This window comes from Zhenpiania hominis (assembly GCF_014333425.1).
Classification (GTDB): domain Bacteria; phylum Bacillota; class Clostridia; order Peptostreptococcales; family Anaerovoracaceae; genus Hominibacterium; species Hominibacterium hominis.
In genome coordinates, this window is the sequence record NZ_JACRYT010000003.1 from 229,215 (window position 1) to 278,018 (window position 48,804).

Consider the following 48,804-nt stretch of genomic DNA (forward strand, 5'->3'; position numbering starts at 1 on the left):
TCAATCTGCCTGCCACGGATGTCTGGGGAGTTGTCATGCGCAAAGACAGCCCTCTGGCGCGAAAAAAGGAGATACCCAAAGAAGATCTCCTGCAGGTTCCTCTGATCTGCTCCCGTCAGGCCCTCGTGCGAAAGCAATCGGGAAACGAATTTACCGACTGGTTTGGTGACGATCTGGACAAGCTGAATATCGTCACTACCTTTAATCTGGTTTATAACGCGGCGATCATGGTGGAAGCCGGGCTGGGCTATGCCGTGACGATCGACAAGCTGGCCAACACTTCGGAACACAGTAATCTCTGTTTCCGCCCTTTGACTCCCAGGGTAGAATCCGGCCTGAATATCATCTGGAAAAAGTATCAGGTATTCTCTCCTGCCGCGGAGTTGTTTTTATCCCGTCTGCAAGAGACCGTTTCCACAGACGCCCAAACCCCTGCATGCTGAAAAACAGACCTCGAAAAACAGATTTCCGGCTATTCGCCTTTTGCCCTGCCGTTTTGCCGACTGCCCGCCCCTTTCGGAACCAGAAAACGGATTGCCTTTGGCGCGATTTCAAAGGATACCTGCCGCGCGTCTGTGATTTCTCCATCCGTACACAGACGCATCGGGGAGCCGTTGGCAAAAATCTCCAGCCTGTCGCACTTCCGGTAATCAATGACATGGGAAAGAGAAGGTTCCGAAAGATGGATCCCTTTGGCGTACTTGGGAAACATGCGGATAAAGGTCCTCCTGGAAACATTTCGCACCAAGCTCACATCCATTTTTCCGTCATCGGTTTTCGCCAGCGGAACGCCCTTCACGCCGCCTCCGCAAAAACATCCGTTAGCCACCGCGATCAGCAGCAGCTTTCCATCGAATACGCTGCCGTCCTCGTAACAGACTTTCAGATTCGCCCCTTTCTTTTTTATCAGAATAATCGCTACCGATAGGAGATAAGCCGCGGAGCCTTTTATTAACGGCCAGTTCTTGGCTCTCGCTGTCTGATCCACCACATTACAGTCAAATCCGATATTAAACATGTTGATACAGCAGCGGGGCGCCTCTTTTTTACCCTTCGTCTGAACTGTGTAGCAGATAACATCGCTTTCCGCGGCAGAAGCGGAAAGCTGCGCTTCAATATCCAGAAAATCTTCCGGCAGCCCGTAATTGCGGACATAATCGTTTCCCGTCCCCAGAGGCACACACCCTACTTCCGCGTTAGAAAAGCCATAAACTCCATTAATAACTTCGTTTAAAAGTCCGTCGCCGCCGCAGGCATAAAAGCGAAGCGCTTCTTTCCCCTCTGATTCTTCACAAACCTGCCTGGCAAACCGCTCTCCGTCGCCGGCATGCGTTGTCCGATAAATTTCCGGTTCAAGGCGCAGCTTCCTGCCGGCGTTTCTGATTGCGTCTTCGGTCTTTCGCTGCCGGCCTTTCTGCCCTGCCAGCGGATTGATGATAAAAATATGGCGCATAGACGGTCCCTCTCTTCCTGCGGATTTCCGTGTCCGGTTAACCTTATTATATCTTCCCCGCGCCCATTCGCCAACTGTCTGCTTTTAAATTTTGCATTGACTTTGCGCCAAGGCGAGCTTAAACTGAAAACAGAAAAACATTTTTCGTTTTATATGGAAATCATTTACATTCCACTTGCCATATTCTATACTGTAATTGTCAAAAGGGGCCCCGATTGGCAATTGCTCGGGCAAGCGGGAGAAAGGAGAGCGGAATGGAAGAAATGACAAAAGAAGAAATGCAGCGATTTCTGATAAAAGAAGCGCAAAGAGGCAGCACAGAGATGGAAGCCTATCGAAATCTGATGGAAATTCTGGGGATTGAATTTCCAAATGAGAAAAAAGAACCCATTGAGTAATCGCTATTTACATCAAAGTAGAAGGAGCGGGCTTGCCACCGCTCCTTTGCATAGGGAAACTCCTCGTGGCTTCCCCGCCCCCGCTTTGTGTCCAATTCCATTTTTTTCTCAGACGGGAACAAAAAGTTCGTTTCATCTAACTTTCTGTCTTATCGAAATTTGTCGGAATAAATCGAATCCGATTGGAGTTGTTCTTTGACAACTCATTTTCAAACCATAATATAAAAGCCAACCAGAAATGCTTTATTTGAATGTTTTTTTCATCCTCTTTTGCCCATACCGGTATAATGAAGAACATCTCCAATTCGCTTATCATGATAAATGAATCGGAGACAATAATCAATGTGTTTGTGGTTCTTGAACGGCGCATTCTGCCCATATTTTTAACCTTGGGTTGAAAACCATTATCCCATAGCTCCCACATTAACTCCAACTTTGATTTCTTAGTAATTCTGCAATTTGTTCAACATCCGGAATTTCCTCAGTTCCCAAAAGAGTCGTCAAATCAAATATTCTAGTTCCCATAGAACCTCCCGATGAAATTTTCTTAAAGTCTGTTTCATAGAATTGTTCAACGAAAAAGTATCTATGTTCTATAGTTCTTAAATCATATCCATGAGAATCACCATCAGCCATTGCTTTTGCGATCATCTGCTTGCGTCCCTCTGTTAATTCGCCAAATTCAGGTGTATATTTAATTCCTTCTTCTGTTTCTATAGCAGTAATGCGTGCGCATATTTTCCCAATGGCACGTACACTCTTCTGCTTATACAAACCAAGATAATCATGAGCTCTAAAGCCACGTTCAGCATTGTCATAATAAACATTATTATTTACGTTAAAATCAAGAGTTGTGCCAGCAAGCTGCATACGTAAATATTTCCAAGAATCAGATACTGGAATCAAACCATCTTTATAGCAGTAATTCAAATAATCGTCCAACACATCCTGCATTTCATAATCTCGATCAGCAATAACATCTCTAATCGCATTAGCCATCATTTCAAACGTTGTATTAATGTGGATTACAGGGTATGTCTGGCTCTCATTATATTCCTTTAACTGTTTTTCAAAGTCTACCAGTTTTTCTGCTGACATCGGTTCTGAAGCAAGGGTAATCATCACCTTGTTTTTTTCGTCTCCGAAGGACTTCAAATGTCTCATCAACTGGTCAGAATAAAACCAGTCTGTTAACTTTGTTTCTACTACAATTTTGAATCCTTCCTGTGTAATAGTCGCATCAGGTATACTTTCCAGGCTCTTTTCCTGCAAAGTAAACACTAGCTCTGGTTCAAAAGAACCAGCAAAATATTCTGATTTTAAAAATCTAAAAAACTTATTGGATGAATATGAGTATAAGCGTGACAAAAGCAACATTGTATTTGCTGTAGCCACGTTTTCTTTTTCATGATATCTCTGAAAATAATGTATTTTCATGTTCTATACAACTCCTATTCTTCATTTCTCACGTTTAAATCATAGTCCAACTGCCAGAAACCCATATCCAAAATTTTTATCTGCGGATATGTCAAATCATATACTTTCATTTTATCCCGTATTAAATCTAGGCTTTCGGAATGCTTCTCATAAAAATCAGCCAACTCCATAACCGACTTGATACTGTATGTTCCTGTCGCTACATTGCAATTCATTTTATATATTTTCCAACTTTAACCTTATTATATCTGCCCCACGCCCATTCGCCAACTGCCTGTGCTAAATTTTACATTGACTTTGCGCCAGAGCGAGCTTAAACTGAAAATAAAAAACGCTTTGTGTTTTGCATGGAAATTATTTACATTTTGCTTGCCGTATTCTATACTGTAATTGTCAAAAGGGATCCCGATTGGCAATTGCTCGGGCAAGCGGGAGAAAGGAGAATATATGGAACCGATGACAGATAAACAAATGGAGGTCATTCTAAACTTATTAGCCGATAAATTTGCGGCCTGTAAAAATATGGAGGATGTTCAACAGGCTATCAAAGAAGTTCGAGAAATGGCAAAAAAAGAAAAACCTGCTGAATAGTTGATCTGCGAATTAAAACCAGGAGGAGCGGGCTTGCCACTGCTCCTCTTCAGAATGGAAATGGAACTCCACACGTCTCCCCCATCCCCGCTTTGTGCCCAATTCCACTTTTTTCTCAGACGGGAACAAAAAGTTCGTTTCATCTAACTTTCTATCTTGTCGAAATTTGTCGGAATAAATCGAATCCTGTCGGAATTGTTCCAAATAAATCTCCAATTAAAGCTTCCGTTTCCAAAACAGAAAGAAAATACGGCTAAAATATGTGTCCAGGAAACTCACAGAGCCCTTTGGACACAGAAAAATCAAAAATATGTGTTCGCTACTCTTTCATCTGGCAAATGGCCACACCGGACATCTGCAAAATAGCTAAGAAGAAATCCAAATAACAAATTCATAACCCCCACTAATACGCAATCCTAAAATAATCCAAATACGCCTTATATCGATCCTGCGCGTTCAGGCAGGTATCCGTCAGATAGCCTTTTTCATTATCCCATTCTTTCAAGCCACGATAGTAAAACAATTTCAGATTATCCTCAATAATGAACGGAACGATATTATATTTCAGACACTCCTTGAACATAATCAATCGGCCCACACGTCCGTTGCCGTCCTGAAACGGATGGATTCGCTCAAACTTTACATGAAAATCCAGAATATCTTCAAATGTCTTTTCTTCCTTTGCGTTATACGCTGTCAGCAACGCTTTCATCTTATCGGCAACTTCTTCCGGCAGGACAGTCGCCATACCGCCCACCTCATTAGGCATTTTCTTATAATCCCCCAGTGCAAACCAGTCTTTTCTGGAATCGCTGGTTCCGCTTTTCAGAGTCAGATGAAGCTCCTTAATAAACTTCTCAGTTAAAGCAGCTTTTGCATGGTCGATGATTTTATCAATACATCGAAAATGATTTGCCGTTTCAATCACATCGTCCACATTAAGCACTTCATTTTCCACTCCGATGGTATTGGTTTCAAAAATATATCTGGTCTGATCATGGGTCAGGCGGCTGCCTTCCATATGGTTCGAGTTATACGTTAAATCAATTTGCGTCTTATGGTAAATGCCGCCGGAATATTTGTTTGATTTCTGTCCCCGCAAAATATCCAGCAACGTCAGCTGTTTTTTCCTTTTATTGGAACGCTCCGGTTTTTCAGCGTCTTCCGGAATGTGCCATGTTTTATCAGTAAGAAATGCTCCCTCTACACGCCCTTGAGCGCAATAATTCCTTACACTTCTCGCTGATAGCTTCCACTTTTTCGCTATCTCGTTAACGGAAAGGTATCGCATCTAATTTCCTCCGTTTTACCCACATTCATCCGTACTCTGATTTTCATTACTTTATTAGTATATCACATCATCGGCAATAAAATAATTTTTTCTAACAATTTAATTCAAATTTTTGCCGCTTCTGAAATCTTCAAACCACAAGCCATAAAAAATTGTTTTATTACACGCTTTGACCAGCCACACCATCCAAAAAAATCCCGAAAGCAGAAAAGGCGACGCGTTAACCTCGCACCCCTCTTCAGTCCCATAAATCACGGAATACAATAATCCGACACAATTTCAATCGCTATTTCTTTTGCCACCGTGCTGGATACCTCCAGCTCCTCTGTCTCTCCAAGACGCACGCAAAAATAGATAGTACCTTCTGTACTTTCCGCAAAGCCTGTGAACCATGCGTCAACGACAACACCATTGTTTTTTCCCATCCCGGTTTTTCCATATATGGAAAGAGCCGCTCTGTCCTGCTCCGGCACCAGTATAACCTGCTTTAATTGATTCCGCGTTTCCTCTGAATAATCTGAGTTTCCGCCAAAAATGCGTTCCATTACCTCAGTCTGTTCTTTTGGGGAAATCCGTAAAGATGATTCAATCCAGAAGCCGGTTAAGGCACGATTGTTATTGTTTGTATTTAAGCTTCCCTCCCAGTCGGAAATATCACAATTGCCATACTGGAGTTTCTCCAATTCCTTTTGCATCCTATCTTTTCCGATATCATCTATAACCTGCCTGAAGTACCACACGCAGGAAGTACGAAACGCCTCGCGAAAATCAATATCCTTGTTCCAGTCTTCATTCCAGAATCTTTCGCCACTCCATGTCCGGGTGGAATCTTCCGGCAGGATAATTCCATTTTCCAGCGCAATCAGGGAAGAAATAATTTTAAATGTGGAACATGGCGAACTTCTGGTTTCTGCAAGCTTTTGATTATAGACCGTATACCGTCTGTTAGAAGGATCATATATAACTGCCGTTCCATTCCGTCCATTAAAATATTCTGACCAGTCTGCCTCCACGGTTTCGATGTCAGCAGAGATTTCGTTCTCTGACTCCACGCTATTACCGCTTTCTGCAGGAGGCTTTTCTTCCGTGCTGTGATTTGCGCAGCCTGTTATCATGCAGGCCAATATACATACAAACAGCAGGCATATTACTTTAAAATATTTGGTTTTCTTTTTCATAATGACCAGTTTCCTTTGCTGATTTCTTTTACAACATCGCCAGATAACGGTCCAGCTTCTCACTTACATATCCCGCAAAAAGTTTTTCCATTACGCCCAAATTATGCTTCCCGTAATATTCATCAAAGGCATTATAATACGCAATTCGATCTGTAAATTTAATATCAATTGGTGGATATCCTGCTTTCATCAATTCCAGATTCACAAGCAGCCTGCCCGTACGGCCGTTTCCATCTATAAACGGATGAATTCCTTCAAATTCGATATGAAACTGCGCAAGCCTGGGAATTATATGCTCGGTACTGTTTTTATAAGCTTCCAGCAACTGTTCCATCTTCGGTTGGATGAGATAAGGCTGAACCGGTTCATGCTTGGCTCCCATGATTCTTACCGGAACCCTTCTGTAAACCCCGCGGTCCTCTTCTTTATCCGCCAGTACCAAATAATGAATCTGTTTTATCACACGCTCTGATAATGGCGCCTGTTCCTTTACCTGATCCCGTACAAAATAAAAGGCATCCTTATGTCCGACCGCCTCCATATGATCTTTCAGAGGCTTTTGATCAATCGTAAGACCACGTAGCACCATATCTGTCTCCCGCAAGGTCAGCGTATTTCCTTCAATCGCATTGGAATTATAGGTGAATTCCACCACAAATTCCTCTGTCAGACGCGCTATCTCTCCTTCGGTCAACGGGCGCCTGGTGTCTAATTCTGTTTTCTTTCTGTCAATCATCTCTAACAGACTTTCCGCAGAGCGGTATCGTCCATCCTTCGGTTTCTTTGCATTTTCCGGGATCTTCCAACTACGTCCCTCACGGATAACATCTGGAATTTTCCCTTCCGCACATAAGATTCGCACTCTTCTATCTGAAATTCCCCACTTCTCCGCAGCCTGCTTCACTGATATATACATAAGCTTTCCTCCTTGCTCAAATAGTACTATATTATCGGAACAATAGCAACGCTATCGGAATAATATTTTACGCTTATCGGAACAATACAAAACGATCCGGAAAATAGCATCGCTTCTCCCGGATCGCCGCAATTTCATTTGCGCCAGAACGTAGAACACTCCGCCTTATCAATTCGATTAAAATTAATAATTTTTTCGAGCAATCGAAAATCCACCGTATCCTCCCAACCAATTCGGAAAAGATTTTTACTTTGTGTATATCCCGCTTCCTTGATTTCATTTGAAAACCGCTTTATTCCTTTTGCCTCTGGAGAAACAGAAAAATGCTTCTTCGCGGCGCTAAATCCGATGATAAACGTATTGTGTTCCAAAAATACAGGCTGATTCCACATTGTCTTATATTCCAACTCAGGAAAATTCTGCATGATCCAGTCAAAGATCTGACGCAGATGCTTTCGATGCGTTTCATTCTTAATCGTTGACAGATATTTCTCCATTTCTTCCACAGCCGTCACTCCTTTACCAGATTGTTACTTTATTCTCTCCAGATTAGGATACAACATTCTTCACCTATATACCATAAAAAACTGCAGAAGCATCGAGAAAACAGGCTTGCCACTGCTCCTCTTCAGAATGAGAATTCCACACGATGTCCCCCGCATTGTGTCCAAGGAAAATCGCAAGGTCCTTTGGCCACAGAAAAATGGAAAAAATGTATCCGCAGTCCTTTCATCTGGAAAAAGGTCACACTAAACACCAGACCCAGCTTCCGGCGCGCTGGTTATAACTGCCTATCCCCTGCCGACAAAAAAGCCCCCCTTTTAAAGCGGCCTCCTTTCGGTTATAATAATTACCATCAAACAAACTTGGGAGGTAAATTATGGATACCAGAATCAAAAAACTGTCCGACCTGCTGGTCCGCTACTCCTGCGACCTGCAGAAAGGCGAAAAAATACTCATCAGCTACGAAGGAGCATGCTGCAAACCTCTGATCCGCCAGATCATCAAAGACGTCTACGCCTGCGGCGGCTTCCCCTATGTAGAAATCCGTGATTCCGCCATCAGCCGGGAAATCATGCTGGGCTGCGAGGAAGAACAGATTCAGTTTATGAATGAATACCAGCTTGCCCAGATGAAAGGGATGCAGGCCTACATCGCGGTCCGGGCCGGTGACAATACATCGGAGCTTTCGGACGTGCCTTCGGAAAAGCTGAATATGTACAGCCTGCTGACCCGTCCGACCCTGGATTACCGGGTAAACGAAACAAAATGGGTGGTTCTCCGCTATCCCAACAGCTCCATGGCCCAGCTGGCGAACACCAGCCTGGAAGCCTTTGAGGATTTTTACTTTGACGTCTGCACCCTGGACTATCGGAAAATGGGAAATGCCATGGACGCGCTGGTGGAACGGATGGAAAAGACCGACAAAGTGCAGATCAAAGGCCCTGGCACGGATCTGACCTTCTCCATCAAGGGAATGCCGGCAGTCAAATGCTGCGGAGAGCGGAACATTCCGGACGGAGAAGTCTATACTGCGCCGGTAAAAAACTCCATGAACGGAATCATTTCCTATAACACTCCGTCTGAAGAGCAGGGCTTTACCTTTGAGAACATTGTCTTTGAAGTAAAAGACGGAAAAATCGTAAAAGCCTCCGCCAACAATGACGAACGCATCAACAAACTGCTGGACACCGACGAAGGGTCCCGTTACTTCGGCGAATTCGCTCTGGGTGTAAATCCTTATATCCTGCATCCTATGAAAGATACCCTCTTTGACGAGAAGATTGCCGGAAGCTTCCACCTGACGCCGGGAGCATCCTACGAGGACGCCTTTAACGGCAATAAATCCGCAGTTCACTGGGATCTGGTCATGATTCAGCGTCCGGAATACGGCGGCGGTGAAATCTACTTTGACGATGTGCTTATCCGCAAAGACGGACGGTTCGTCATCCCCCAGCTGGAATGCCTGAACCCGGAAAATCTGAAATAATCCTGCAGATCCCGTAATTCTGCGAAAGCGCGAAAAATCCCGGGGTATACACCTTGCTTCAAAAAGAACAGATTGCGTATAAAAATTCCTCTAAAACCCGGAAAAAAGGAGCCTTTTCCCTGAAAAAGCATCCGGTTTCCGGAGGTTTTTATACGCAATTTTTGTATTTTCCCAGTTTCTCACCTAATTTTGTATACGCAAATCTAAAAAATAGCACGGCGGTGTATACAAGAGGCCCTACACACTCATCATCACAAAGGCCGCCGCGCCGCATACCATATATAGTCCGTTCACAACTGTACACACCTTCATCAGACCGTTTTGCGCGCCCTTTTTCGCATAAGCCCAGATGGTAAAGATCCCTCCGAGAATCATAATTCCCGCGTAAAGGCCGATTAAAATCTCCCCCACCGGCGACTGCAGAGCCCAGGTGAACCTTCGCAGTATCAGCAGCGTCCAGGGAAAAATCATCAGAACCGTACTGACAGCCGTCATTCCTTTCCCGTTCATCTATCTCACCTCCCCTCTGCCGAAAAAGATACAGGATATCACAATGCACAAAACCGTAATCACAGCCGCCGCGGGGATCCATGGCACCAGTTCGTAATCAAAGGAACCCATCTTTGTCGCCAGATCATGCATCTGGGCGGTCACAATCCGAAACGGATAGCAGGGCGGATATACGAACCAGGCTTTTGTATTCATCACCAGCACCGACGGCACAATCAGGGCCAGACCGATACCCACAGAAAAAACAGAAGAGGTGATTAAGACGGAGAGCATATAATACAGAGCCACCATAGGAACCGAAGCCAGATACACGAGCCCCGCGGTTCTCAAAACCATGGAAACGTCCACCGAAAAATCATAATGTTCCAGCCCGGAAGCAGCCTCAGCGGACAGAAAATAACCCAAAACCATAAAGAGCATCTCCGCTGCCAGCAAAAACAGCAGAATCACAAACTTGGACAGACACAGTCCGCCGGGATGGACCGGAAGAGACAGCATCTTGAGAAGCCCCCGGTTCTTCCGCTCCGTCTGGGCGATCAGCACCGTAATGACCACAATACTGGCAGGAAACAGAAACCAGGCAAACCCCATAAACCCCTGAATAAAGAAATTATTCTCCGGCGAAATTCCTTCCGTCTCCATGTCAAAATTCACATCCGCATTTAAAACGCAGGGTATCCACATAATGAGGATCGCCGCGATAAGAATCCATAAAAGCTTTGACCGTTTTAACTTTCTCCCCTCAATTAGCAGTAAATTCATCACATACTCCCCCTTTTCTTCTGATAAAAAACCGCTGCGCCGCTAAAGAGAATCCCTTCCGCGCAGGCGGCCAGCGCCAGGCGGAAAATTCTTTCCCCATCCATCCCCTGCAGGAATTCCAGCGGCATGGAAAAAGGGAAAAAGATCAGGGCTGAATCCGTCTGTCCCACTGCGATCGGCACAAAGCTCCCTAAAAGACCGATGCCCAGAGTCACCCACATATTGTTGCATGCGGAAGAAATCGCTGTCATCAGTATGACGACCGGAGCCAGAAGTAGCAGAGAAAACCCCAGGTGCGTGGAAAGCGCCGCCACCCAGCCGTCAGGCAGAGAAAACCAGTACCCCATGCAAAATCCCAGAGAAACTGTTTCCAGAACCACAGCGCCGCAGCATCCGCCAAACAGCATCAGACACTTACTGAAAAAGAGCCCCGGCTTTGACAGCGGCAGCATATCCATTTTTCGCAGAGCGCAATCCCGGTACTCAATATGGTACAGAACGCACGCGCCAATGAGAACCAGGAACAGATTGAGCATGCCCATCATCTGCCAGTTGGCCGCAAGGAGGATATGCAGAGGATTTCCGCTCTGCCCCGTGTACAATTCTTCCCGGAAACCCATATTCAGTACCGGCACAGCCGCCGCCAGCAGGCCGCCTCCCGCGAAAAGAGGCGCAAATCCGGTTCGTTTCAGTTTTTTTCCTTCACAGATAACGCTCATTTTTTCTCACTCCTTCTCCGGTTGTCTTCCTCGATGAGATTGAGAAAGGTGTCCTCCAGATTATCCGCCTCCAGTCCGCAGGAGGCGGCGCTTTTGCGCAAGGCGTCCAGGCTCCCTTCAAACAGCAACTTTCCGTGATTGAGAATTCCAACCTCATCCGCCATCAGCTCGATTTCCGCCAGCAGATGAGACGACACCAGAACCGTGCAGTCAAACTTCTGCGGAAGAGAGCGGATCAGCGTCCGGATTTCATGAATTCCTACCGGATCGAGACCGTTGGTAGGCTCGTCGAGAACCAGAATCGGCGGCCTGCCCATAAGAGCGCCCGCAAGGCCCAGCCGCTGCTTCATACCCAGCGAATATTTTTTCGCCAGCCGTTTTTTATGCTCGGTCAGTCCCACAAGTTCCAGCGCGTCCTCCACCGTGGATCTGGGAAGCCTCAGGATTCTGCGAATCAGATCCAGATTTTCCTCCCCGCTCAGATTCCCGTAAAAGGCCGGCGATTCGATAAAGGACCCTGTCTGCCGCAGAATCTCCCGCCGGTCTTTGGGATAAGACATCCCGTTTATAGTAAAGCTTCCCCTGGTCGGCACGGTCAGACCTAAAAACATCTTCATGGTTGTAGACTTTCCCGCCCCGTTGGGACCCAGGAACCCGTAGACGGTTCCCTTTTTCACATGGAGATTCAGTTTGGAAACCGCTTTAAAATCTCCATAAACTTTTGTCAGATTATGTGTTTCGATCATATTCATCTCAGCATCTCCTTTCCGTTTACAGGCTCTATTATAATCGGCCGTCCTTACAGGCACATTCTCCCTGCCTTACATTTACCTTACATTTGCATTCTCCGCGAACAAACCCTTTGTTTTGTACTATAATAGGGGCAGGAAAGGAGCGTAAAATGAATCAGAATTATTTAAAACAGAAAAAAATTCTCCTGGTCGATGACGAACAGGAGCTTCTCGATATGGTCGTTTCGATTTTAAAGGAAGACGGCTACACCCATATCGCTACAGCGAAAACAGCGGCGGAAGGCGCAAAATCCGCTCAGAAAAATCCGCCGGATCTTGCGGTGCTGGATGTAATGCTTCCCGACGGAAGCGGTTTTGAACTGCTGAAGAGGCTGAAAGAAACCAGGGATTATCCGGTGCTCTTTCTCAGCGCCCGGGGTGAAGATGAAGATCGTCTGCAGGGACTCGGTCTGGGAGCGGATGACTATATTGTAAAGCCATTCCTGCCCCAGGAACTTCTTTACCGCATCAGCGCCATTCTCCGCAGAAGCTATAAAGAAGAAACAGCGCTGCTTTCCCTTGCGGACTGCCAGATTGATTTTGAACGGGCGGAAGTTCTGCGGGGCGAAAAAAAGCTGCCTCTGACAGCCAAGGAATTCGCCCTGCTTTCGGCCCTCGCCCAAAACGCGGGAAAAATTGTCACCATTGACGCCCTGTGCGAAGCGGCCTGGGGAGACAATCCTTATGGATATGAAAACTCTCTGATGGCTCATATCCGCAGAATCCGGGAAAAAATTGAAGAAAATCCGTCAAAGCCACGCTCCCTTCTTACCGTAAAAGGTCTGGGATACAAACTGATTACGGAGGAATGATGATGAAAAGCATGCTCAAATTGATACGGCGTTCCCTTCTCCTGCTGCTGATTTCCATGTTCCTGCTGCTGATTTTTAATGGGGTGTTCTTTATCTCCGTCACAGCCTCCCATAACAGCGGCGGCAGCATCTGGACAGCGGCGGAAACAGTCGCGGATTCTCTTTCTCCGTCCTCTGATGGTCTGCGTCTGTCCGAAGAGGGCCGCAAGACGCTGAAAGAATACGGCGCCTGGGCCATTCTCATCGAGGATAAAAGCGGAAATACCATCTGGGAAAGCGACAATCTTCCGGAAGAAATTCCCGATCATTACTCCGCCGCGGAAATCGCCAGAGCAGTGAACGGATATATCTGCGACTATCCCACTTCCTTCAGCAGGAAAGGCGACCATCTGTTAATTTTAGGTTTACCCAAAACAGGTTATTGGAAACTTATGTGGCCGGCATTTGATTATAACTTCATCGCCAACCTCCCCAAACTCCTGCTGATTGGATTGCTCTGCAATCTGGGGATCGTTTCTCTGATCTACTTTCTTGCTTCCTCCGGAATCTTCCGTTCGGTAAAGCCGATTCTCAAAGGAATTCAGGATCTTCCGGAAGGAAAGGAGGTTTATGTCAGGGAACGGGGGCTTCTCTCGGAACTCGCTTCATCCATCAACCAGTCCGCGGAAAAACTTCGTAGCCAGGAACATTCCCTGAAAAAAAAGGAAACAGCCCGCGCCAACTGGATCGCCGGCGTTTCCCATGATATCCGCACACCCCTTTCCATGATCATGGGGTATGCCGGGCAGTTGGAAGAAGACGCCGCCCTCTCCGGTTCTCAAAGGCAGAAGGCCGCGGTCATCCGCAGACAGAGCGAAAAAATACGGGATCTGGTCAGCGATTTAAATCTGGCGTCCAGGCTGGAATACAACATGCAGCCCCTGCACCTGGAAATCTGCAATCTCGTGGCGATCGCAAGACAGGCGTCTGTGGATTTTATCAATAATGACATCGAAGGCAGATATCCGATTCGCTGGCTGACAAAGGATTCTCTATCCTCCTGCCTTGTCCGCGGAGACAGTTCCCTTCTTCAGAGGGCAGTCGCAAACGTGGTTCAGAACAGTATGAACCACAACGATAACGGCTGCCGGATCGATATCACAGTCGAAAAGAGCGGCTCCTGGGGAATTATCCGCGTTGACGACAACGGCGCAGGCGTTGAGGATTGGCAGCTGGATAAGCTTCGGAACACACCTCATTATATGGTATGTGATGAGAATACGGGACCGCAGCGCCACGGGCTGGGGCTTCTAATCGTCCGTCAGATTCTGGAAGCGCACCATGGAAACGCCTCTTTCGACCACAGCAAGGAGGGCGGTTTTTCCGTCCTGATGAAGCTTCCGCTGGCTGACAGCGCAGATAAGAGGAACTAAAAAAGATGTCCGTTCCGGTTAAGGATTCGGGCATCTTTTCGCTTCTTCCTTTACTTTTTCCCTTTACGCCTGAGGGCGATTGCGATGATTGCGATTAAAATCAGAATCACCGCCGCGATCACGCCGACAACTACAAAATTTACGCCGCTTTCTTCACCGCTGTCCGCGGTATCGGAGGGCTCTCCGCTCTCACTTTCCGTTGTCTGGGTTTCTCCTGTCTCTGTAGCTTCCGTTGATTCCGTTGACGCGTCTGTTTCCGGCTCAGTGGTCGCATCCTCCTGACTGGAATCGGTCGCCGCGCTCTGGCTTCCGGTGATACGCAGCGTCCTCGAAGCCGACGGCGTTCCCATGCTCTGATCTCCGTCCAGGTTCTGGGTTTCCAGGGTCTCCAGATTCAAAGCCACGCTGCCGGAATCTACCGCCCGGAATTTCACTTGGAAAGACAGTTTTCCGCTGGCATCTGAGGCGTATTCCTTCAACTCCACAAGCCCCGCGTCCCCCTGGCTGCTGCCGCCGGACAAATATTCCATTTTACTGTTGTCATAAGTGAGCTGGCCGTTTACATAACCGAGTGCGTCTCCCCGATAGGTTACGGTCACTGTAACGGTATCACCCACTTTTGCGGATTTCCCGCCTGTGATGGACACGCTGGAATCCGCTCCAAAAACAGATGCCGGAACCAGCATGGTCAAAAGCAGCAGTACTGCTGTTATAATCTGTATCCTTCTTTTCATGAATTCTCCTTAAAGCATATAATTTTTCTGCCTGTCATCAAGGCTTCGCGCAGGCTTTGGACGGCATGTTGTTATAGACCGGAATATAGAATACAATCGGATAATCGTCATCCGCCTCGTAAGCATATCGCAGAATCCTGCCTTCGCTTGCTCCGCCTGCTACATTGGTCATATACTGGTGGGTCGCCACCGCGCTCGTTCCGTTCATTACATTAAATTTCTTCGTGTAATACGTATACTGGTCATTTTCCAGATAATTGCTGGAATAGTACTGCGCGCCGCCGGCCAGTGATTTTTCAATGGAATTCCAAGGTCTTCCGTAGGTCTTAGATCCGGTTCCGGCGCCTTTTGCCCACCAGAGCCCACGTTCCGTCGCGGACATGCCGCCTGCGGTGTAGGCGCCGATGTTAAAGTGGTTATAAATCCCCTTGTATCCCGGGTATTTTCCGGAAATCAGACCGGTTCCGCCTTTCCATCCCTGTTCCTGAATAACCATGGCTGTAATGACATTCGGACTCACGCCGGATTTCTTTCCCGCATTGTAAAGGTATGTAATATAGCTGCTCGTATTCATAAAACAGCTACTTCTGGAAACCATGCTCTTGATGGTATCCTTTGTCTGCGAAGCCGAATCAAATTTGTGATCCATGAACTGGTAAATATACGAATCATTCAGGAAATTCCTCGGATCCATATAGTAGGCGATAATATCCTTTGAGGCCGCATTCCATCTGCCGTCAAAGGTCGTGTATTTTCCCGTCTTGCTGTTATAGGCTCCCGAAGCTTTGGACTTCCAGGAGGACGGCGAAGTCGGCTCTACCAGATTGATACCGATTTTCGATTCCTTGGACAAAGCGGTTGACCAGTTTATTCCTGTCTTCTGCGCTTTGAATACCCATGCCGGATGATCCTCATGCAGGCTTCTCAGCTTGCTCTTATAACTGGACGGGAAGCCCTGGCTGGTCATCCAGGTCTCAAATTCCGCGTCGCTCAGGTTGGAACCCTCCGCGGAAGATGAAGACGATGAACTGCTTTTCAGCCGCACATAATCAGAAAGTACCCACCCGTTTTTTTTCGAAGTATAAGAAAATTTATACCAGGTTTCTTTCTTAGAATTCTTTTTCTTGCTTTTTACGGTAATGGTTTTATTTTTGGCGACAGTACCCAGCTTTTTATAGTTGGTACCCGGACCGCTGCGCACATTGAGAGGGCCGTTCTTTATTACCGCCTTTTTATTGACCGTTGTCTCGGAAGACGCGGAGGACGACTTGACTGTAACATACTTCGCCATTACGTATCCCGTATTGCTTCCATATTTAATCTTATACCACTTGATATTTTTTCTGGATCTCTTTTCACCCAGCAGAGTAACAGACGCGCCTTTTTTTACCGTTCCTTTTTTCCGGTAATTTGTACCGGCATTCGTCCTTACATTCAAAGGGCCGTTTTTTATCGTTCCTTTTTTCGTACTGGAGTAGCTTTTCAGCTTTCCGGAGGATGTGCTGCCGGAAGTGGATTTTACCCGCACATAGTTTCCATAGACATACCCTGTCCTGGAGTTAAAACGGATTTTATACCATTTTTTCCCGCTTTTTGCCTTTTTTGTACCCCTTATCGTAATCGTCTTGCCTTTTTTTAGAGTGCCAAGTTTTTTGTACGTCTTACCAGCATGCGCTCTTACAATAAGACGGCTTTTCTTTACGGTTCCCTTTTTCGTAGCCCCGAAAACATCCGCAGTGCCCGTCTGAGGCAGTACAACGAACACAGTTAGCAGCATAAAAAACGCAATTACCGCCGCTGTCCATCTGCTTTTTAAATTGGTTGACATAATATATTACTCCTGTTTCAAAAAATTCCCCTATTTCTAACCAATATTGAGTAAAGTTTACCTTATTATGCCTGATATGTCAACGAATTCGATTTTTTTTGCCAATCTCTTTCACGAAAAAAAGAGATTATTGAACTTTACAATAACCTCTTTTTCCCTGTTTCCACAAGATATGCGGCCTGCCCTTTCTACCCTGTCTAAATGTGCCCTTATTGTCCTTTTACAAAGGCGCCTTCCTTCATAATGACTTCCATATTTTCCGTTGCCACCGCTTTCATATCCTCAGCAGGATTTCCCGAAAGGACGAGGAGATCGGCAAATTTCCCCGCTTCCAGGGTTCCTGTGATATCATCGATTTTCAGCATTTCCGCTCCGTTTTTCGTGGCGGCCTTCAGAACTTCCATATTGGTAAGTCCTGCTTTATTCAGCGCGTACATTTCTGTAATGGCGTATTTCCCATAAGGAGTCAACGTGCTGCAGAAGGAATCTGATCCGACTGTGATGCGGATTCCTTTTTTATTGGCGTTCAGCAGATTGTCGGTAATCCGGTTCAATTCCTTTTCCGCGGTCGTATTCCCCGGATACTGGTCGTGAATCGGCCTGTAGGGCGGCTCGTATACGGAGAACCACTCCACAAAGAATTGATAGGTCGGGCAAAAAGTAATGTCCTTTTCCTTCATGATCCGCAGGCATTCTTCATTTAATTCCTGCCCGTGGATAATTGCGGAAACCCCTGCTTTACAGGAATTGAGAGCGCCTTCATATCCTTCGGCATGGGACCAGACCGGAAGACCCACCATACTGCTTTCATCCACAACCGCCTGGATTTCCTCCAGGGTATAGTGAGAATCCGCTTTCTTATCATGACGCCAGATTCCGCCTCCTGTAGACCAGATTTTAATCGCGTCCGGATTTTCCCGAATGTTCCTGCGAATCGCCTTTCTCAGCTCCCACGGACCGTCTACCCGTTCCGCCCATGGATGAGAAAATTCATTATATTCCAGCGGAAGCTTATGAGAATCACCGTGTCCCGCTGTCCGGCAAAATCCGATTCCCGCGGTAACCGTTCTCGGCCCCGGGATTACGCCCTTCTCGATCATATCCCGTATGTATGGGCCGAACCTGGAAATTTCACCAACGGAAGTCAGTCCGTTTTCCAGCGCTTCCCTTGCTTGGGCCACCGCGACGACTGCTTTTTGAAAAATCGGTTCCAGCACCCATTCCGTATCGTTGTCGCTGAGATTTCCACTATAATGCAGATGAGTGTCAATCAGACCCGGCATAATGGTTTTTCCTGCAATATCCCGAATTTCGTAATCCCTGTCAAAGTCTTTTTCCTTCCCGGCATATACAATCTTTTTTCCCTCTACCAGAACCAGAGAGTCTTTTACCGGTTCGCCGCCGTTTCCGTCGATTAAAAGCCCGTTTACAAAAGCAATCTTCATAACAACCTCCTTTACTTCGCTTTGCGATTAATATATTCTGCCTTTATCTTACTATACATGATTTTCTGGCTGCCGTACAGCCCGTAATAACCGGAAAGCATATAACTGATGCCGCAGGCGACGCCAAAGTAAATAATTCCCTGGGCGCCGAACATCTCAATCCCCAGGAAAATCGCCGCCGCCGGACTGTTGACCACCGCGCAGAAGGTAGCCACCATACCCACCGCGGCCGCGAATCCCGGATCCAGCCCCAGCAGCCCGCCTGCCCAACACCCCATGGTCGCGCCGATGAAAAAGGTCGGCACAATCTCTCCACCCTTAAAGCCTGATCCCAGCGTAATAGCCGTAAACAGAATTTTCACCAGGAACCACCACCAACAGGCGTTTCCGTCCAATGCCTGAGCAATCACATTCATGCCAGAGCCGTTGTAATTCCCGGAAGAAAAGACTACGGACAGCCCCGCGAGAACTGCGCCTCCTGTAAAAATCCGCAGATATGGATTCTTAAAAAAACGTTCAAAAAGCTCGTGCGCCTGATCCATAGAAAAAATATAAAGGATACTCAAAAGCGCGCAGCACACACCCAGCGCCGCTGTCTGAAAGAGTGGAACCGGCGCCGCTGTTGGAACGGAAAGAGACATTTGAATTTCCGCGCCATAGCCGAATATGGCGGAAATGCCATAGGCGATCAGAGACGACACCAGACACGGAACCAGTCCGGAATAGTAAATTATGCCCACGCTGATCACTTCCAGAGCAAAAAAAACAGAAGTGATGGGGGTTCCGAACAAGGCGGAAAAAACGCCGCTCATGCCGCTTAAGACTACCAGGGACATATCCTTTTCATCCAGATGAAAAAGCCGGCCCACATGCGTGCCGATGCTCCCGCCGATCTGCAGCGCCGCGCCCTCCCTTCCGGCGGAACCTCCCAAAAGATGCGTAATCGCCGTACTGAGAAAAATCAGCGGTCCCAGACGTACCGGAACCGACGATTCCGCCCTTACCGAACGGATTACCCGATCCGTTCCGATGGAAGATTCCATTTTAGCGAGCCGGTAAAGCCCCGCAATCAATAGGCCGCCCGCGGGCAGCAAGAATACCAGCCATCTGTTTGCCTGCCATAGAAGATTCGCGTGTTCCACAGTTACGCGAAACAGGGTTCCCACCGCCCCGCTGATCCCTCCAACCAGGGCTGCGATCAGAACCCATTTCAAAAAACTTTTGATAAAAACCAATGCCCGATTCCAGATTTCCATGATGCCCCACTTTTATTTTGACAGTATATCCGCAAGTTCATAAAGCTCCGTATTAAACGGACTTTTCATTTCCAACGCTTCCGCAAGTTCATAAGCGCAGATCTCACTTCCGCAGATCCCGATGGCTCTGCTTTCTTCATCATCATATAAAAGCTCTACCGCTTTGCTCCCCATCCGGCTCGCCAGCATCCGATCCTTGGCGGTGGGAGAACCACCCCGCTGCAGATAGGCAAGAATGACAACCCTGGTTTCTTTTCCTGTCCGTTCTTCGATCATCTGGGCCAGTTCCTGAGTATCCACCTCTACCCCTTCTGCCTTCATAATGATATCATGGAGTTTGCCGCGGTTTTTCCCCTGGATGATCTTCCGGCACACCTTATTGATATCAAACGGCATTTCCGGAACCAGGATATTATCCGCTCCTCCGGTCAACCCCGCGTACAGAGCGATATCTCCGCAGTGGCGTCCCATCACTTCAATGACTGTAGCCCGTTCGTGAGAAGAAGAGGTGTCCCGGATATTCGTCACAGCGGAAAGTACCGTATTGACCGCTGTGTCAAATCCGATCGTATAGTCCGTATAGCCCAGATCGTTGTCAATGGTTCCCGGAATTCCCATAACCGGCACTCCGCGTTTTGACAATTCCAGCCCTCCCCGAAAAGATCCGTCGCCGCCGATCACGACGATCCCCTCAATTCCAAAAGCCTCCAGCACATTCATAGCGTGTTTCTGGCCTGCTTCCGTTTTAAACCGCTCGCTTCTTGCCGTACGCAAAATCGTCCCCCCACGGTGCAGGATATCCCCTACAGAGGACATGGTCATCTCGCGGATTTCTCCCTCGATCAGTCCTTCATAACCTCTCTCGATTCCGTAGACTTCCATCCCCCGGTCAATTCCGCACCGCACAACCGCGCGCACAGCGGCATTCATGCCGGGAGCATCGCCTCCGCTTGTAAGCACTCCGATTTTTCTCATCACGTATCCTCCTTTTATCCTCTACATTTTCAGATTTCCTTCTCCAATCAGCCCGATTACCTGGCTGCGGAAAGAATCATCGCCGCTGACCCACAAATCCGGCTTTGTTTTCATGGCCTTTCCGGTATTTCCCAGATAAATAATCACCGGCATTTCTCCCTTATGTTCAACCAGAATATCTCGAATCCGCTCCAGGCCGTTATCCAGGTTATCCGGAATCCGTATTTTGACCGGAGCATGGGACGCCAGCTTCGCTTCGCGGCTGGACTGTTTCAGGTCGTGTATTTCATTGGCAAGAAGCTTTGGGACTTCCCCTTCTTTAAAGTTAATGGTCCCCTTCACAACCACCAGCGAATCCTCCTGTACCAGAGCGCTGCTGCGCTCATAAACATTTGGAAATACGACAATTTCCACATTTCCGTAAAGGTCCTCCATATCCGCGAAGGCCATCATCTTATTATTTTTTGTAACCAGAGTTTTCTTCCCGGTAATAATTCCCGCCATTGTCGCCCGCATGCCGTCAAAAAGAACTTTTCCGGAAGCAGGGGTTTCTCCCGCCTCCGCCTGATCTGCCGCGTGAACCAGATCTTCCGATGTTACATCGATCAGATCGTGGATCTGATCCTCATAATCCTTCAGGGGATGATCCGAAATATACACGCCGAGCATTTCCTTTTCCATGCTGATAAGGCTTTCTTTGGGGAAGTTTTCCACATCCGGAAGGCGGGAAGACGCTTCCTGCACCTCCATCTGCTCAGCGTTCAGCTGAAACAGAGACATCTGCCCGGCCAGATTTTTTCTCGAATCATTCTGTGCGGATTCGATCAAGCCTTCATAGACCGCCATATGGGCCGCCCGGTTTTCGTTGAGACTGTCCAAAGCCCCTGCTTTAATCAGGCTCTCCACCGCTTTTTTATTGACCTCATGAATATCCACATTACTGATAAACTGGAAAATATCCTTCGGTAGCCCCTTTTCGGTCCGCGCTTTTATAATGGCATCGATGGCGCCTTCTCCCACGTTTTTTACGCCCAGAAGGCCAAAGCGGATTTTGCCGTCCTTTACGGTAAATTTCTTTCCGCTTTCATTGACATCCGGCGGCAGCACTTCGATTCCCATTTCCGTACAGTTGCGGATATACTTGGCGATTGCCCCCGCGTCTCCCATAACGCTGCTCATGAGGGCAGCCATAAATTCCACCGGATAATAGGTTTTCAGATAAGCGGTCTCATAAGCGATCACCGCGTAAGCCGCGGCGTGGGATTTATTGAAAGCGTATTCGGCGAAGCTTACCATCTGGTTAAAAATTTCCTCCGCGATGGCTTCCGGAATGCCGTTTCGCACACAGCCCGCAATTTCCACATTCCCGTTTTCATCGGTTTTGCCGTGGATAAAGTATTCTTTTTCCTTCAGCATAACGTCCATCTTCTTTTTTCCCATAGCCCGGCGAACCACGTCGGATCGGCCGTAGGAATAACCTCCCAGGTCCCGGACAATCTGCATCACCTGCTCCTGGTAGATCAGACAGCCATAGGTTACCGACAAAATCGGCTCCAGGCTTTCATGGATATATTCGATCTGATCCGGATGCTTTTTATTTTCAATATAATTGGGAATTGACGCCATCGGTCCCGGCCGGTAAAGAGCCACGCCCGCCACGATATCTTCAAAGCAGTCCGGTTTCAGATTCTTCATAAACTGCGTCATGCCGCCGCTTTCCAGCTGAAACACGCCCTGCGTATTTCCCCTGGCGATCAGTTCATAAGTTTTGGCATCGTCATAGGTCATCTTGGCGAAATCAATGACTCTGCTATGGTTTTCCTCGATCATTTCCAGGGCGTCGCGGATAACCGTCAGATTCCGCAGCCCCAGAAAGTCCATTTTCAAAAGACCCAGTTCTTCAATGGTCGTCATGGGGAACTGGGTGGAAATTCCTTTATCTGACAGATACAGAGGCACATACTCGTCGATACTCTTTTTGGAAATTACCACACCTGCCGCGTGGGTGGAAGCATGTCTGGGCATTCCCTCAATGGCTTTTGCCATATCCAACACCTGCCGCACCTGCGGATCGTTTTCATAGGAAGCTTTCAGTTCCGGATTCATGGCAAGGGCCTTATCAATGGTCATTTTCAGATCAAAGGGAATGGCCTTCGCGATGGCGTCTGTTTCCGCGTATCCCACATTGAGGACGCGGCCTACGTCCCGCACCGCCGCCTTTGCTTTCATGGTTCCGAAGGTGATGATCTGGGAAACCTTGTCTTCCCCGTATTTTTCAATTACATAGTCAATGACTTCCTGACGCCGCTCATAGCAGAAGTCAATATCAATATCCGGCATGCTGACCCGCTCCGGATTCAAAAACCGCTCAAAAATCAGATTATAGCGGATCGGATCAATGTCCGTGATTTTCAGCACATAGGACACAATGCTCCCCGCGGCCGATCCTCTCCCCGGACCTACCATAATTTTATTCTGCTTCGCGTAATTGATAAAATCCCATACAATCAGAAAATATTCCACATACCCCATCTTTTCAATGGTGGAAAGCTCGTATTCCAGCCGCGCCTTCAGGCTTTCCCAGTCCGCGTCCGGCTCATGACTATATCGTTCTTGCAGGCCCTGCTGGCAGAGCTCCCGCAGATATTCCCGGTTTGTCTTTCCCTCCGGCGCTTTAAATTCCGGCAGGTGAAGATGACCGAACTCAAACGTCACATCACAGGCCTCAGCCACTTTTTCTGTATTGTCACAAGCGTCGGGAATCCCGGCAAAAAGACGGCGCATCTCTTCCTCGGATTTCAGATAGAACTGATCATTGGGAAACCGCATCCGATCTTCTTCATCAATGGTGGCAGCCGTCTGAATGCATAAAAGCACATCGTGGGCCTTCGCGTCCTCCTGGCGTACATAATGCACGTCGTTTGTCGCCACAAAGGGGATCCCCGTTTCCTCATGAATCCGGATCATATCCGGCAGAATCTGCTGTTCTTCTTCCAGTCCCTGATCCTGCAGCTCCAGATAAAAATTTTCCTCTCCGAAAATCTCCCGCAGACTCAGCGCTTCCTGCTTCGCTCCTTCATAGTCCCGGTTTAAAAGCTTTCTCTGCACATCCCCTGCCAGACAGGCGGAAAGGGCGATAATCCCCTCACTATGGGCGCGCAGAACTTCTTTGTCGATCCTTGGTTTATAATAAAATCCTTTCGTAAACCCAAGAGAAACGATCTTGATCAGGTTCTGGTAACCCTGATTGTTTTTCGCAAGCAACACCAGATGTCCCTGGTATTTATCTTTATTCGCGTCTTTATCTTCCATCCTTCTGGCGGCTGTATAGACTTCACATCCGATAATCGGCTTGATCCCGTTTGCCAGGCATTCTTTATAAAAGTCAATGACCCCGAACATTACGCCATGGTCGGTAATGGCAATGGATTTCATCCCCAGTTCTTTTGCTCTCGCCACCAGTTCTTTCATTCTGGAAGCGCCGTCTAAAAGACTGTATTCCGTATGTACATGTAAGTGTGTAAACCCCATAAATTTCTCCAAATCCAAGTCTAAATTTTTCTTTTCTACTATTTTATCATAAAATAGGAAAAGTGCTTCAAAAAACGAATAAAATATTGTAAAATATGGTGTCGAATCGAATATATGAGGTACTTGCAACTATGAAAAAAATATTAATTCCAATTATTATCGTTCTATGCCTGGCCGGCGGAGGATACGCCTTGTGGCACACGCTGCAGGCAAATGTTTTTTCAACCGATCAGCTTCCTTCGAATAGTATAATCAATGGGGTCGACTGCAGCGATCTGTCACCCGAGCAGGCGGCTGAAAAATTGGCAGAGGAATGGAACAGCCGGACATTTTCGTTCACAAAAGATAACAGCACCCTTGGAACCATCGACAATCTCAACTTTACATATGATATTGAAAAGAGCCTGAAAACCATCAAGGAGGATCATTTTGTCAGCGCGGCGCTCAATTATTTGTTCAAACGGGATTTTGAAGCTGACCTCAATATGAAAGTAGAAAAAGTCAACAAAGGTTTCCGTAAAAGCCTGCGGCAGGCGGATTATCTGCAGGAAACGCCTGTTACAAAGACAAAGAATGCTTCCATCGATCTTTCTACAAATGAATTTAAAATTATTCCGGAGGTCTACGGCAATAATATCGACTACGACAAGCTGACGGAAAAGATTAGCTCACTCGTTGCCCAGGGTCAGTTTTCCCTGGAATATACCGCTTCCGACTTTTACAAACAGCCGGAAATTACATCGGACAGTGAAGAGATTAAGGAACTGCAGAATGTTTACAAAGAATATCTGGATTCCAAGGTTACCTATCAGTTCGGCAGCCAGGAAGTCAAGATTCCGGCCGAGGATCTGGAAAAAATGTATAACTTCGAATTTATTGACAGTGTCAGCACCGATGCGGACGGCAGTGAAAAGAAGTCTGAAAAAGAACTGAAAGTAACGGTCAATGAAGATGCGGTCCGGGAATATGTGGAAGGGCTGGCGCGGGAATACAATACCCTGGGAATGACCAGAACCTTTACCTCCCTGAGCGGCAATAAAATCAGCGTTTCCGGCGGAGATTACGGCTACGCCATCAGTATGGATAACGAAACGGAACAGCTGATTAAAGATCTGGAAAGCGGCAAGGAAGTCAAGCGGGAACCAAAATGGCTGATGACCGGATTCACAGAATACAGCCAGACAGACGATATCGGCGATACCTACGTGGAAATTTCCATCAGCAAACAGCATCTCTGGTATTTCAAAGATGGGAAAAAAATTGTAGACTGTGACGTCGTGACCGGAAACCAGAACCAGTATGATACGCCAAAAGGAACCTATGGACTGACCTACAAAGAGCGGGACGCTGTACTGAAAGGAAGCAACGCCGACGGTTCTTCCTATGAAAGTCCGGTTTCCTACTGGATGCCGTTTTATGGAAACTACGGAATGCACGACGCTCCGTGGAGAAGTTCCTTTGGCGGCACCATCTATCAGGGAGGCGGCAGCCACGGATGCGTGAACATGCCAGTCGCTTCTGCCAAAAAACTCTTTAACAATCTTGCCAATCAGGGCGTACCGATCATCGTTTATTAAGAAAAAAAGACAGCCTGCTGATGAAGTTCAGCGGGCTGTCTTTTAAAATGCGTTCCATGCCATCACAATTCCGGTTAAGACCGGCTGGTGAATCAGGTAGATTTCGAGCGAATGTCTTCCTAAAAGGGAAAGTGCCGGAATCTCTCGTTTCATTATATTGGAAGGCTCTGAAGACCTTTCTCTCAGCCATTTATCCACACCCTTCTGGATAAAATAGCCGCAAAGGAAAAGAAAGAACCATGGCAGCAGGGAGAAATAATCAGTAGAAAAGAATTCCGCTTCTTTAAATCCCAGCCAGGTAGCCGCCATCCCCTGGTAGAGGACCTCCGGCAGCCGGAAAAGTTCCATGGTCCCAAATCCCAGATACCCGTCGTTTATATTTCGCAGGAGCGAGAACAACAGGAGGCTCCCCGCAATTCCCACCCAGGCTGGAACCTTTCTCAGTATATGATCCAGCGGAATCAGAATCAGCATAGCAGAGCCGAGAAACGTCAGGATGCCAAACAAAATTCGCTCCTCCGGCATCACCAGCAGCGTAACCAGAGATACCAGAATCCCCGCTCCGAATACAGTAAGCCCCCGTTTCAGATGATGTCGCCCCAAAGACCAGCAGTATCCGGAAAGAAGAATAAAGGACCAGCATATACTTTGCTGCCATAGATAACCCGGCGTTTCCTCATACCAGTCCCAGGATGTTTCCGTAAAAGCAGTCAGATCCCATACCCCATGGTACAGGATCATGCTGATCAGAACCGCGCCCCGTATGCTGTCCAGCAGCGGATAACGCATATTACTTCAGTTTGCCGTACGCTTCGTCCGATACGGCTTCCAGCCATTCGTTGGACGCGCCTTCCGCTGGTACTTCTACCGCGAGATGGGAAAACCAGCTGTCCTTTGCCGCTCCGTGCCAGTGCTTTACTTCCGGCGGAATATTCACAACATCCCCGGCCTTCAGTTCTCTGGCTTCTTTCCCCCATTCCTGGTACCATCCCCGGCCGCCTGTCACAAGCAGAATCTGGCCGCCTTTATGATGAATATGCCAGTTGTTTCTGCATCCGGGCTCAAAGGTAACATTTCCGATCCCTACGCCTTCCGTGGTAAGCATCTTTAAATAACTCTGTCCGATAAAATACTGCGCGAAGGCCGTATTTGGATCCCCTGTCTCAAAAACAGCTCCACCACCCAGCTCCTTTTTCATTGTTTCCATATCCATTCTTCCTGTACCTCCTCTTGCTGCTTATACAGTTTCTTTATTTCTGCTTTTATCATACAGAAAAAAACGAATCCTGTCTAATACTTATCCCGCATCTGAAATCATGCCCGTCAAGCATTTTGAACGATATTCACATAATAAAAAAAGCAAGCACGCCATTGCTGTCATGTTTGCTTAAAAGGGGGTACTTTTAAAATTTCCGGTTCTGCGGTCTTGTGCTGGTCCCACCCGGCAACAGATACCTGAAACCATTGTTTTCACTTAACTGCGGCTGTATCGGATACTAGGCTTGCTGCAGTTTCGACTTAATGCCTTTCACCTCATATTCTACCACACTTACTCTGAATTCCAGTTTTTTATGTTCCTCTTTCATTTTCATAGCTTCGTCGATTCGCCTGTTCATACTTTCAAAGCCTTCAATCAGAATCTGAATTTTTTTGCAGACATCGTTTTCCAGGATTGCCATGACCTGATTAAACTTTCGATCAAATTTCTCATCCAGATTTCGGATGTCTGTTTCCATCCGATCTGTCTTTTCGTTCAGATTCTGAATATCTGCTTCCATCCGGTCTGTCTTCTCGTTCAAATTCTGGATATCCACTTCCATCCGATCTGTCTTTTCGTTCAGGTTCTGAATATCCGCTTCCATTCGGTCCGTCTTCTCATTCAGATTTTGAATATCCGCTTCCATCCGGTCTGTCTTTTCGTTCAGGTTCTGAATATCCACTTCCATCCGATCTGTCTTTTCGTTCAGGTTCTGGATATCCACTTCCATCCGATCCGTCTTCTCGTTCAGATTCTGAATATCTGTTTCCATCCGATCCGTCTTTTCGTTCAGATTCTGAATATCTGCTTCCATCCGGTCTGTCTTCTCGTTCAGATTCTGAATATCCGCTTCCATCCGATCCGTCTTCTCGTTCAGGTTCTGAATATCCGCTTCCATTCGGTCCGTCTTCTCATTCAGATTTTGAATATCCGCTTCCATCCGGTCCGTCTTCTCGTTCAGATTCTGAATATCCGCTTCCATCCGATCCGTCTTCTCGTTCAGATTCTGAATATCCGCTTCCATCCGGTCTGTCTTCTCATCCATATTTTGAATATCCACTTCCATCCGATCCGTCTTTTCGTTCAGATTCTGAATATCCGTTTCCATCCGATCCGTCTTCTCGTTCAGATTCTGAATATCCGCTTCCATCCGGTCTGTCTTCTCATCCATATTTTGAATATCCACTTCCATCCGATCCGTCTTTTCGTTCAGGTTCTGGATCCCCACAGTTATTTGATCCATTTTTTCGTTCACGGTATCGCCCCCTCTCTTTTTTTCTTTTACTATACTACAAATTTGATTATGAAACAAGAAAAAAGTAAAACTTTAAGTTATATTTACATCTCTTGTTTGTTATATATTATACAATATTTTCCATTTAAAGTAAACCTTTATTTTCTTTATTATCTATTTTTTTCCAAAAAATACCCCGGTCGCGAGGACCCGGGGTGTTTACTTCTAGCTTGCTTTTATTCAATTTCCCATTCTGCTAGTTCCGTATGAAGCAGTTCATGCGCACGCTCAGACATGGGTTCTTTTAAAAATTCTTCGTAGGTTAGAAGCACTGCATTATTTTCATGAGAAAATCTTGGCTGTGCTACACGATCCATTCCATAAAGGATTGTTCCTCTTTCAGGGGCCAGTTCCATCCCCTCCTGGATCGGCTGTCCGCCTCCTCCTGCACAGCCGCCCGGACAAGCCATGATTTCTACAAAATCATAGCAGACTTCACCACGTTTTAACGCTTCCAGCAGTTTTCGGGTGTTTCCCAATCCGCTTACCACAGCCACATTAATTGGAACCCCTTCAATTTCAAAGGTTGCAGACCTCCAACCCTCTTCTCCCCGGATACGTTTAAAGGCATCCGGCTTAGGATTTTTCTTTGTAAGCAGGAAGTAGGCGCTTCGCAGAGCCGCTTCCATCACACCGCCGCTGGAGCCGAAAATTAGACCTGCGCCGCTTCCCTCTCCGAAAAATTTATCAAATGCTTCCTCTTCCAAAGCTTCGGCTTTAATTCGATCAGCCCGCACCAGACGATCCAGTTCCCTGGTTGTCAGTACAAGATCCACATCTTTTCCATATCCTGAATCATTGACCTGCTTTACATCGCATTCAAATTTTTTCGATACGCAAGGCATAATGGAAACACAGAAAATTTTTTCCGGATCCACTCCTATTTTCTGCGCCATATAGGTTTTCGCCACAGCTCCGAACATCTGTTGTGGCGATTTCGCGGTGGAAAGATTGGATACCAGATGCGGATACTGGCTTTTTACAAACCGCAGCCAGCCGGGGCAACAGGATGTAAACATCGGCCAGTTATAAGAATCCCGATCCTGAAAACGTTTCAGAAACTCACTTCCTTCTTCCATAATCGTAAGATCCGCAGAATACACTGTATCAAACACATAGTCAAATCCCACCTGCCGCAGAGCGCTGATTAGTTTTCCTGTGGTACTTTCTTCCCGACTCAAGCCAAGACCTTCTCCCCAAGCCGTCCGCACAGCAGGCGCGACCTGCACCATAGTAACCGTTTCCGGATCTGCCAGAGCTTCAAACAGTCGATCTACATCATCCCTCTCTCTTAGAGCTCCTACCGGACAATGGGTGATGCACTGTCCGCAAAGCGCGCAGCTGGCCTCTTTTATCGGGACATTTCCCGTCACATCCACCGTAGTGCGAAATCCGCTTCCCGAAACGTTCCACACCTGCATATCCTGAATCCGATCACAGATCTGAATACACCGCATACATTTTATACATTTGGAAGCTTCACGAATCAGGGGGAAATTCCTATCCCATCGGTTATGTTCAGCAATTTCTTCGTATGGAAGTTCCAGTACGCCCAAATCATTGGCCAGGGACTGCAGCAGACAGTTTCCACTCCGTACACAAGTAGCGCATTTTCCGTCATGATCCGAAAGAATCAGCTGTACATTTGTTTTCCTCGTTGCCCGTACTCTCGGACTATTGGTATACAGAATCATTCCTTCTTCAACCGGAGTGTTGCAGGCGGTAATCAGTTTATCCATCCCCTGCATTTCTACTATGCAGACACGACATGCGCCGATATCGTTAATTCCTTTTAAAAAGCATAGATGTGGGATTTCAATCCCCACTTTTCTGGCAGCCTCCAGGATGGTCATACCCTCAGGAACCGTTACCATCTGATCGTTTATCGTCAGTCTTACCATTTTTCTACTCTCCCTCCTCGAAATGATCCAAATCCATAGTAATCACATCTGAGACAGCGGGAAGCCTCCTGTTCCGCTTCTTCTCTGCTCATTCCCTGTTCAATGGCAAGAAAATCCTGGCCCCGTTCTCTTGCGTAGCGCAGGCGCAGTTCCATTCTGCCACACGGCTTTTTATCCATAATTCTCGGCTGCGGGATTTCCACGTCCACCTTGATTTCGTGATGATATCCCAAATAATTATCAATATTGGCAGCCGCTACCTTTCCCGCGGCAATAGCATTGATCGCTGTAGAAGGTCCTGTTACACAGTCCCCTCCTGCGAAGACACCCTCCATGTTGCGAATCTGACCGGAACTGTCTACGGATATATTCCTTCGCTCAACCGGCACTCCCCACTTTTCAAAAATATGGGACTCAATATCCTGGCCGATAGCGGAAATAATGATCTGACATGGAATACATTCTTCCTCTGCCTGCGCGTTCACAGGACGCGGCCGTCCGGAACTGTCCGCTTCACCCGCAAGCTGGGGTTTGACCCAGAGGGCTTTTACATGCCCGTCTCTGGTCGCTTCGATTCTGGAAGGCGATTTCAGTTGGATCACGTCACATCCTTCCGCGATGGCCCCTTCAATTTCCTCTTCTAAGGCGGTCATGTCGTTTCGCCTTCTGCGGTAGACGATGGTCACTTCGGACGCTCCCAAACGCTTTGCTGTTCGCGCTACATCCATGGCTACATTGCCACCTCCGATAATCGCGACGGATTTGTTTTTGAAATCGGGCATTGCGTCATCTCCAATTCCTCTCAGCATTTCCACTGCCGGAACTACTCCTTTGGAGAATTCCCCTTCAATCCCCATCTCTTTGTATGTATGCGCTCCGATGCTGATATAGATCGCATCATACGTCTCCCGGATCGCCTGGATATTTGCTTCATCTGCAACATCATAATCTGTTTTGACTTCAATGCTTCCGACTGATAAAATCCGATCGATTTCTTCCTGCAGCCGCTCTCTTGGAAGTCTGTAGTTTGGAATTCCATAGCGGAGCATCCCTCCCAGCTGGCTGCGCTTTTCAAATACGGTTACATCATGTCCCATAATTGCCAGGAAATAGGCGGCCGAAAGTCCGCTGGGGCCACCACCGATCACTGCGACCTGCTTTCCTGTATGGTCCATCTTTTCCGGAATTTCAACCTGGGTGCAATGATCCACCGCGTACCGTTTGAGCCCTCTTATATTGACAGGCGCGTCAATGAGGTTTCTCCTGCACCTCGCCTCACATGGATGTTCGCAGATAAGTGCGCATACCGTTGGGAAGGGATTATCTTTTCGAATCAGTTTGACTGCGTCATCATAACGCCCCTCAAGCACCAGAGCGCTGTATCCCGGCACATCCACGCCTGCCGGACAGAGCGCGACGCACGGCACCGGCTGTTTGCCTTTCTGAATATCCTCCGTACATCGATTGCGGAGCGCATGCTCCTCGTAATCCTCACGAAATCCATAGAGCCCACGAAGCACCATGTTTGCCGCTTCTGTACCGATCGCGCAGTCTGCTGAATCACGAATTGCGATAGCTGTGCGTTCAATCAGATCCAAAGTTTCCAACGATGTCTGCTCACTTAAGTCCAAAAGATCGTCAATCAGATTCAATACCTGGCCGATGCCCACCCTGCAGGGAACACATTTGCCGCAGGTCTGTGCGTGACATAATTTAAGGAAAGAAGCTGCCATATCAACCGGGCACTGTCCCGGCGGACTAGCAATAATCCTCCGTTCCAAATCCTTATAGAGCCCTTCTACTACCATTTGTGCCCGCTCTCTGGTCTGAAATTCCAGTCTGCTCATTTGTACTCCTTTCTCATCTTTAGAAAACACAAAAAATTTATAATATATTGTTAATTTTATATTTTTTGAAACAGTTTGTAAATGAGTATTTTTAATTTGATAGGTAGTATTTTTTACGGTACTGCCCCTTTTTTCTAAAAAACAGACAGATGATATAGAAAAACTCCCTGAACTTAAATTGATTCAGAGAGTTTTTCTATACCTGGCAGTTACCCTTTCAGTTCTAACATTCCTTCCACTTTCCTGAGTGAAAAACGGTAAAGAAGATACTGCAGAGCCGCGGCAGCCAGCGCGATTCCTCCGCACAGGAGCAGCGTTTCCGCCTCCGCTCCTGTCATTCTTCCATCATTCATTTTCATCAGCAGCAGTTCAAACAGCCATATTCCTCCGCAGCCGATAATCGTCGGCAGTACATAGACTTTTTGAATCTGCTGTTTCAGAAGCCGCCGGAGATATTTTCGATCCGCGCCAAGGCGCCGCAGATCGGCGAACACCTGCGCGCTGGACAGTCCCACGCTCTGGCTCCTGGCATATCCCACAATGCAGGCAGCCGCAAGGCATACCGCCGCCACATACAAAAACAGCAGCAGATAAACTGCGTAACTTGCCAGACTATACGCCTCTTCAAGAGGGAGAAACATAGGTTCGTACTGCCAGTCCGCCGCAAGTACCGGATTTTGCGGATCATAAACTGCCATCCCCGCGTAACTGTAATCCTCCCCTTCCTGAAGGCTTTCCCAGCCGTCATAGGCGCCGCATACCTTCATATCTTCCGCCATCAATTCTCCAAACTGACGATAAAGTTCTTCGGAAAAGGCAAGATCGTCCCCTCCCCGGCTATCAAAAAACACCTGGGTTTCACGCGGAAACTGAGCTGTACCTTCCGCAATGACCCGGTAATCCCGGTCGTTTACCACATATCGCGCCTCATTATCAAACCCTCTGCCCTGAACCAGCGACTGGTAGGTCAGATTTCCCGCATATTCCATGGGAAGGAACCGATCCTCCTGATCCAGATAAACCTGATCCATATCATCAAAACGGAAGAACAGATTTTCCTCCGCGTCCGCCCCCTGAATCATGCGGTAGGTCCCCCGCTCCACCTTCACTCTCTGCCCGGTCAGCCTTTCATAATCCGACGCGCGGATGAACTCATAGACCCGGTGCCGCTTTTCATAAATTTCCTTAAGATTTCCGTTCTCATCCACATCGTCCCGGTTTACGCCGCTTCCCACTGCCTGTATCAGCTGCGCGCTCCGGTAATTTTTAATTGTAACACCGTATTCGGAAGCCAGCGCATCCCCTTCGATACGATCCAGTATTTTTTCAGCAGACAGCACAAAGTATATATTGTGACGACGGAAGGCACACAGTCTTTTTACGGGAAGTTAGGTGATCTGGAAGGCAGTCTGCCTTCCTGTTTTGTGCGAATTCACAATCGTTATTTCATCAATTTAAAATATCTGGACTCCCTGGAAAAAAACTGCGCGATTGTCGGGAACACAGCGCTTCCGGTAAGCCGCTCCTACAAACAGTCCCTTTCCATCACCTACGCCAGATATATGCTTGAGTAGAAAGGAGCCTTTCATTGTTCAGCCCTGAATACCTTCCCAACTATCCCATGATGATTATCTGTACCTGCCTGATATACCGGATCTTCCGCGGCTGTCTTACTCTGCGTCCGCAGAGAATCATCCGCATAATATTTTTCCTGATCCTGTTCTGCCTGAGTTCTCCTATTATTCTCCCCGGAGAAGTTACCGCGACCCTCGGCATATTCCTGTTCCTGGCGCTGTCTGTGTTCCTGTTCTGTACCGATCCGATTCTCATAAAAACCGCTGTTACCCTGATCCTCTATCCCATCTGGACCGCCTTTTACTATTTGACCGAAAACGCCGGCTATGTCATCTGGCTGCACGTTTTTCATCAGAATCTCTCTACTGCCGAAGAAACCCTGCTGTCTCTGTGCTTTTATGTTCTGCGTATCCCGTTCTGGCTGCTGATTTACCGGTTTACAACCCGCTGGCTCAGGCCTTCATACACAAACTTTTCCAGCCGTATCTGGATTCTAATCTCTGTAATCTGCCTTGCCTCATTCCTTGGTATTATCACCCTCATTGTGCAGGCAGACCCATACCGCACCTACATCATCTGGCCCGCCTGCGCGGCCTGTATCCTGACAAATATGGGGATCTGCTGCCTGTGTGCCTTTATCGAACAAAATACACGTGCCGCTCTGGAAGCGGACGTACTGCGCGCCCAGCATAGCTATTACGAGGATTTAAAGGCAGAACACCTCCAGACCCGAAAGCTCCGTCATGATATGAAAAACCATCTCAGTGTCGTCCAGAGCCTTTTAAGCCAGAACAAACTCCAGCAGGCTGATGAGTATCTGCGCAGCCTTTCACGGAAAATAGCCCCGGATCTTCATCAGTTCTGCCGACAGGAAACCGTCAACGCTCTTTTAAATTCCAAATACCATACCGCCCGCAGCTATGACATCAATTGTCGTTTTCTCCTGGACCTTCCGGAAGATACGGGGTTTGATCCCGTGGATCTGTGCGCTTTGATCGGCAATACCCTGGACAATGCCATCGAAGCCAGCCTGCGTCTTTCGGAACCTTCCCGTCGCGAAATCCTTCTGAAAGGGCGCTGTGAAAAAGGGTGGCTCAGCTACTATATTGAAAACAGCGCCGCCAAAATACCGGCTTTCTCCGACAGCCAGGTTCCCGGAAAAAAGCATGGCCTGGGGCTACAAATTGTACGCAGTCTGGTCAGCCGCTATAACGGCACCATCCAAACCCAGAACAACAGCGATCTGTTTTCCGTCACTATCCTCCTGCCGGTTCCTCGAAAAAAAGAAAAGGAGCCATATACCTGACTCCTCACTTCTTAGCGACAGATTTCTCTGCCTCGATTCCGTTTATTAATAATTTTCCGCCTTAACCTGGAAGTAGGCTTTCGCGTGGAAGCATACCGGGCAGACTTCCGGCGCCGCTTTTCCCACGAACTGGTGTCCGCAGTTGGAGCACTGCCATACAACCTCTTCATCCTTTTCAAATACCTTGCCGTTCTTTACATTGGCGGCCAGCTTGCGGTATCTTTCCTCGTGTTCTTTCTCAATGGCCGCTACCCCTTCCATCTGAGCGGCGATTTCCGGGAATCCTTCCTCTCTGGCGGTCTTTGCCATCTCCGCGTACATTTCCGTCCATTCATAGTTCTCACCTTCCGCAGCCGCGATCAGATTCTCTTCCGTTGTTCCGATTCCTACCGCGTGTTTAAACCACAGCTCCGCGTGCTCCTTTTCGTTGGCGGCAGTTTCTTCAAAGATCTTCGCGATCTGTACATACCCTTCTTTTTTCGCTTTTGACGCATAAAATGTGTACTTGTTTCTTGCCTGTGATTCTCCCGCGAAAGCCGTTAATAAGTTTTCCAGTGTCTTTGTTCCCTTTAAATCCTTCATGTTAACCCTCCTGCTCAATGATTATTTATTTTTACTTTTAACAATAACTATTCTCAATAAGAACTATATATCATTATTGTCGAGCCGTCAATACTATTTTGGCAAAATTTAAAAAAAATATTTTATAAAAGATCGGAAAGAATGAAAAAAAGTCTGCATTCTCCTGTCCTTATGGCATAGAATGCAGACTTATCTTAGTCTTCGATACGAAGGATGGTCGCTCCTAATCCGCGAAATTTCTCCACGAAATTTTCATATCCTCTGTCTATATGGTAAATATCCGAAACCTCGGTCGTGCCTTCCGCAACCAGTCCGGTCAGAACCACCGCGGCGCCTGCTCGCAAATCGGTCGCTACTACCTGAGCTCCCTGAAGCTGTTTATCTCCTGGTATGATCGCACAGTTCCCCTGGGTTTTAATATTCGCGCCCATCCGGTTAAACTCAGCCACATGCATGAACCGATTCTCAAAGACCGTTTCGATCACAACACTTGGCCCTTTCGCCACGGTCAGAAGCGCCATGAAGGGTGATTGCATGTCCGTCGGAAAACCAGGATACGGCAGTGTTTTGATGTCAGTAGAAATAATCGGATTTACGTCACCCCTTACAATCATACCTTCCTCTGTCATCGTAATCTCAGCGCCGCACTCTCTCAGCTTTGCGGTCACCGGCTTGACATGATCCGGGAGGATATTTCTTATCAGGATATTTCCTTTCGTAATAACCGACGCGACCATAAACGTGCCTGCTTCAATTCGATCCGGAATTACCTGATGGCTGACACCATGCAACTTTTCCACGCCATCGATCTTTACGGTAGCCGTACCGGCGCCCTTTATTTTCGCGCCCATTTTATTGAGGAAATTCGCAAGGTCGACAATTTCCGGTTCCTGGGCCGCGTTTTCAATCACTGTCGTGCCTTCCGCAACCGCGGCGGTCATCATAATGACCTCAGTCGCGCCAACGCTTGGAAAATCCAGATAAATATCGTTTCCCACCAGACGATCCACTTTCGCTTCCAGAGGTCCCTGCGTGCCTGACTCTTCTTTTATTTCTACGCCCAGCGCCCTCAGTCCCTTCAAATGCAGTTCAATGGGACGCTTTCCAATGGCGCACCCTCCCGGAAGAGGGATCACCGCCTTGCCGGTACGAGCAAGGAGCGGTCCTATTACCAAAATTGACGCGCGCATTTTCTTAACAAGCTCAAATGGCGCTTCATTCTGCGAAATTGTCTTAGCTTCGATTTCAACAATATTGTCTTCCAGTTTATCTTCAACCTCCGCGCCAAGGCTTTCCAGCAACTGGCACATAACATCCACATCCCGCAGCGCAGGGGTTTCCATAATCGTACATTTTTCTTCCGTCAGCAGTGCTGCAGCCATAATCGGAAGCACGGCATTCTTCGATCCGCTGATTGTGACTTCCCCTGTGAGCGGACCACTCTTTTGTACTAAAAACTTTGCCACTTCTTTCCTCCAACACATTTATTCATAATATAGTATACCTGTTTCCCTCTGCTATTTCAAGGATAATAAAAAAAGAAAGAGACATAAAATGTTTCATGCTAAAGGGGAACAAAACATATTTTCTGACTGTCTCTTTCCTTCATTCTTATTCTTGTCTACTTTCTGTAAAATATTCCAAAAAAGACAAAAAGCATGGATTATAATCTCCAATGCTTTTCTATGTCCTCTGGTTCAGATATTCACATGCAGAAACCTACAACTGCTGCAGTTCTTTGATACAGTTTTCGCATACGTTTTTACCCTTGATCTGCTTCACCGTCTTTGCGCTGCCACAGAAGATGCAACATGGCTCATATTTTTTCAACAGAATATAATCCTCGTCCACAAAAATCTCAATTGGATCTTTGATCTCAATGTTTAAGGTTCTTCTCAATTCGATCGGCAATACGATCCTTCCCAGCTCATCCACTTTTCTAACAATTCCAGTCGCTTTCATGTTTACTCCTTTCCCTATAGCCCGCAAATTTCGCTTGCTATAGCTTCCCAAAAAATAGTTGTTTTAATGATCTTTCATTTTCACTATCAGGTTTTTGAGAGACCCCAGTGCATTGATGACGGAGGTTAGAGCTGCCACCACATTCTGATTCCCCTTTACTGTTTCCGCCACTTGGCCCAATGCTTCCGCCACTTCCCCGACAGATTCATTTACTTGTTCCGTCCTCTGCGCCGCTATGGAGGAAATCTTTTCTGAATCCTCTAAAATCTTATTCGTATGCTTGATTGTTACAATCAGATTCTTCATAAAGATAATGCAAAAGACAATCAGGACAAGGACTCCAATGATGATAAGCGCCCACCCCAATGTCTTCAAATCAAGTGTTACTACCATTTACCTACCTCCGGTCATTAAACAATATAATCATTATTACATAAATTGTAAATCGTTTCAACTCATATTTTACTCATTTGAAAATAAATTTATTTTTACAGAATTCACAGCATCGGACTCCTTTATAAATGTAATTTCAATTTCCCATATAGATTGACAGCGCATTCCGTTTCCCTTATAATTCCACTAGACTTAAGAATGGGAGATAGCAACGAATGGAATATATTTTGCTGATTATTGGGTTTGTATTGTTAGTAAAAAGCGCGGATGTCTTTGTTGACGGCAGCTCCGCGATTGCGAAACACTTCGGTATTTCCTCGCCCTGTAGAGCGTTCTGTTCTGCGTAAGGAATACCCGCTCTCGATTGTTGCCGCCGCGCTGTTTATCGTTCTCGCTTTGTTCAATCCTTTTTCATCATCCCTGTATCTTTCCAGAGTAGATGGGATTGCACTGCTTGCGGTCTTTACCTGGTTCTTGATTTCCACAATCCGCAAGGGAAAGCGTGAAACTCCCGCAGAAGAAACACCTGCCGACGGTACGAAACAGTTCCCCCTCTCAAAAGGCATCATCTTAGCGGCGGTCGGACTTGCCGCTGTCATTGCCGGAGGACAGCTTGTCGTAAACAATGTCAGTGAAATCGCGGCTTCCTTTGGCGTCAGCCAGACCCTGATCGGTCTTACGATTGTCGCCATCGGCACTTCCCTTCCGGAACTCGTAACCAGTATCGCCGCCGCTTTAAAGGGAGAAACGGATATCGCAGTGGGAAATGTGATCGGTTCCAATATCTTTAATCTGCTCTTTGTACTGGGCGCTTCGGTTACCATCAACCCGATCAAAACCGAATGGATCAGTGTGTATGATGCTGCGATTCTTGTGGCAGTAAGCCTTTTCGCTATGATTCCGGCGCTGCAGAAAAAAGAAATCCGCAGAGTCTGGGGAATCCTTTTCATTCTTCTTTACGCGGCATATACCGCTTACCTTTTAATCCGCTAGTTCTTAACTGCTGATGATTTTCTTTTTCACTAAGCGAAGTTCTGATCTCTTCCGGGACCGCTTAGTGTTTTTTATAATTTTGGAAATATCGTTTCAACTCATATTTTGCTCATTCAGGAATAGATTTACTTCTAGAGGTGAAAAAAATGATGAATTACATTTGGGCAGCTATGATATGTCTAGGCATCGGCTTTGCCTGCTTTAACGGAACCCTTGGAAGTTTTACGGATGGGCTGATGGAAAGCTGCACACAGGCAGTAGAATTTGTCATCGGACTAATCGGTATTATGGCTGTCTGGAGCGGTCTTATGAACATAGCGGAAAAATCCGGATTAATTGAAAAAATCGCAAAACGGGTCAATCCGTTTATGCACTTTCTCTTTCCGTGCGAAAAGGATGACCAGACCATCGCTGTCATGCTGATGAGCTTTGTCGCAAATATCTTTGGCGCCGGGAACAGTGCTACAGTGTTTTCTTTAAAAGCGATGGAGCGTCTTGATGAAGCTAACAGCCATTCCCCCTATGCAAGCGACGCCATGTGTATGTTCACCGCCGTCACCATGTCCATGGTACAGCTGGTTCCCGTTACAGTTGTAAAAATCCGAAATGACTTGGGGTCGGTTGATTCCGGCAGTATCATCATTCCATCGATTTTAGCAGGGCTTATCTCCATGGCAGCATCCATCCTGGTATGCAAATTATTTGAAAGGAAATCCCGTCATGTCAACCGCCCTTAGCACCTTATCCGTATTTTTTATACCGGTAATCATCACCATCATTATTGTCTATGGATTAAAGAAAAAAGCACCTGTCTACGATCTGTTCGCAGAAGGCGCGAAAGATGGAATTTCAACTGCAATAGAAATCCTGCCTTTCATTATTGCTATTTTCATCGGAATTGAAGCCATTACCTCCTCCGGAGCGATGGAGTGGCTTCAGACCATTCTCGGACCGGTGTTTGAGTTTTTCGGGATTCCGGAAGATCTCATCTCCCTGATCCTTCTGCGTCCAGTCTCCGGCAGCGGATCACTTGTTCTCGCCCAGCGAATCATGGAAGACTGCGGACCGGATTCTCTTGTCGGCCGGGCCGCGTCCGTTATGGTCGGAAGCTGTGAAACTGTATTTTATGTGCTGGCGCTGTATTTTGGCGTCACTGCTGTAAAAAAAATGCGCCATGCCTTTGCCGCCGGTCTTATCGGCTATATCATCGGAATTTTCGCTTCCGTTTTTATATGCAATATTATGTAAACCTTTCATAAATCTGCTGAATTTCGTTGGAATATACGCCTTTTTCCTGATAGATATATAGATTTTCAAGAAACTTCAGTTCAATCCCTCCGTTTTTCACACAATGAAGCAACACCAGATTCGGAGTCTCCCCCTTCTGGGGCGCCACCAGACGCATTTCCTTTGGTTCCAGCTTCCAGCTTCTGCACGCAGAAAAAAGATCCACAAGTCTCGCCGGCCGGTGAACCAGGTAGAAGTCGCCTCGATCCTTCAGGATTCGGGAGGCACACATGACGAAATCCTCCAGACTTCCAACCGTCTCATGGCGCGCTATGGTCTTGGCCTCATTTTGATTTTTCAACCCGCACTGCCCTGCCATATAGGGAGGATTCGCCGTGACGGCATCCGCCCAGTGACACAGTCCGTCAAACTCCGCTACATTTGCCTGGACAAAATGCAGCCGCTCGGAAAGGCCATTCAGAGCGGCATTTCTCACTGCTCTCTGCCAGGATTCTTGTTGATATTCAATCCCGTAAATGGATTCCGCTTTTGTCTTATGACTTAAAATCAGAGGAATGATTCCAGTTCCTGTACCCAAATCCACAATTCGATTCGCCGTTTTGCGCGCCGCAAAATCCGCCAGTATCACCGCGTCTACCCCGTAACAGAATTCTTCCGGTTTTTGAATCAGTTTTAAGTCAGAAAACCCGATCTCATCAATTCGTTCTCCAGAGTAAAGCATCTTCTCTAATCCTTCAGCAAATCCTTGATTTCTTCCAGAAGCTCGCCGTCCAACTCTTCCAGATCATTTTCCGCTTTCTTTTTCTTCTTGCCTTTGCCAAGGCGTTTGATCTCTTCTTTTTTATAATTGTAGAACTCGGTGCTCAGCTTTTCCTGCTGTTCTTTTTCCTTATTTGCAGGCTCCAAAATCAACCTGGTTTTTATTTTATTTTCAAGTAGGTTGGTTTCAACCACAACAGCCATTCCATCCGGAGTTTTTATCCTCTCACCCGGATCCGGCATTCCTTTTTTCAGTTCTACATACACGTCGTTTTCATACTTCAGACAACACATTAGACGCCCACAGATTCCCGATATTTTCGTCGGATTCAGAGAAAGATTCTGTACCTTTGCCATTTTAATTGATACCGGCTCGAACTCTGTCAACCAACTATGGCAGCAAAGGCTTCTCCCACAGGTGCCGATTCCTCCCCGCATTTTTGCTTCATCCCGGACTCCGATCTGCCGCAACTCAATACGCATCTTGAACACGCCTGCAAGATCTTTTACCAATTCACGAAAATCAACTCTTCCATCTGCAGTAAAATAGAAGATGATTTTACTGTTATCAAAGGTATATTCTACATCTACCAATTTCATTTCCAGTTTGTGTTTGTTAATTTTCTCCTGACACAGACGCAATGCCCGCTCTTTCTTCTGAAGATTGGTTTTATGGCGTTTATGATCCCGTTCATCCGCAATTCGGATAATTTTTTTCAAAGGGGATACAATTTCCGACTTTGAAATTTCTTTTTCCGCCATGTTAATCGTTCCAAATTCCGTTCCTCTGGCTGTTTCTACAATCACATGATCTCCAACCTTAACCTGAAGATCTCCCGGGTCAAAATAATAAATCTTTCCGGCAGGCTTAAAATTTACACCTACTACTTTTACCATACCGCTATTATCCTCCAATTTTTATCATCAGATCCTTTAGCGCGTAACTTTTGGATACGCCCCTTTGGATCTGCCTCCTTGTCTTTTCAATACAATCCACATTTTTGAAAATTCGACTTTTTTTGTACAGACGACTTTTTTCCGAGGGGTCAATCAGCAGGTCCCGATATACCCTTTCCAGCGCATCCAGAAACGCTCTCACTTGACCGTCATCCTTTATAATATCTTCAATGGCCTCTTTTCTCTTATAAAAGGGAGCTCCCTCCAATAGAAGATCGGCGATCTCACGGGCTTTATCCATCATGCCCTCATAACTTTCTTTTCCAAAGTAATTCAACCGAAACTTCACACACCGGGATAAAATAGTCTGAGTTAGATTCTCTATATTTTCCGATAGGAGAATCAAAATCGTCCCTTCCGGAGGTTCCTCCAGAGTTTTCAAAAGCCGATTTTGCGCACGGAGCGTCATCGTATCCGCATCCTTTATAATCGCGATGTTCCGTTCTCCATAAGGCTTTGTTTTCAGTCTCTCCTGAAGAGATTCAATTGCCTCGTCTTTAATACTAGCGCCGTCTGCCTCCACATAAAACAAATCCTCATAATTTCCATGCTCCACTTTCCTGCAGGACGGACATTCACCACATCCGATTCCGGGCTTTTCCTTACATAAAACGGCCTTGACAAAGGCTTCGGCAAATGCCTTTTTATCCAATACCGCCTCTCCCTCGAAAATATAAGCGTGAGAAACATTGCCGCTTTTAATCGAAGCGCTTAGACGATCAATCAATTTCTGATTTCCCTCAATCTGGCTGAAGCTCATCTTTCCAAATGCCTTTCTATATGATATAGAATTTCTTCACGAATTTCACCGATCTCTTGGTTTGCGTCTATGCCTACAATCCGGTCTGGAAACTGCAGTTCCAGCTCCTCATAACCATTGAATACCCGGTTATGAAAATCAATCGATTCTTGCTCAATCCGATCCTGCTTTTCCTTATCAATCCGTTTTCTTCCAATTTCCGGATTCAACTTCAACAGAAAGGTAAGATCCGGCATACAGTCCTGTACTGCGTAGGCATTGATAACCGCCACACAGTCTCCCAACCCGCGCCCGTACCCTTGGTAAGCGATACTGGAATCCAGAAAGCGATCACAGATCACATGGATTCCTTCATTCAGAGCCGGACGGATCACCTGGGCTACATGTTGGGCTCTTGCCGCCGCGTATAACATTGTTTCCGTCATCGGTTCCATCTCTTTGTTTTCCCGATCCAGAATAATTGTACGAATCTTTTCACTGATGGGAGTTCCTCCCGGTTCTCTGGTGATAAGAACTTTTTCGCCTTTTTTTTCAAAAAAAGCCTTTATTGCCTCAATCTGAGTCGACTTTCCGGACCCGTCCGGGCCCTCCAGAGTAATAAACATCCCCTTTTTCATCTTCGTCTACTCCTGTTTTTCTTTTTCCCTGTCGGTGTCCCACCTTTGTTCTGCCTCACAACCTCATCGATCAGTTTCATTAGAAAATATATCATCAAATAGACTAGAGGGACGCAGAGCAGCAACGTAAAAATTACTTTCAGGACAGTCATAAAAGCCATAAAACTCCCCCTCCTATCTTTCGTAAATCCATGCCCCATAAATGCATCTTAAAAAATATTATATCATGCGTATCCTATCTTCTACAACATTAATATCCCAATGACTTTAGCCTGCATACAATGTCCCAGTAGAGATCCGTAATGTCCAGTATTCCGCCAGACCGCCTTCTCGTTGAAAGCTTTCTTTTTTTTGAATCCACTACAACCGGATGGGATATGCCGTGTCTTCCCGGACCTGAGTACACTCCCCGAAAATCACCCCATTTAGCGGATTCAACCGATACCAAACCGTCATTTGGCCCCTCCATTCTGCGCACAAAGCTGTAAAATATACTCATCGCCGGATCGCTTAAAGCGTTTTTCATATCAAAAGCATAACTCTGATAATACACGCCTTTCATATCCGGAACCAACATATTAAAAACCTGCATATAATCCGCGGTCATCTGTTCGTATACTTTTAGAGAAACATTATTCTCTCCCCCGTCTACTGTCAACATGCGGTTAAAAAGAGCCACTAGCCCATCGTATACCTGCCTGGCACGTTTTTTCATTCGATCCATAGAGACAATCCCTCTATGAGGTGTCGCCATTGTCGTAAGGGATGCGATACGTTCCGCCATATCCAGCCTTGAAATCAGATATCTTGCTTCAATTCCTCCCTTAGAATGTGCAATTAAATTCAGCTTTTCCGCGCCTGACTGACGCAGCGCATTCTCCGCGGAAACTTTCAACTGGGCGGCGTTATGTTCAATCGTGCCAAAAGCGTCCTGATTCCCGAACCACAGTTCCGCGCCATGGGAACGCAAAACATCAGGAATTCTTCCCCAGTATCCTCCGGAACCATTGTCCTGATATCCGATTCCATGAATCAACATAATCGGGTATTTCGTCGCGCAACTCTGATCCAAAACCATTTCTCCCTTTTCCCAGTTTTCGCTTCAAACAGACATTATTATACCATAAAAAGAAGGAGTTGTCCTCTGACATCTCCTTCCTTGCGTCCTTATTCTTCAATAAGCGGAAACTTAAGAATTACTTTGAACAGGTCGCCGTCTACCACCACCCGGAAACGGCCTCCCTGCAGTTCCACCAGATTCCTGGCGATGGATAGTCCCAGCCCGCTGCCTTCTGTATGCCGCGAGCGATCGCCTCTTACAAATCGTTCCGTCAGTTCCTCTTCCGTCAGATTCAGTTCGTAGCGGGAAGTATTCCGCCAAGTAATGACTGCCTGCCCGTCCGTCTCCTCCAGATTGAGATAGACCCGCGTCTCCGGTTGGGAGTATTTGCAGATATTGTTGAGCAGATTATCAAACACCCGCCAGAGTCGCCGTCCATCCGCCATAATTTCCAGTTCCTTGTCCGGAAGCTTTGTTACAAACTTTAGTTTACAGTTTTCCGCTTTTTCTTCGTATTCTCCAATGGTCTGCTCCAAGAGCACCCCTACCTGGCAGGGCGCCAATTCCATCTTTATGTTTCCGGTCGCGGCCTTGGAGGCATCCACTAAATCCTCGGTCAACTTTTTCAGCCTGCTGGACTGCCGGTCCAGAACCTCCACATATTCCTGTGCCTTTTCGCTTCCCAGCTCTTCCTTCTTCAGAAAATCCACATAATTGATAATTGAGGTAAGCGGCGTCTTGATATCGTGAGAAACGTTGGTAATCAGCTCCGCTTTGAATCGTTCGCTTTTCGTCCGCTCCTCCACAGCCCTGGAAATCCCGATGCGGATATGATTGAGTGTATCCGCGTGATCCGACAGATCCCAAAACAATCCTTTTTTATCAATTTGATACGCCAAATCTCCCTGCGCGATTTTCTCCGCTCCTTCTTTCAGCCTCTTAAAGCACATGGCAGTGTAAACAGCCAGTACACACGCCGCCAAAAGCAACACCGCAATAAAAAACAGAAAGAACCCGTTATAATAGACCTGCGGCGCCATAAAAACAATGAGAAAGAAGAAAATCAGCGCGGCAGCCGCTGTTTTCCAGACCACCGGAATCTGTCGGATAAAAAACGCCGCCGCTTTTTGCAGCCTCCGCAGGAGACGCAGACACAAATAAATAATCGTGCTCCGCCACCATGCTCCCTGCTTTGCTCTTGCCGCGAAAATGGTCAGAAAACCGCTTATCACAATCGATGCCCCCAGCACGATAAAAATAGCCAACGCCATCGACGCATCGAATTCATACCCAAACTGGATCGATGTCACAGCGCTTAGCAGCACAGCCAGGATTACTCCTGCTACCACCGCCCCTAAATCCAGCGGAATCATCTTCAGTATTTCGCCAGAGTTCTTCCGACCGCAGCCTGCCGATACCATAAGGAACACGAATAGCGCAATCGCTCCCGCAAGTCCGCATGATCCAGCTATGACCGCCGGAATTCTGTACTGATACAGATTCTGCTGCAATCCGTAAAAACTCGCGATTTCGTCCGGAAAACCGGTTGTTCCGTCCTGCGGCGCCCTCAGATAGATTTCCACTCCGTAGCTTTCAAAATCATAAGAATTCTGATAAACATCCCCTCCGTTTTTCAGATCCCCATGAAGCTGGCGAAGCGGTTTTCCCTGCATCGATATGGTTCCGTTTGCGTCGACGGATTCTTCATAAATGGCATACCCAAAATTAACAGCATCTTCTTCTAATCCGGAAAAAAAACGCTCTAATTCCTGGCTGCCGTAATTCACATACCGATCGATAATCTCTCCTGAAGCGAAGTCCGCGGTTTCCGTAAATATCTCCGCGCGCACACTTTCTTCATCCTTTGAATACCATCCCTGGCTTACATTAAAAATCACCACAGCTGCCGAAAATACCGTCACTAGCACGAAAAACTGCAGCAACACAAATGCAGTAATTTTTACCGCCAGATTTTTCTTTATTTGTTCCACTTTTATACACACCTCACTCGATTTTATATCCCTGTCCCCACACAACCTTCAAATGTCTTGGCTCGTCCGGATTAATCTCCAGCTTCTCCCGCAGATGTCGGATATGAACCGCTACCGTACCCTCGGTTCCATAAGCGTATTCATCCCACACCTGACTATAAATCTGCTTTGGGGAAAAGACCTGCCCCGGATGCTCCATTAAAAACTTTAAAATTCCGTACTCCTTCGGCGTGAGGCTGACCGATTCGCCTGCCAGAGCTACCTTCTTCGCCCGATCATCCAGCTGAATGTCCCCCACCTGCAGCGAATCTTTTTTCATCGTCCCGGCCCCCAGCTCCATATATCTCCGAAGTTGGGATTTGACCCTCGCCAGCAATTCTACCGGATTAAAAGGCTTTGTCACATAATCGTCGGCCCCCAGATTCAGTCCCAGAATTTTATCCGTATCTTCCCCCTTTGCAGTCAGGAAAATGACAGGGATGTTCTTCGTCCTGCGCATTTGGGTAAGCACCTGAATCCCATCCAGCTCCGGCATCATAATGTCTAAAAGGATTAAATGAAGCTCTTCCTTTTCAATCACCTCCAATGCCTGTCTTCCGTTATACGCCTCGAATAAATGGTAATCATCATTCGCAAGATAAATTTTTAAGGCGGAAACAATATCCTTTTCGTCATCACAGATCAGTATGTTATACATTCCTTTGTCAACCTCCATCGCTATTATGCCATAACAAATTTTAAGATAAAATCAGGGAAGTCTTTAAGTTTTTTTTAAGAAACCTACTCCGAATAAAAAAGCTGCCAGTTACAGCAGCTTTTACTAAAATCCCTGTTCTTTCCCAGTCACAAACACACTTTTATTTGTCACGACCTGCCAGCAATTCAATCTTATCCTTTGAAAGACGGTAAATCGTCATAGTATCCACACCCTTTGCACCCAGGTTTTTATAAAAATCCAGCGCCGGTTGGTTCCAATCCAAGCAACCCCATTCCAGTCTGCCACATCCCCGCTCCAAAGCAAGATTCGCCATATATTCCATCATCTGCTTACCTAAGCCATACCCACGGTAGGCTTCATCCACATAAAACCCGTCAATATACATTCCCTTTTCCCCGATAAACGCCGACGAATTATTGTAATAGTAGAGAAACGCGACTATTTTGCCGTCCATTTCTCCGAAAATCGCTTCACCCGCTTTTTCCCGCAGCAGCCTGCGGGCGCTTTCTTCCGTAATCGTTATGCTGTCGCGCATTTTTTGATAAGTACCAAGTTTTCGCATAAACCCAACCACTAATCCTGCATCCTCTTCCTGTGCTTTTCTTATGTGGAAATTTTCTATACATTTGTCTTTCATTAATGTATACCTCCCTTCTTTTCTTAGGTTAAATGCTATCCGTAGAATTTATAATCCTTACTTTGCTGTATACCCTCCGTCAACCATTAATGTCGTTCCTGTAATAAAGTCCGCTTCCTCCGACACCAAATACAGATAGGCATTTGCTACATCCTCCGGCTTTCCAAGATGACCAATAGGATGTAATTCTGCAAAATCCGCACAATACTCCTCAATCGTCTGGCCATTCTGTCGCGCATCCTCGTAAGCCATCGGAGTAAGGATATACCCCGGAGCAACCGCGTTGACCCGAATATTGAGGCCGTTTTCTCCGCAGTAAAGAGCCGCGCATTTCGTCATGGCCTGAACCGCGGCCTTCGCCGCGCAATAAGAAAAAAAGACCGAATCCCCTGTAACTCCATCTACAGAAGATGTGCTGACAATTGCGGATTTTTCACCATGCTTTCTCATCGCCTGAATCCCCAGCTTCATGCCGTAAAAAACACCGGTCTGATTTGTCAGTATTGTCTCATCCCAAGATTCCGGCGTCGTTTCCTCCACCGTTTCCCGGTAACTGATACCTGCGTTATTAATAAGAATATTTAACTTACCGAACGTCTCTTCGACGAATGCAATACATTTTTCCCAACTGTCATACTGACGAACGTTGAGAGGATAGAAAGCTGCAATTTCTCCATTCCGGGTTATATTTTCTACAACTCGCTTTCCATCTTCCAGATTTCTTCCGGTTACAACCACTTTTGCTCCTTCCGCCGCAAATAGTTTCGCAGTTGTTTCTCCAATTCCTTTTGTAGCTCCTGTTATCAGCGCAACTTTTCCCGCTAATCTTCCCATTTAAGTATCTCCTTAACTTCTTCTTCCGTGTTTTACTTCATTATAGCACTTTTGAAAGCAAGAAAAAAGGAACGATATCCATTGTATCGTTCCTTTCTGCTTAAACCGGCAACGTCCTACTTTCCCAGGCAGTCTCCCGCCAAGTATCCTCAGCGCTGGGGAGCTTAACTTCTGTGTTCGAGATGGGTACAGGTGTCTCCTCCCCGCTTTTGTCACCGGATTTACGAATCCTAGCCCTGTTTTCCTGGAAAACAGCGGCAGATTCTATGCCAGGATTGCAGTGGCTTTGCCACGTGGCAATCTACGACGTCTTCCTTCTGTCTACTTCAAACAGTTCAGTCTCTTCCCTTCATACCCTCAAAACTGAATAAGAAACTTCTTCCTTCTAAACCATTGGTCAAGCGTTCGACCGATTAGTATCAGTCAGCTTCACACATTACTGCGCTTCCACCTCTGACCTATCTACGTGGTAGTCTTCCACGGGTCTTACCTCTAAAGGCGGAGAT

49 protein-coding genes and 1 rRNA gene (1 of these 50 cut by a window edge) are annotated in these 48,804 nt (G+C 46.8%); 12 read left to right on the top strand and 38 right to left on the bottom strand.

Translation table 11 applies throughout. From position 1 onward, the window contains the following. Positions 1-443, top strand: the end of a protein-coding gene (locus tag H9L42_RS05445) for a LysR family transcriptional regulator (protein ID WP_187302368.1). 463 nt of this gene lie to the left of the window's left edge; only the last 443 of its 906 coding nucleotides appear in the window; its start codon lies off the left edge, out of view; the stop codon is at positions 441-443. A 29-nt stretch (positions 444-472) separates the two neighbouring features. Here the strand turns inward: H9L42_RS05445 and H9L42_RS05450 are convergent, their stop codons facing one another. Next, a complete protein-coding gene (locus H9L42_RS05450; protein WP_187302369.1) occupies positions 473-1,453 on the bottom strand; it encodes a diacylglycerol/lipid kinase family protein in 981 nt (326 codons plus the stop codon). A gap of 254 nt (positions 1,454-1,707) precedes the next feature. Between H9L42_RS05450 and H9L42_RS05455 the strand changes: the two genes are divergently transcribed. Next, positions 1,708-1,851 carry a hypothetical protein gene (locus H9L42_RS05455; RefSeq protein WP_187302426.1) on the top strand — a complete coding sequence of 48 codons (144 nt, stop codon included), beginning with the start codon at positions 1,708-1,710 and terminating at the stop codon, positions 1,849-1,851. 423 nt (positions 1,852-2,274) lie between these two features. Here the strand turns inward: H9L42_RS05455 and H9L42_RS05460 are convergent, their stop codons facing one another. Both H9L42_RS05460 and H9L42_RS05465 read right to left on the bottom strand, forming a co-directional pair. Continuing rightward, positions 2,275-3,288 carry a hypothetical protein gene (locus tag H9L42_RS05460; RefSeq protein ID WP_187302370.1) on the bottom strand — a complete coding sequence of 338 codons (1,014 nt, stop codon included), beginning with the start codon at positions 3,286-3,288 and terminating at the stop codon, positions 2,275-2,277. A gap of 14 nt (positions 3,289-3,302) precedes the next feature. After that, positions 3,303-3,503 (bottom strand): hypothetical protein, encoded by a 201-nt coding sequence (locus tag H9L42_RS05465; RefSeq protein ID WP_187302371.1) that lies wholly within the window; start codon positions 3,501-3,503, stop codon positions 3,303-3,305. A 232-nt stretch (positions 3,504-3,735) separates the two neighbouring features. Between H9L42_RS05465 and H9L42_RS05470 the strand changes: the two genes are divergently transcribed. Then, positions 3,736-3,879, top strand: a complete 144-nt coding sequence (locus tag H9L42_RS05470; RefSeq protein WP_187302372.1) for a hypothetical protein — start codon at positions 3,736-3,738, stop codon at positions 3,877-3,879. A 403-nt stretch (positions 3,880-4,282) separates the two neighbouring features. Here H9L42_RS05470 and H9L42_RS05475 read toward each other — a convergent pair whose 3' ends face one another. The 4 genes from H9L42_RS05475 to H9L42_RS05490 form a co-directional block, all read right to left on the bottom strand. Continuing rightward, the gene (locus H9L42_RS05475) at positions 4,283-5,170 is read right to left on the bottom strand and encodes a Fic family protein (protein ID WP_187302373.1); all 888 of its coding nucleotides are present in this window, start codon (positions 5,168-5,170) and stop codon (positions 4,283-4,285) included. A gap of 251 nt (positions 5,171-5,421) precedes the next feature. Beyond that, positions 5,422-6,348 carry a class D beta-lactamase gene (locus H9L42_RS05480; protein WP_187302374.1) on the bottom strand — a complete coding sequence of 309 codons (927 nt, stop codon included), beginning with the start codon at positions 6,346-6,348 and terminating at the stop codon, positions 5,422-5,424. A 28-nt stretch (positions 6,349-6,376) separates the two neighbouring features. Then, complete coding sequence (locus tag H9L42_RS05485) at positions 6,377-7,264, bottom strand: Fic family protein (protein ID WP_187302375.1); 888 nt, start codon at positions 7,262-7,264, stop codon at positions 6,377-6,379. A 134-nt stretch (positions 7,265-7,398) separates the two neighbouring features. After that, positions 7,399-7,761, bottom strand: coding sequence for an iron chaperone (locus H9L42_RS05490; RefSeq protein WP_207734925.1), 363 nt, complete (start codon positions 7,759-7,761; stop codon positions 7,399-7,401). A gap of 383 nt (positions 7,762-8,144) precedes the next feature. On the opposite strand from H9L42_RS05490, the gene H9L42_RS05495 reads away from it, so the two are divergent. Beyond that, positions 8,145-9,254 (top strand): aminopeptidase, encoded by a 1,110-nt coding sequence (locus H9L42_RS05495; RefSeq protein ID WP_207734922.1) that lies wholly within the window; start codon positions 8,145-8,147, stop codon positions 9,252-9,254. A gap of 237 nt (positions 9,255-9,491) precedes the next feature. On the opposite strand, the gene H9L42_RS05500 is transcribed toward H9L42_RS05495, so the two are convergent. Genes H9L42_RS05500 through H9L42_RS05515 form a run of 4 tightly spaced genes read right to left on the bottom strand, consistent with a single transcriptional unit; the run spans position 9,492 to position 11,997 of the window. Continuing rightward, complete coding sequence (locus H9L42_RS05500) at positions 9,492-9,764, bottom strand: hypothetical protein (RefSeq protein ID WP_187302377.1); 273 nt, start codon at positions 9,762-9,764, stop codon at positions 9,492-9,494. After that, the gene (locus tag H9L42_RS05505) at positions 9,765-10,526 is read right to left on the bottom strand and encodes an ABC transporter permease (protein ID WP_187302378.1); all 762 of its coding nucleotides are present in this window, start codon (positions 10,524-10,526) and stop codon (positions 9,765-9,767) included. Then, positions 10,526-11,245 carry an ABC transporter permease gene (locus tag H9L42_RS05510; RefSeq protein ID WP_187302379.1) on the bottom strand — a complete coding sequence of 240 codons (720 nt, stop codon included), beginning with the start codon at positions 11,243-11,245 and terminating at the stop codon, positions 10,526-10,528. The genes H9L42_RS05505 and H9L42_RS05510 overlap by 1 nt, the downstream gene beginning before the upstream one ends. Next, a complete protein-coding gene (locus H9L42_RS05515) occupies positions 11,242-11,997 on the bottom strand; it encodes an ABC transporter ATP-binding protein (protein WP_187302380.1) in 756 nt (251 codons plus the stop codon). The genes H9L42_RS05510 and H9L42_RS05515 overlap by 4 nt, the downstream gene beginning before the upstream one ends. Before the next feature lie 149 nt (positions 11,998-12,146). Between H9L42_RS05515 and H9L42_RS05520 the strand changes: the two genes are divergently transcribed. Then, entirely contained in the window at positions 12,147-12,848 is a 702-nt protein-coding gene (locus H9L42_RS05520; RefSeq protein WP_187302381.1) for a response regulator transcription factor, read from the top strand. Next, on the top strand, positions 12,845-14,260 hold the full coding sequence (locus H9L42_RS05525; protein WP_243235664.1) for a sensor histidine kinase: 1,416 nt from the start codon (positions 12,845-12,847) through the stop codon (positions 14,258-14,260). Before H9L42_RS05520 ends, H9L42_RS05525 begins: the two co-directional genes overlap by 4 nt. 50 nt (positions 14,261-14,310) lie before the next feature. Here H9L42_RS05525 and H9L42_RS05530 read toward each other — a convergent pair whose 3' ends face one another. The 6 genes from H9L42_RS05530 to H9L42_RS05555 all read right to left on the bottom strand — a co-directional run bounded on the left by H9L42_RS05530 (position 14,311) and on the right by H9L42_RS05555 (position 24,029). Then, positions 14,311-14,994: a hypothetical protein gene (locus H9L42_RS05530; protein ID WP_187302382.1), complete on the bottom strand. Its 684-nt coding sequence runs from the start codon at positions 14,992-14,994 to the stop codon at positions 14,311-14,313. Between the two features lie 37 nt (positions 14,995-15,031). Next, entirely contained in the window at positions 15,032-16,822 is a 1,791-nt protein-coding gene (locus tag H9L42_RS05535; protein ID WP_187302383.1) for an SH3 domain-containing protein, read from the bottom strand. 209 nt (positions 16,823-17,031) lie between these two features. Beyond that, positions 17,032-18,267, bottom strand: a complete 1,236-nt coding sequence (locus H9L42_RS05540) for a metal-dependent hydrolase family protein (RefSeq protein WP_187302384.1) — start codon at positions 18,265-18,267, stop codon at positions 17,032-17,034. An 11-nt stretch (positions 18,268-18,278) separates the two neighbouring features. Then, positions 18,279-19,523 (bottom strand): chloride channel protein, encoded by a 1,245-nt coding sequence (locus tag H9L42_RS05545; protein WP_187302385.1) that lies wholly within the window; start codon positions 19,521-19,523, stop codon positions 18,279-18,281. Between the two features lie 12 nt (positions 19,524-19,535). Further along, positions 19,536-20,498 (bottom strand): 6-phosphofructokinase, encoded by a 963-nt coding sequence (gene pfkA, locus H9L42_RS05550; RefSeq protein WP_187302386.1) that lies wholly within the window; start codon positions 20,496-20,498, stop codon positions 19,536-19,538. A gap of 21 nt (positions 20,499-20,519) precedes the next feature. Then, positions 20,520-24,029 (bottom strand): DNA polymerase III subunit alpha, encoded by a 3,510-nt coding sequence (locus tag H9L42_RS05555; RefSeq protein ID WP_187302387.1) that lies wholly within the window; start codon positions 24,027-24,029, stop codon positions 20,520-20,522. Positions 24,030-24,160: 131 nt separating this feature from the next. Between H9L42_RS05555 and H9L42_RS05560 the strand changes: the two genes are divergently transcribed. Further along, a complete protein-coding gene (locus tag H9L42_RS05560) occupies positions 24,161-25,606 on the top strand; it encodes a L,D-transpeptidase family protein (protein WP_187302388.1) in 1,446 nt (481 codons plus the stop codon). Positions 25,607-25,648: 42 nt separating this feature from the next. On the opposite strand, the gene H9L42_RS05565 is transcribed toward H9L42_RS05560, so the two are convergent. The 6 genes from H9L42_RS05565 to H9L42_RS05590 form a co-directional block, all read right to left on the bottom strand. Then, positions 25,649-26,395, bottom strand: coding sequence for a heparan-alpha-glucosaminide N-acetyltransferase (locus tag H9L42_RS05565; protein ID WP_187302389.1), 747 nt, complete (start codon positions 26,393-26,395; stop codon positions 25,649-25,651). A gap of 1 nt (position 26,396) precedes the next feature. After that, positions 26,397-26,819 carry a cupin domain-containing protein gene (locus H9L42_RS05570; RefSeq protein WP_207734923.1) on the bottom strand — a complete coding sequence of 141 codons (423 nt, stop codon included), beginning with the start codon at positions 26,817-26,819 and terminating at the stop codon, positions 26,397-26,399. Positions 26,820-27,102: 283 nt separating this feature from the next. Then, a complete protein-coding gene (locus H9L42_RS05575) occupies positions 27,103-28,119 on the bottom strand; it encodes a coiled-coil domain-containing protein (protein WP_187302390.1) in 1,017 nt (338 codons plus the stop codon). A 215-nt stretch (positions 28,120-28,334) separates the two neighbouring features. Beyond that, positions 28,335-30,059 carry a [FeFe] hydrogenase, group A gene (locus H9L42_RS05580; protein ID WP_187302391.1) on the bottom strand — a complete coding sequence of 575 codons (1,725 nt, stop codon included), beginning with the start codon at positions 30,057-30,059 and terminating at the stop codon, positions 28,335-28,337. Next, on the bottom strand, positions 30,053-31,906 hold the full coding sequence (locus tag H9L42_RS05585) for an NAD(P)-binding protein (protein WP_187302392.1): 1,854 nt from the start codon (positions 31,904-31,906) through the stop codon (positions 30,053-30,055). Before H9L42_RS05585 ends, H9L42_RS05580 begins: the two co-directional genes overlap by 7 nt. Before the next feature lie 209 nt (positions 31,907-32,115). Further along, positions 32,116-33,246 (bottom strand): hypothetical protein, encoded by a 1,131-nt coding sequence (locus tag H9L42_RS05590; protein ID WP_243235675.1) that lies wholly within the window; start codon positions 33,244-33,246, stop codon positions 32,116-32,118. A 12-nt stretch (positions 33,247-33,258) separates the two neighbouring features. Between H9L42_RS05590 and H9L42_RS05595 the strand changes: the two genes are divergently transcribed. Next, positions 33,259-33,480, top strand: coding sequence for a LytTR family DNA-binding domain-containing protein (locus H9L42_RS05595; protein ID WP_346726285.1), 222 nt, complete (start codon positions 33,259-33,261; stop codon positions 33,478-33,480). A gap of 14 nt (positions 33,481-33,494) precedes the next feature. Continuing rightward, a complete protein-coding gene (locus tag H9L42_RS05600) occupies positions 33,495-34,787 on the top strand; it encodes a sensor histidine kinase (RefSeq protein ID WP_187302395.1) in 1,293 nt (430 codons plus the stop codon). Between the two features lie 45 nt (positions 34,788-34,832). Here H9L42_RS05600 and H9L42_RS05605 read toward each other — a convergent pair whose 3' ends face one another. The 4 genes from H9L42_RS05605 to H9L42_RS05620 all read right to left on the bottom strand — a co-directional run bounded on the left by H9L42_RS05605 (position 34,833) and on the right by H9L42_RS05620 (position 37,724). Beyond that, positions 34,833-35,369 carry a rubrerythrin family protein gene (locus tag H9L42_RS05605; protein ID WP_187302396.1) on the bottom strand — a complete coding sequence of 179 codons (537 nt, stop codon included), beginning with the start codon at positions 35,367-35,369 and terminating at the stop codon, positions 34,833-34,835. Positions 35,370-35,563: 194 nt separating this feature from the next. Then, positions 35,564-36,835: a UDP-N-acetylglucosamine 1-carboxyvinyltransferase gene (gene murA / locus H9L42_RS05610; protein ID WP_346726286.1), complete on the bottom strand. Its 1,272-nt coding sequence runs from the start codon at positions 36,833-36,835 to the stop codon at positions 35,564-35,566. Positions 36,836-37,088: 253 nt separating this feature from the next. Then, a complete protein-coding gene (locus tag H9L42_RS05615; protein ID WP_187302398.1) occupies positions 37,089-37,331 on the bottom strand; it encodes an AbrB/MazE/SpoVT family DNA-binding domain-containing protein in 243 nt (80 codons plus the stop codon). A 63-nt stretch (positions 37,332-37,394) separates the two neighbouring features. Next, entirely contained in the window at positions 37,395-37,724 is a 330-nt protein-coding gene (locus H9L42_RS05620) for a hypothetical protein (RefSeq protein WP_187302399.1), read from the bottom strand. 294 nt (positions 37,725-38,018) lie between these two features. Here H9L42_RS05620 and H9L42_RS05625 point away from each other — a divergent pair, with 294 nt between their 5' ends. The 3 genes from H9L42_RS05625 to H9L42_RS05635 all read left to right on the top strand — a co-directional run bounded on the left by H9L42_RS05625 (position 38,019) and on the right by H9L42_RS05635 (position 39,965). Beyond that, complete coding sequence (locus H9L42_RS05625; protein WP_243235665.1) at positions 38,019-38,717, top strand: sodium:calcium antiporter; 699 nt, start codon at positions 38,019-38,021, stop codon at positions 38,715-38,717. 146 nt (positions 38,718-38,863) lie between these two features. After that, a complete protein-coding gene (locus H9L42_RS05630; protein WP_187302400.1) occupies positions 38,864-39,454 on the top strand; it encodes a nucleoside recognition domain-containing protein in 591 nt (196 codons plus the stop codon). Then, entirely contained in the window at positions 39,438-39,965 is a 528-nt protein-coding gene (locus tag H9L42_RS05635; RefSeq protein ID WP_187302401.1) for a spore maturation protein, read from the top strand. Before H9L42_RS05630 ends, H9L42_RS05635 begins: the two co-directional genes overlap by 17 nt. On the opposite strand, the gene H9L42_RS05640 is transcribed toward H9L42_RS05635, so the two are convergent. The 11 genes from H9L42_RS05640 to rrf form a co-directional block, all read right to left on the bottom strand. Next, positions 39,958-40,686 carry a tRNA1(Val) (adenine(37)-N6)-methyltransferase gene (locus H9L42_RS05640; protein ID WP_187302402.1) on the bottom strand — a complete coding sequence of 243 codons (729 nt, stop codon included), beginning with the start codon at positions 40,684-40,686 and terminating at the stop codon, positions 39,958-39,960. The two genes, H9L42_RS05635 and H9L42_RS05640, sit on opposite strands and share 8 nt — an antisense overlap. Positions 40,687-40,691: 5 nt before the next feature. Beyond that, complete coding sequence (locus H9L42_RS05645; RefSeq protein WP_187302403.1) at positions 40,692-41,621, bottom strand: PSP1 domain-containing protein; 930 nt, start codon at positions 41,619-41,621, stop codon at positions 40,692-40,694. A 7-nt stretch (positions 41,622-41,628) separates the two neighbouring features. Further along, positions 41,629-42,441: a hypothetical protein gene (locus tag H9L42_RS05650; RefSeq protein ID WP_187302404.1), complete on the bottom strand. Its 813-nt coding sequence runs from the start codon at positions 42,439-42,441 to the stop codon at positions 41,629-41,631. Next, the gene (tmk, locus tag H9L42_RS05655) at positions 42,438-43,058 is read right to left on the bottom strand and encodes a dTMP kinase (protein WP_187302405.1); all 621 of its coding nucleotides are present in this window, start codon (positions 43,056-43,058) and stop codon (positions 42,438-42,440) included. The genes H9L42_RS05650 and tmk overlap by 4 nt, the downstream gene beginning before the upstream one ends. Further along, positions 43,055-43,219, bottom strand: coding sequence for a hypothetical protein (locus H9L42_RS05660; RefSeq protein WP_187302406.1), 165 nt, complete (start codon positions 43,217-43,219; stop codon positions 43,055-43,057). The genes tmk and H9L42_RS05660 overlap by 4 nt, the downstream gene beginning before the upstream one ends. 89 nt (positions 43,220-43,308) lie before the next feature. Further along, positions 43,309-44,130 (bottom strand): esterase/lipase family protein, encoded by an 822-nt coding sequence (locus H9L42_RS05665; RefSeq protein WP_187302407.1) that lies wholly within the window; start codon positions 44,128-44,130, stop codon positions 43,309-43,311. A gap of 95 nt (positions 44,131-44,225) precedes the next feature. Next, positions 44,226-46,109, bottom strand: a complete 1,884-nt coding sequence (locus tag H9L42_RS17255) for a histidine kinase dimerization/phospho-acceptor domain-containing protein (RefSeq protein ID WP_187302408.1) — start codon at positions 46,107-46,109, stop codon at positions 44,226-44,228. A 13-nt stretch (positions 46,110-46,122) separates the two neighbouring features. Then, entirely contained in the window at positions 46,123-46,806 is a 684-nt protein-coding gene (locus H9L42_RS05675) for a response regulator transcription factor (protein ID WP_187302409.1), read from the bottom strand. A 160-nt stretch (positions 46,807-46,966) separates the two neighbouring features. Further along, complete coding sequence (locus H9L42_RS05680; RefSeq protein ID WP_187302410.1) at positions 46,967-47,464, bottom strand: GNAT family N-acetyltransferase; 498 nt, start codon at positions 47,462-47,464, stop codon at positions 46,967-46,969. Between the two features lie 57 nt (positions 47,465-47,521). Beyond that, positions 47,522-48,298, bottom strand: coding sequence for an SDR family NAD(P)-dependent oxidoreductase (locus tag H9L42_RS05685; RefSeq protein ID WP_187302411.1), 777 nt, complete (start codon positions 48,296-48,298; stop codon positions 47,522-47,524). Between the two features lie 103 nt (positions 48,299-48,401). Further along, positions 48,402-48,518 (bottom strand): 5S ribosomal RNA (rrf, locus tag H9L42_RS05690). Positions 48,519-48,804: the final 286 nt, after the last annotated feature.

Bases quoted from the DNA above. Each gene is read 5' to 3' on its own strand.
- H9L42_RS05495 (WP_207734922.1), top strand. From the start codon at position 8,145: ATGGATACCAGAATCAAAAAACTGTCCGACCTGCTGGTCCGCTACTCC.
- H9L42_RS05520 (WP_187302381.1), top strand. From the start codon at position 12,147: ATGAATCAGAATTATTTAAAACAGAAAAAAATTCTCCTGGTCGATGAC.
- H9L42_RS05660 (WP_187302406.1), bottom strand. From the start codon at position 43,219: ATGGCTTTTATGACTGTCCTGAAAGTAATTTTTACGTTGCTGCTCTGC.
- H9L42_RS05535 (WP_187302383.1), bottom strand. From the start codon at position 16,822: ATGTCAACCAATTTAAAAAGCAGATGGACAGCGGCGGTAATTGCGTTT.
- H9L42_RS05505 (WP_187302378.1), bottom strand. From the start codon at position 10,526: ATGAATTTACTGCTAATTGAGGGGAGAAAGTTAAAACGGTCAAAGCTT.
- H9L42_RS05570 (WP_207734923.1), bottom strand. From the start codon at position 26,819: ATGGATATGGAAACAATGAAAAAGGAGCTGGGTGGTGGAGCTGTTTTT.
- H9L42_RS05585 (WP_187302392.1), bottom strand. From the start codon at position 31,906: ATGAGCAGACTGGAATTTCAGACCAGAGAGCGGGCACAAATGGTAGTA.
- H9L42_RS05630 (WP_187302400.1), top strand. From the start codon at position 38,864: ATGATGAATTACATTTGGGCAGCTATGATATGTCTAGGCATCGGCTTT.
- H9L42_RS05685 (WP_187302411.1), bottom strand. From the start codon at position 48,298: ATGGGAAGATTAGCGGGAAAAGTTGCGCTGATAACAGGAGCTACAAAA.
- H9L42_RS05460 (WP_187302370.1), bottom strand. From the start codon at position 3,288: ATGAAAATACATTATTTTCAGAGATATCATGAAAAAGAAAACGTGGCT.
- H9L42_RS05465 (WP_187302371.1), bottom strand. From the start codon at position 3,503: ATGAATTGCAATGTAGCGACAGGAACATACAGTATCAAGTCGGTTATG.
- H9L42_RS05455 (WP_187302426.1), top strand. From the start codon at position 1,708: ATGGAAGAAATGACAAAAGAAGAAATGCAGCGATTTCTGATAAAAGAA.
- H9L42_RS05645 (WP_187302403.1), bottom strand. From the start codon at position 41,621: ATGGTAAAAGTAGTAGGTGTAAATTTTAAGCCTGCCGGAAAGATTTAT.
- H9L42_RS05650 (WP_187302404.1), bottom strand. From the start codon at position 42,441: ATGAGCTTCAGCCAGATTGAGGGAAATCAGAAATTGATTGATCGTCTA.
- H9L42_RS05605 (WP_187302396.1), bottom strand. From the start codon at position 35,369: ATGAAGGATTTAAAGGGAACAAAGACACTGGAAAACTTATTAACGGCT.
- H9L42_RS05530 (WP_187302382.1), bottom strand. From the start codon at position 14,994: ATGAAAAGAAGGATACAGATTATAACAGCAGTACTGCTGCTTTTGACC.
- H9L42_RS05540 (WP_187302384.1), bottom strand. From the start codon at position 18,267: ATGAAGATTGCTTTTGTAAACGGGCTTTTAATCGACGGAAACGGCGGC.
- H9L42_RS05510 (WP_187302379.1), bottom strand. From the start codon at position 11,245: ATGAGCGTTATCTGTGAAGGAAAAAAACTGAAACGAACCGGATTTGCG.
- H9L42_RS05450 (WP_187302369.1), bottom strand. From the start codon at position 1,453: ATGCGCCATATTTTTATCATCAATCCGCTGGCAGGGCAGAAAGGCCGG.
- H9L42_RS05490 (WP_207734925.1), bottom strand. From the start codon at position 7,761: ATGGAGAAATATCTGTCAACGATTAAGAATGAAACGCATCGAAAGCAT.
- H9L42_RS05680 (WP_187302410.1), bottom strand. From the start codon at position 47,464: ATGAAAGACAAATGTATAGAAAATTTCCACATAAGAAAAGCACAGGAA.
- H9L42_RS05500 (WP_187302377.1), bottom strand. From the start codon at position 9,764: ATGAACGGGAAAGGAATGACGGCTGTCAGTACGGTTCTGATGATTTTT.
- H9L42_RS05545 (WP_187302385.1), bottom strand. From the start codon at position 19,523: ATGGAAATCTGGAATCGGGCATTGGTTTTTATCAAAAGTTTTTTGAAA.
- H9L42_RS05615 (WP_187302398.1), bottom strand. From the start codon at position 37,331: ATGAAAGCGACTGGAATTGTTAGAAAAGTGGATGAGCTGGGAAGGATC.
- H9L42_RS05525 (WP_243235664.1), top strand. From the start codon at position 12,845: ATGATGATGAAAAGCATGCTCAAATTGATACGGCGTTCCCTTCTCCTG.
- H9L42_RS05515 (WP_187302380.1), bottom strand. From the start codon at position 11,997: ATGAATATGATCGAAACACATAATCTGACAAAAGTTTATGGAGATTTT.
- H9L42_RS05555 (WP_187302387.1), bottom strand. From the start codon at position 24,029: ATGGGGTTTACACACTTACATGTACATACGGAATACAGTCTTTTAGAC.
- H9L42_RS05675 (WP_187302409.1), bottom strand. From the start codon at position 46,806: ATGTATAACATACTGATCTGTGATGACGAAAAGGATATTGTTTCCGCC.
- tmk (WP_187302405.1), bottom strand. From the start codon at position 43,058: ATGAAAAAGGGGATGTTTATTACTCTGGAGGGCCCGGACGGGTCCGGA.
- H9L42_RS05485 (WP_187302375.1), bottom strand. From the start codon at position 7,264: ATGTATATATCAGTGAAGCAGGCTGCGGAGAAGTGGGGAATTTCAGAT.
- H9L42_RS05565 (WP_187302389.1), bottom strand. From the start codon at position 26,395: ATGCGTTATCCGCTGCTGGACAGCATACGGGGCGCGGTTCTGATCAGC.
- H9L42_RS05640 (WP_187302402.1), bottom strand. From the start codon at position 40,686: ATGCTTTACTCTGGAGAACGAATTGATGAGATCGGGTTTTCTGACTTA.
- H9L42_RS05580 (WP_187302391.1), bottom strand. From the start codon at position 30,059: ATGGTAAGACTGACGATAAACGATCAGATGGTAACGGTTCCTGAGGGT.
- H9L42_RS05480 (WP_187302374.1), bottom strand. From the start codon at position 6,348: ATGAAAAAGAAAACCAAATATTTTAAAGTAATATGCCTGCTGTTTGTA.
- pfkA (WP_187302386.1), bottom strand. From the start codon at position 20,498: ATGAGAAAAATCGGAGTGCTTACAAGCGGAGGCGATGCTCCCGGCATG.
- H9L42_RS05620 (WP_187302399.1), bottom strand. From the start codon at position 37,724: ATGGTAGTAACACTTGATTTGAAGACATTGGGGTGGGCGCTTATCATC.
- H9L42_RS05635 (WP_187302401.1), top strand. From the start codon at position 39,438: ATGTCAACCGCCCTTAGCACCTTATCCGTATTTTTTATACCGGTAATC.
- H9L42_RS05470 (WP_187302372.1), top strand. From the start codon at position 3,736: ATGGAACCGATGACAGATAAACAAATGGAGGTCATTCTAAACTTATTA.
- H9L42_RS05560 (WP_187302388.1), top strand. From the start codon at position 24,161: ATGAAAAAAATATTAATTCCAATTATTATCGTTCTATGCCTGGCCGGC.
- H9L42_RS05475 (WP_187302373.1), bottom strand. From the start codon at position 5,170: ATGCGATACCTTTCCGTTAACGAGATAGCGAAAAAGTGGAAGCTATCA.